The organism is Oerskovia rustica, assembly GCF_014836555.1.
GTDB lineage: Bacteria > Actinomycetota > Actinomycetes > Actinomycetales > Cellulomonadaceae > Oerskovia > Oerskovia rustica.
The window spans coordinates 62,447-119,229 of the sequence record NZ_JACSQQ010000012.1 but is presented as its reverse complement, the minus strand read 5'-3'; the positions used below and the strand labels follow the sequence as shown (position 1 = coordinate 119,229).

General features: G+C 72.4%; 54 protein-coding genes (1 of these 54 cut by a window edge). 20 read left to right on the top strand and 34 right to left on the bottom strand.

The window, feature by feature from the left end; all coding sequences use genetic code 11:
* The 3 genes from H9652_RS09180 to H9652_RS09170 all read left to right on the top strand — a co-directional run.
* On the top strand, positions 1-720 hold the 3' end of the coding sequence (locus H9652_RS09180) for an ABC transporter ATP-binding protein (RefSeq protein WP_191795952.1). Its footprint begins 1,116 nt before the window's first position; the window shows 720 of its 1,836 coding nt (coding positions 1,117-1,836); the start codon falls outside the window, past its left edge; it ends in the stop codon at positions 718-720.
* Positions 717-2,450: an ABC transporter ATP-binding protein gene (locus H9652_RS09175; protein ID WP_191795951.1), complete on the top strand. Its 1,734-nt coding sequence runs from the start codon at positions 717-719 to the stop codon at positions 2,448-2,450. Before H9652_RS09180 ends, H9652_RS09175 begins: the two co-directional genes overlap by 4 nt.
* 252 nt (positions 2,451-2,702) lie before the next feature.
* A complete protein-coding gene (locus H9652_RS09170; RefSeq protein ID WP_191795950.1) occupies positions 2,703-3,416 on the top strand; it encodes a YceI family protein in 714 nt (237 codons plus the stop codon).
* On the opposite strand, the gene H9652_RS09165 is transcribed toward H9652_RS09170, so the two are convergent.
* Positions 3,397-4,365, bottom strand: a complete 969-nt coding sequence (locus tag H9652_RS09165) for an SURF1 family protein (RefSeq protein ID WP_318244064.1) — start codon at positions 4,363-4,365, stop codon at positions 3,397-3,399. The two genes, H9652_RS09170 and H9652_RS09165, sit on opposite strands and share 20 nt — an antisense overlap.
* Before the next feature lie 242 nt (positions 4,366-4,607).
* On the opposite strand from H9652_RS09165, the gene H9652_RS09160 reads away from it, so the two are divergent.
* The 5 genes from H9652_RS09160 to H9652_RS09140 all read left to right on the top strand — a co-directional run bounded on the left by H9652_RS09160 (position 4,608) and on the right by H9652_RS09140 (position 12,645).
* A complete protein-coding gene (locus H9652_RS09160; RefSeq protein WP_191795949.1) occupies positions 4,608-7,103 on the top strand; it encodes a phosphoketolase family protein in 2,496 nt (831 codons plus the stop codon).
* Positions 7,100-9,307, top strand: a complete 2,208-nt coding sequence (gene pta / locus H9652_RS09155) for a phosphate acetyltransferase (protein WP_191795948.1) — start codon at positions 7,100-7,102, stop codon at positions 9,305-9,307. The genes H9652_RS09160 and pta overlap by 4 nt, the downstream gene beginning before the upstream one ends.
* Positions 9,304-10,686, top strand: coding sequence for an acetate/propionate family kinase (locus H9652_RS09150; protein WP_191795947.1), 1,383 nt, complete (start codon positions 9,304-9,306; stop codon positions 10,684-10,686). The genes pta and H9652_RS09150 overlap by 4 nt, the downstream gene beginning before the upstream one ends.
* A gap of 110 nt (positions 10,687-10,796) precedes the next feature.
* On the top strand, positions 10,797-11,813 hold the full coding sequence (locus tag H9652_RS09145) for a DUF4031 domain-containing protein (RefSeq protein WP_191795946.1): 1,017 nt from the start codon (positions 10,797-10,799) through the stop codon (positions 11,811-11,813).
* Between the two features lie 10 nt (positions 11,814-11,823).
* Positions 11,824-12,645, top strand: a complete 822-nt coding sequence (locus tag H9652_RS09140; protein WP_191795945.1) for a SanA/YdcF family protein — start codon at positions 11,824-11,826, stop codon at positions 12,643-12,645.
* On the opposite strand, the gene H9652_RS09135 is transcribed toward H9652_RS09140, so the two are convergent.
* A complete protein-coding gene (locus tag H9652_RS09135) occupies positions 12,620-14,245 on the bottom strand; it encodes a succinic semialdehyde dehydrogenase (protein ID WP_191795944.1) in 1,626 nt (541 codons plus the stop codon). The two genes, H9652_RS09140 and H9652_RS09135, sit on opposite strands and share 26 nt — an antisense overlap.
* 155 nt (positions 14,246-14,400) lie before the next feature.
* Positions 14,401-15,015 carry a TetR family transcriptional regulator gene (locus tag H9652_RS09130; protein ID WP_191795943.1) on the bottom strand — a complete coding sequence of 205 codons (615 nt, stop codon included), beginning with the start codon at positions 15,013-15,015 and terminating at the stop codon, positions 14,401-14,403.
* A 95-nt stretch (positions 15,016-15,110) separates the two neighbouring features.
* Here H9652_RS09130 and H9652_RS09125 point away from each other — a divergent pair, with 95 nt between their 5' ends.
* Positions 15,111-15,872 carry an SDR family NAD(P)-dependent oxidoreductase gene (locus tag H9652_RS09125; RefSeq protein ID WP_191795942.1) on the top strand — a complete coding sequence of 254 codons (762 nt, stop codon included), beginning with the start codon at positions 15,111-15,113 and terminating at the stop codon, positions 15,870-15,872.
* A gap of 83 nt (positions 15,873-15,955) precedes the next feature.
* Here the strand turns inward: H9652_RS09125 and H9652_RS09120 are convergent, their stop codons facing one another.
* Together H9652_RS09120 and H9652_RS09115 are read right to left on the bottom strand one after the other, a co-directional pair.
* The gene (locus tag H9652_RS09120; RefSeq protein WP_191795941.1) at positions 15,956-16,540 is read right to left on the bottom strand and encodes a GNAT family acetyltransferase; all 585 of its coding nucleotides are present in this window, start codon (positions 16,538-16,540) and stop codon (positions 15,956-15,958) included.
* Positions 16,540-17,664, bottom strand: a complete 1,125-nt coding sequence (locus tag H9652_RS09115) for a GuaB3 family IMP dehydrogenase-related protein (protein ID WP_138825476.1) — start codon at positions 17,662-17,664, stop codon at positions 16,540-16,542. The genes H9652_RS09120 and H9652_RS09115 overlap by 1 nt, the downstream gene beginning before the upstream one ends.
* Before the next feature lie 210 nt (positions 17,665-17,874).
* On the opposite strand from H9652_RS09115, the gene H9652_RS09110 reads away from it, so the two are divergent.
* Both H9652_RS09110 and H9652_RS09105 read left to right on the top strand, forming a co-directional pair.
* Complete coding sequence (locus H9652_RS09110; RefSeq protein ID WP_191795940.1) at positions 17,875-18,573, top strand: exonuclease domain-containing protein; 699 nt, start codon at positions 17,875-17,877, stop codon at positions 18,571-18,573.
* A 123-nt stretch (positions 18,574-18,696) separates the two neighbouring features.
* On the top strand, positions 18,697-20,238 hold the full coding sequence (locus tag H9652_RS09105) for a UDP-N-acetylglucosamine 1-carboxyvinyltransferase (protein WP_225227968.1): 1,542 nt from the start codon (positions 18,697-18,699) through the stop codon (positions 20,236-20,238).
* 98 nt (positions 20,239-20,336) lie between these two features.
* On the opposite strand, the gene guaB is transcribed toward H9652_RS09105, so the two are convergent.
* Positions 20,337-21,860, bottom strand: coding sequence for an IMP dehydrogenase (guaB, locus tag H9652_RS09100; protein WP_191795939.1), 1,524 nt, complete (start codon positions 21,858-21,860; stop codon positions 20,337-20,339).
* Between the two features lie 94 nt (positions 21,861-21,954).
* Positions 21,955-23,091: a MerR family transcriptional regulator gene (locus H9652_RS09095; RefSeq protein ID WP_191795938.1), complete on the bottom strand. Its 1,137-nt coding sequence runs from the start codon at positions 23,089-23,091 to the stop codon at positions 21,955-21,957.
* A 211-nt stretch (positions 23,092-23,302) separates the two neighbouring features.
* Here H9652_RS09095 and H9652_RS09090 point away from each other — a divergent pair, with 211 nt between their 5' ends.
* Positions 23,303-23,590 (top strand): WhiB family transcriptional regulator, encoded by a 288-nt coding sequence (locus tag H9652_RS09090; protein ID WP_030151886.1) that lies wholly within the window; start codon positions 23,303-23,305, stop codon positions 23,588-23,590.
* 204 nt (positions 23,591-23,794) lie between these two features.
* Here the strand turns inward: H9652_RS09090 and groES are convergent, their stop codons facing one another.
* On the bottom strand, positions 23,795-24,091 hold the full coding sequence (groES, locus tag H9652_RS09085) for a co-chaperone GroES (protein WP_030151887.1): 297 nt from the start codon (positions 24,089-24,091) through the stop codon (positions 23,795-23,797).
* 203 nt (positions 24,092-24,294) lie between these two features.
* On the opposite strand from groES, the gene H9652_RS09080 reads away from it, so the two are divergent.
* From H9652_RS09080 to H9652_RS09070, 3 genes are all read left to right on the top strand, one after another.
* Positions 24,295-25,593 (top strand): class I SAM-dependent methyltransferase, encoded by a 1,299-nt coding sequence (locus H9652_RS09080; RefSeq protein ID WP_191795937.1) that lies wholly within the window; start codon positions 24,295-24,297, stop codon positions 25,591-25,593.
* A 3-nt stretch (positions 25,594-25,596) separates the two neighbouring features.
* Positions 25,597-26,733: a glutamate--cysteine ligase gene (locus H9652_RS09075; protein ID WP_138825488.1), complete on the top strand. Its 1,137-nt coding sequence runs from the start codon at positions 25,597-25,599 to the stop codon at positions 26,731-26,733.
* A 145-nt stretch (positions 26,734-26,878) separates the two neighbouring features.
* Positions 26,879-27,628 (top strand): class I SAM-dependent methyltransferase, encoded by a 750-nt coding sequence (locus H9652_RS09070; protein ID WP_191795936.1) that lies wholly within the window; start codon positions 26,879-26,881, stop codon positions 27,626-27,628.
* A gap of 102 nt (positions 27,629-27,730) precedes the next feature.
* On the opposite strand, the gene tsaD is transcribed toward H9652_RS09070, so the two are convergent.
* Positions 27,731-28,801: a tRNA (adenosine(37)-N6)-threonylcarbamoyltransferase complex transferase subunit TsaD gene (gene tsaD, locus H9652_RS09065; RefSeq protein ID WP_191795935.1), complete on the bottom strand. Its 1,071-nt coding sequence runs from the start codon at positions 28,799-28,801 to the stop codon at positions 27,731-27,733.
* A gap of 165 nt (positions 28,802-28,966) precedes the next feature.
* Here tsaD and H9652_RS09060 point away from each other — a divergent pair, with 165 nt between their 5' ends.
* On the top strand, positions 28,967-29,608 hold the full coding sequence (locus H9652_RS09060; RefSeq protein ID WP_191795934.1) for a malonic semialdehyde reductase: 642 nt from the start codon (positions 28,967-28,969) through the stop codon (positions 29,606-29,608).
* A gap of 114 nt (positions 29,609-29,722) precedes the next feature.
* Here H9652_RS09060 and H9652_RS09055 read toward each other — a convergent pair whose 3' ends face one another.
* The 8 genes from H9652_RS09055 to H9652_RS09020 form a co-directional block, all read right to left on the bottom strand.
* Entirely contained in the window at positions 29,723-30,580 is an 858-nt protein-coding gene (locus H9652_RS09055) for a sulfurtransferase (RefSeq protein ID WP_191795933.1), read from the bottom strand.
* Entirely contained in the window at positions 30,577-31,125 is a 549-nt protein-coding gene (rimI, locus tag H9652_RS09050) for a ribosomal protein S18-alanine N-acetyltransferase (RefSeq protein ID WP_191795932.1), read from the bottom strand. Before rimI ends, H9652_RS09055 begins: the two co-directional genes overlap by 4 nt.
* Positions 31,122-31,853 carry a tRNA (adenosine(37)-N6)-threonylcarbamoyltransferase complex dimerization subunit type 1 TsaB gene (tsaB, locus tag H9652_RS09045; protein ID WP_191795931.1) on the bottom strand — a complete coding sequence of 244 codons (732 nt, stop codon included), beginning with the start codon at positions 31,851-31,853 and terminating at the stop codon, positions 31,122-31,124. Before tsaB ends, rimI begins: the two co-directional genes overlap by 4 nt.
* A gap of 9 nt (positions 31,854-31,862) precedes the next feature.
* Positions 31,863-32,522, bottom strand: coding sequence for a tRNA (adenosine(37)-N6)-threonylcarbamoyltransferase complex ATPase subunit type 1 TsaE (gene tsaE, locus H9652_RS09040; protein ID WP_191795930.1), 660 nt, complete (start codon positions 32,520-32,522; stop codon positions 31,863-31,865).
* Positions 32,519-33,838: an alanine racemase gene (gene alr / locus H9652_RS09035; protein WP_318244067.1), complete on the bottom strand. Its 1,320-nt coding sequence runs from the start codon at positions 33,836-33,838 to the stop codon at positions 32,519-32,521. Before alr ends, tsaE begins: the two co-directional genes overlap by 4 nt.
* A 194-nt stretch (positions 33,839-34,032) precedes the next feature.
* On the bottom strand, positions 34,033-35,031 hold the full coding sequence (locus tag H9652_RS09030) for a pseudouridine synthase (protein ID WP_318244063.1): 999 nt from the start codon (positions 35,029-35,031) through the stop codon (positions 34,033-34,035).
* Positions 35,032-35,088: 57 nt separating this feature from the next.
* On the bottom strand, positions 35,089-35,802 hold the full coding sequence (locus tag H9652_RS09025; protein WP_404822009.1) for a nucleoside/nucleotide kinase family protein: 714 nt from the start codon (positions 35,800-35,802) through the stop codon (positions 35,089-35,091).
* Positions 35,803-35,871: 69 nt separating this feature from the next.
* Complete coding sequence (locus H9652_RS09020) at positions 35,872-37,533, bottom strand: bifunctional ADP-dependent NAD(P)H-hydrate dehydratase/NAD(P)H-hydrate epimerase (RefSeq protein ID WP_191795928.1); 1,662 nt, start codon at positions 37,531-37,533, stop codon at positions 35,872-35,874.
* A 92-nt stretch (positions 37,534-37,625) separates the two neighbouring features.
* Between H9652_RS09020 and H9652_RS09015 the strand changes: the two genes are divergently transcribed.
* On the top strand, positions 37,626-38,678 hold the full coding sequence (locus tag H9652_RS09015; RefSeq protein ID WP_191795927.1) for an LLM class F420-dependent oxidoreductase: 1,053 nt from the start codon (positions 37,626-37,628) through the stop codon (positions 38,676-38,678).
* A 142-nt stretch (positions 38,679-38,820) separates the two neighbouring features.
* On the opposite strand, the gene H9652_RS09010 is transcribed toward H9652_RS09015, so the two are convergent.
* Entirely contained in the window at positions 38,821-39,171 is a 351-nt protein-coding gene (locus H9652_RS09010) for a holo-ACP synthase (RefSeq protein WP_138825510.1), read from the bottom strand.
* A gap of 198 nt (positions 39,172-39,369) precedes the next feature.
* Positions 39,370-41,235 carry a glutamine--fructose-6-phosphate transaminase (isomerizing) gene (gene glmS, locus H9652_RS09005; RefSeq protein WP_138825513.1) on the bottom strand — a complete coding sequence of 622 codons (1,866 nt, stop codon included), beginning with the start codon at positions 41,233-41,235 and terminating at the stop codon, positions 39,370-39,372.
* A 205-nt stretch (positions 41,236-41,440) separates the two neighbouring features.
* Here glmS and coaA point away from each other — a divergent pair, with 205 nt between their 5' ends.
* The gene (gene coaA / locus H9652_RS09000; protein ID WP_191795961.1) at positions 41,441-42,388 is read left to right on the top strand and encodes a type I pantothenate kinase; all 948 of its coding nucleotides are present in this window, start codon (positions 41,441-41,443) and stop codon (positions 42,386-42,388) included.
* Between the two features lie 10 nt (positions 42,389-42,398).
* Here coaA and H9652_RS08995 read toward each other — a convergent pair whose 3' ends face one another.
* The 7 genes from H9652_RS08995 to H9652_RS08965 form a co-directional block, all read right to left on the bottom strand.
* Positions 42,399-43,154: a DedA family protein gene (locus H9652_RS08995; RefSeq protein ID WP_191795926.1), complete on the bottom strand. Its 756-nt coding sequence runs from the start codon at positions 43,152-43,154 to the stop codon at positions 42,399-42,401.
* Between the two features lie 296 nt (positions 43,155-43,450).
* Positions 43,451-44,134 carry a peptide deformylase gene (locus H9652_RS08990; protein ID WP_404822008.1) on the bottom strand — a complete coding sequence of 228 codons (684 nt, stop codon included), beginning with the start codon at positions 44,132-44,134 and terminating at the stop codon, positions 43,451-43,453.
* A complete protein-coding gene (glmM, locus tag H9652_RS08985) occupies positions 44,131-45,495 on the bottom strand; it encodes a phosphoglucosamine mutase (protein WP_191795925.1) in 1,365 nt (454 codons plus the stop codon). The genes H9652_RS08990 and glmM overlap by 4 nt, the downstream gene beginning before the upstream one ends.
* A gap of 153 nt (positions 45,496-45,648) precedes the next feature.
* Positions 45,649-46,137, bottom strand: coding sequence for a 30S ribosomal protein S9 (gene rpsI / locus H9652_RS08980; RefSeq protein ID WP_036571959.1), 489 nt, complete (start codon positions 46,135-46,137; stop codon positions 45,649-45,651).
* A gap of 46 nt (positions 46,138-46,183) precedes the next feature.
* Positions 46,184-46,627, bottom strand: coding sequence for a 50S ribosomal protein L13 (gene rplM / locus H9652_RS08975; protein WP_030151909.1), 444 nt, complete (start codon positions 46,625-46,627; stop codon positions 46,184-46,186).
* Positions 46,628-46,892: 265 nt separating this feature from the next.
* On the bottom strand, positions 46,893-47,852 hold the full coding sequence (gene trhO / locus H9652_RS08970) for an oxygen-dependent tRNA uridine(34) hydroxylase TrhO (protein WP_191795924.1): 960 nt from the start codon (positions 47,850-47,852) through the stop codon (positions 46,893-46,895).
* Between the two features lie 116 nt (positions 47,853-47,968).
* The gene (locus tag H9652_RS08965) at positions 47,969-49,705 is read right to left on the bottom strand and encodes an ABC-F family ATP-binding cassette domain-containing protein (RefSeq protein WP_191795923.1); all 1,737 of its coding nucleotides are present in this window, start codon (positions 49,703-49,705) and stop codon (positions 47,969-47,971) included.
* 235 nt (positions 49,706-49,940) lie between these two features.
* On the opposite strand from H9652_RS08965, the gene H9652_RS08960 reads away from it, so the two are divergent.
* On the top strand, positions 49,941-50,339 hold the full coding sequence (locus H9652_RS08960; RefSeq protein WP_138825529.1) for a DUF5709 domain-containing protein: 399 nt from the start codon (positions 49,941-49,943) through the stop codon (positions 50,337-50,339).
* Between the two features lie 3 nt (positions 50,340-50,342).
* Here the strand turns inward: H9652_RS08960 and H9652_RS08955 are convergent, their stop codons facing one another.
* Complete coding sequence (locus H9652_RS08955) at positions 50,343-51,251, bottom strand: tRNA pseudouridine synthase A (protein ID WP_191795922.1); 909 nt, start codon at positions 51,249-51,251, stop codon at positions 50,343-50,345.
* A 34-nt stretch (positions 51,252-51,285) separates the two neighbouring features.
* Here H9652_RS08955 and H9652_RS08950 point away from each other — a divergent pair, with 34 nt between their 5' ends.
* Positions 51,286-52,071, top strand: coding sequence for an ROK family protein (locus H9652_RS08950; protein ID WP_191795921.1), 786 nt, complete (start codon positions 51,286-51,288; stop codon positions 52,069-52,071).
* Between the two features lies 1 nt (position 52,072).
* On the opposite strand, the gene H9652_RS08945 is transcribed toward H9652_RS08950, so the two are convergent.
* From H9652_RS08945 to infA, 7 genes are all read right to left on the bottom strand, one after another.
* A complete protein-coding gene (locus H9652_RS08945; RefSeq protein ID WP_191795920.1) occupies positions 52,073-52,795 on the bottom strand; it encodes an alpha/beta fold hydrolase in 723 nt (240 codons plus the stop codon).
* Between the two features lie 262 nt (positions 52,796-53,057).
* A complete protein-coding gene (rplQ, locus tag H9652_RS08940; protein ID WP_191795919.1) occupies positions 53,058-53,603 on the bottom strand; it encodes a 50S ribosomal protein L17 in 546 nt (181 codons plus the stop codon).
* A 56-nt stretch (positions 53,604-53,659) separates the two neighbouring features.
* Positions 53,660-54,679 carry a DNA-directed RNA polymerase subunit alpha gene (locus H9652_RS08935; RefSeq protein ID WP_030151917.1) on the bottom strand — a complete coding sequence of 340 codons (1,020 nt, stop codon included), beginning with the start codon at positions 54,677-54,679 and terminating at the stop codon, positions 53,660-53,662.
* Positions 54,680-54,833: 154 nt separating this feature from the next.
* A complete protein-coding gene (gene rpsK / locus H9652_RS08930) occupies positions 54,834-55,238 on the bottom strand; it encodes a 30S ribosomal protein S11 (protein ID WP_030151918.1) in 405 nt (134 codons plus the stop codon).
* Between the two features lie 103 nt (positions 55,239-55,341).
* Positions 55,342-55,716, bottom strand: a complete 375-nt coding sequence (gene rpsM, locus H9652_RS08925) for a 30S ribosomal protein S13 (RefSeq protein WP_030151919.1) — start codon at positions 55,714-55,716, stop codon at positions 55,342-55,344.
* Positions 55,717-55,929: 213 nt separating this feature from the next.
* Positions 55,930-56,043, bottom strand: a complete 114-nt coding sequence (gene rpmJ, locus H9652_RS08920) for a 50S ribosomal protein L36 (protein ID WP_009740505.1) — start codon at positions 56,041-56,043, stop codon at positions 55,930-55,932.
* Between the two features lie 85 nt (positions 56,044-56,128).
* Positions 56,129-56,350, bottom strand: a complete 222-nt coding sequence (infA, locus tag H9652_RS08915; RefSeq protein WP_012867920.1) for a translation initiation factor IF-1 — start codon at positions 56,348-56,350, stop codon at positions 56,129-56,131.
* Between the last annotated feature and the right edge of the window lie 433 nt (positions 56,351-56,783).

Here is a 56,783-nt window from a genome sequence, read left to right as displayed (position 1 = left end):
GACCCGGACGAGTCGGCGCGCATCGCCACGCGGATGGGGCGGTTCGACGACGTCGCGGAGGCGGGCACGCCCGTGCACCTGGGCGGGATCCGGCTCTCCGACCTCGACAAGGACGTGGTGCGCGAACGCATCGTCGTCGCCGAGGCCACGCCCCACCTGTTCTCCGGCGTGCTCGGCGAGGAGATCGACGTCCGTGGCGGGAGCCTCGAGGCCGAGCTCCTGCGGGCCGTCATGATGGCCGACGCGCACGACGTCCTGGACTCGGTGCCCGACGGCCTCGCGGGAGAGCTCCCCGAGAAGGGCCGCTCGCTGTCCGGCGGTCAGCGCCAGCGCGTCGCCCTGGCCCGCGCGATCCTCACCGACCCCGAGATCCTGGTGCTCGTCGAGCCCACGAGCGCGGTCGACGCCCACACCGAGGCCCGCATCGCCGAACGCCTCGCCGAGGTCCGGCGCGGGCGCACCACGCTCATCGTGACCGCGAGCCCGCTCGTGCTCGACCACGTCGACGACGTCCTGTTCGTCGAGGACGGCCGCGTCGTCACGCACGGCACTCACCGCGACCTCCTGCACCGCCCTCTCGACGCGCACCAGGGCGAGGAGGCCGCACGCTACCGCGCCGTCGTCGGGCGCTCGATGGACGAGGCTCCCGCCGAACCCGACGACGACCACCTGCCCACGGGCTCCGCCGAGCTCACCGACGCCTCGAAGGGCGTGTCATGAAGCTCCCCATCGCCGACGCCTCCCAGGTCCGCCAGCACACCGCCTACCTGGTCCGCGAGCACCGCAGGCCGCTCGTCGGCCTCGCGGTCCTGCACACCGTCGCGGCGATCGCGGGGCTCGCAGGCCCGTGGATCCTGGGCCGGCTCGTCGACGCGGTCGCCCAGGGCACCACCTCGGCCTACGTCAACCAGGTCATCGCGATCGGCGTGGGCGCGGTGCTCGTCCAGGCCGTGCTCATCCGCTACGCCCAGAAGTCCTCGATGATCTTCGGCGAGACGGTCTTCGCCGAGCTGCGCGAGGACTTCCTGGAGACGGTCACGACGCTGCCGCTGTCGACGGTCGAGCGCGCCGGCACGGGAGACCTCGTCGCGCGCACGACGAACGACGTCAACCGCATCCAGCACGCCGTGCGGTTCGGGGTCCCGCGCCTCATCGTCGCGGTCGTCACGATCCTGCTCACGGTCGTCGCGAGCATGCTCACCTCGCCCCTCGTGGCCGTGTCGCTGTTCCTCGGCGTCCCGCTCATGGTCGTCGTCTCGCGCTGGTACCTGCGGCGCGCCTCACCCGGGTACCAGCGTGAGTCCGCGGCGTACGCCGCGCTCAACGGCACCATCACCGAGTCGGTCGAGGGTGCCCGCACGGTCGACGCCCTGCGCCTGGGCGCCCGGCGCCGGGCCCGGGTCGAGGCGGACCTGCGCGAGGCCTTCGCGGCCGAGAGGTACACGCTGAACCTGCGCACGGTCCTGTTCCCGGTGGTCGACTTCACGTTCGTGCTCGCGCCCGTCGCGGTCATCGTGTGGGGCGGCTACATGCTCTCGACCGGGCACGCGACGATCGGCGCGGTGACGACCATCGCCATGTACGCGTTCCAGCTCGCAGGCCCCGTCTGGGAGCTCATCTTCTGGCTCGACGAGATCCAGGTCGCCGCGACCTCGCTCGCACGCATCGTGGGCGTCAAGCTCGTCGACAGCGACCGCGAGGCCGGGGACGAGGTGCCCACGGACGAGCACGTCGTGGCGCGGGACGTCGAGTACGCGTACCGCGAGGGGCACAACGTGCTGCACGGGATCGACCTCGACCTCGCGGTCGGCGAACGCCTGGCGGTCGTCGGCCCGTCGGGCGCGGGCAAGTCGACGCTCGGGCGCATGCTCGCAGGCATCCACCCGCCCACGGGCGGCTCCGTGACCGTGGGCGGCGTCGAGCTGGTCGACCTCCCGCTCGACGACCTGCGCCGTCACGTCGCCCTCGTCACGCAGGAGCACCATGTGTTCGTCGGGTCGCTCGCGGACAACCTGCGCCTGGCCGACGAGCACGCGGACGACGCCGCGCTGCTCGCGGCGCTCACGGCGGTCGACGCCCGGGGCTGGGTCGAGGCCCTGCCCGACGGGCTCGCGACCGAGGTCGGCTCGGGCGGTCACGTGCTCACGCCAGCGCAGGCGCAGCAGGTCGCGCTCGCGCGGCTCGTGCTGCTCGACCCGCACACCCTGATCCTCGACGAGGCGACGTCCCTGCTGGACCCGCGCGCGGCCCGGCACCTCGAGCGCTCGCTCAACGCCGTCCTCGAGGGGCGCACCGTCGTCGCGATCGCCCACCGCCTGCACACCGCGCACGACGCCGACCGGGTCGCCGTCGTGGACGGCGGGCGCATCACCGAGATCGGGCCGCACGACGAGCTCGTCGCGGCGGGCGGCGACTACGCGCGCCTCTGGAGCTCCTGGCAGCAGGAGTAGCCCGTCCCCGCGCGGGACCGTTCAGGGCGTGGCCGGACACCGACCACGCCCTGAACGCTGTCCCGCGACGCCCTGACCTGCCGGTACGCTCGCGCCGTTCCGACGTGTCCCGGCGCAGCCCGACGACCCGCCGGGACGACGAGGTCCTCGGCGCACACCCGGATGCACAGCAGACACGACGCCCTGCTTCCAGGCATTCCCCAGGAAGAACCCTCAGGATTGGTTGAACGTTCAACGAGGATGCGAGGGGCCATGAAGAAGACGATCGCGCTGACCGTCGGGATCGCGATGCTGTGCGCGCTCCTCCTGCTCGGTGGCACGTGGGTCTACGCCCGCTCGCAGGCCGGCACCGAGGCCGCTCCCCTGTCGATCGGCTCCGCGGCACCCAGCGACGACACCTCGGCCGCGCAGGACGGCGCGGGCTCGTCGGGCTCGCCCGTCGACGGTGTCCAGGACGGCGTCTACGCCGTGGACACCGAGTCCCAGGCGGGCTACCGGGTCGACGAGGTGCTCTCGGGGCAGGACGTGACCGTGGTCGGACGCACGAGCGACGTGCGCGGCGAGGTCACGGTCGAGGGCGGCGTCCTCACCGCAGCGAGCATCGAGGTCGACATGACGACCGTCGAGACCGACGACTCGGGACGCGACCGGCAGTTCCTGGGCATCCTCGACACCGGCGAGCACCCGACCGCGACCTTCGTCCTCACCGCCCCCGTCGACCTCTCCGGTCTGGCGACCGGCACCGCGACGGTCCAGGCAGCGGGCACGCTCACCATCAAGGGCGTCCCGCACGAGGTCACCGCGACCCTCGAGGCAAGGACCGCGGGCGCCGGAGCGCAGGTCAGCGGTTCGATCCCCGTGACGTTCTCCGACTACGGCGTGACCGCGCCGAACCTCGGCTTCGTCCAGGTCGAGGACGCAGGGACCGTCGAGATGCTGCTCGAGCTCACACCGTCGGACGGCTGACCGGGTCGCCGTTCGACGCGGCCCCCGCCGTGCCGCCGGCGGCCTCGCTCCCACCGGCGTCGGGCACCTCGCCGCGCGGTGCCGGCGGCAGGTCGGGCAACCCGGCGATCCCGCCCCCGACGCCGTCCGAGCGCTTGCGCCCGCCCGCGGCCTCGTCGCGCACGAGCCGCACCCACAGCGCGACCGCGAACGCGCCGAAGATCCACCACTGGAGCGCGTAGAAGGCGTTCTGGACGTTGACCCCGTTGCCGCCCTCGATCGTGGGCCGAGGCAGGAGGTGGGGACCGCCGTCGGCCGCGGAGAGCTGCGCAGGGTCGGACTCCATGAGCACGAGGTACCCGCCGTAGATCGGGTTGCCCCACACGTTGGCGAGCGCCGCCGAGGAGATGGAGTCGGTCTGCCCCTCGGGCAGCCCGCCGGTGCCGGCGGCCTCGGAGGCCTGGAGGTAGGCGGCGAGCCGCACCTCGCCGGACGGGACCTCGAGGGCCGGGCCGTCCGTCGTCGGGACCCAGCCACGGACGACCGGGACCACGGGCGGACCGGACAGGTCGGCCCAGGACTCGCCGCCCGTGCCGTCGTCGCTCACGCGCAGCGGAGTCAGGACCAGGTAGCCCGTGCGCCCGTCGAGCGCGCGCCCCGCGACGAGGAGCTGGCCCTCGGGCTCGTACTCGCCCTCGACCCAGGCCTGGCGTCCCACGAGCTCGCCCGGGAACGTCGACTGCGGGGGAAGCAGGACCCCGAGCCCCTCGGGGCCGGCGGCCTCGGCCTCGGCCTCGGCGATCTCGTGCTGCTCGGCGAGCTCGGCCCGCTGGTAGGCACGGTCGAGCTGCCACACCCCGAGGCGGCCGCACACGCCCGCCGCGAGCAGGAAGAGCAGCAGGAAGCCGATCATGCGGGGGCGGCGGGCGACAGCCCAGAAGCCGGGGCGAGAGGGGGCCTGGTCGGACACGACTCCACGGTAGCCGGGCGGGGGTGACCGGAGAGAATCCCCGACCCCCGACGTGACCCAGACCACTCCCCCGGACGAGATCGACCGTCCCGGGACCTCTCGACGCAGCGGTCGGGACCTTCGTCCTTTTCTGCCTCGACCGACGCACCTCACATCCCGTGGGGCCGTCGAAACCATGCGTTGCCCCCATGGATGAGGTTGTATGAAGGTGCCACCATTCCCCGGTACAGCTGGAGCGTGCGATGACTACGACCACCTCGCGTCCGACAGAAGGAACCCCTTGGCGATCCGCCGAGGTCGCCCCCCTCTCCGAGGAGACGCTCGCGCGTGTCGACGGGTGGTGGCGGGCCGCCAACTACCTGTCGGTCGGCCAGATCTACCTGCTGGCGAACCCCTTGCTGCGCGAGCCCCTCACCCGGGACGACGTCAAGCCGCGCCTCCTCGGCCACTGGGGCACGACGCCCGGCCTGAACTTCCTCTACGCGCACCTGAACCGCGCGATCGTCGAGCGTGAGCAGTCGACGATCTACGTCACGGGCCCTGGTCACGGCGGGCCCGGTCTCGTCGCGAACTCCTACCTCGAGGGCACCTACTCGGAGGTCTACTCCGACATCACCCAGGACACCGAGGGCTTGCGCCGGCTGTTCCGCCAGTTCTCGTTCCCGGGCGGGATCCCCTCGCACGTCGCCCCGGAGACCCCCGGCTCGATCCACGAGGGCGGCGAGCTCGGCTACGCGCTCTCCCACGCCTACGGTGCCGCGTTCGACAACCCGGACCTGCTGGTCGCCGCGGTCGTGGGCGACGGCGAGGCCGAGACCGGCCCCCTGGCCACGAGCTGGCACTCGAACAAGTTCGTCAACCCGGTCAACGACGGCGTCGTCCTGCCGATCCTGCACCTCAACGGGTACAAGATCGCGAACCCCACGATCCTCGCGCGCATCAGCGACGACGAGCTGCGCGACCTCATGATCGGCTACGGCCACACCCCGTACTTCTTCACGGGCGGGTTCGACGGCGAGGACCACTACGAGGTCCACCGCCGCTTCGCGGTCCTGCTCGACGAGGTGCTCAACCACATCGCGCAGATCAAGGCCGACGCCGCGGCGGGCAACGACGAGCGCCCCGCCTGGCCCATGATCGTCTTCCGCACCCCCAAGGGGTGGACGGGACCCCAGTCGATCGACGGCAAGAAGACCGAGGACTCCTGGCGTTCGCACCAGGTGCCGCTCGCGAGCGCGCGCGACACCCCCGAGCACCTGCAGGACCTCAAGGACTGGCTCGACTCGTACCGCGTCCACGAGCTGTTCGACGACGAGGGCCGCCTCGACGCGGACGTCGCGAGGCTCGCACCTCCCGGCACGCTGCGCATGAGCGACAACCCGCACACCAACGGCGGCCTGTTGCTCAAGGACCTGCGCCTGCCCGACTTCCGCGACTACGCGGTCGAGGTCAGCGCACCCGGCGGCGGCACGTCGGAGGCGACGAGGGTCCTGGGTCAGTGGCTCACGGACGTGGTGCGCCTCAACCCGGACAACTTCCGGATCTTCGGCCCCGACGAGACCGCGTCGAACCGCCTGCAGGCCGTCTACGAGGTCACGGACAAGCAGTGGAACGCGGACTTCTTCGGGCCCGACGTCGACGAGCACCTCGCGCGTGCGGGTCGCGTCATGGAGATGCTGTCCGAGCACCAGTGCCAGGGGTGGCTCGAGGGCTACCTCCTGACGGGCCGGCACGGCCTGTTCTCGTGCTACGAGGCGTTCATCCACATCATCGACTCGATGTTCAACCAGCACGCCAAGTGGCTCAAGATCACGAACGACATCCCGTGGCGCCGCCCGATCGCGAGCCTCAACTACCTGCTCTCGAGCCACGTGTGGCGTCAGGACCACAACGGCTTCAGCCACCAGGACCCGGGCTTCATCGACCACGTGGTGAACAAGAAGGCCGAGATCGTCCGCGTCTACCTGCCGCCGGACGCCAACACCCTGCTCTCGACCTACGACCACGTGCTGCGCTCGCGCCAGTACGTCAACGTCGTGGTCGCGGGGAAGCAGCCGGCGCCGAACTTCCTCACGATGGACCAGGCCGTCGCGCACTGCACCCGGGGCCTGGGCATCTGGGAGTGGGCCGGCACGGAGGTCCCGGGCGAGGACCCCGACGTCGTGCTCGGCTGCGCGGGCGACGTCCCGACCCTGGAGACGCTCGCCGCGGCCGACCTGCTGCGTCAGCACCTGCCCGGGCTCAAGGTGCGCGTCGTGAACGTCGTGGACCTCATGCGCCTGCAGGACGAGAAGGAGCACCCGCACGGGCTCTCCGACCGCGACTTCGACACGCTCTTCACCACGGACAAGCCAGTGGTCTTCGCGTACCACGGGTACCCGTGGCTCATCCACCGCCTGACCTACCGCCGCAACGGGCACGAGAACATCCACGTGCGCGGCTACAAGGAGGAGGGCACGACCACCACGCCGTTCGACATGGTCATGCTCAACGACCTCGACCGGTTCCACCTGGTGATCGACGTCATCGACCGCGTGCCGTCGCTGCGGTCGAAGGCGGCAGGTCTGCGCCAGAAGATGGTGGACGCCCGCCTCGAAGCACGGCAGTACACGAGAGAGCACGGCGAGGACATCCCCTCGGTCCGTGACTGGGTGTGGCCCGACGCGGGCGACACCGCGACAGAAGGGAGCGGCCCGTCGTACGACGCGGCCGCCGCTACCGGAGGCGACAACGAGTGACCAGCACCGCCCGATCCATCTACCTCGCCTCACCTGAGGGCGAGACGGGGAAGTCCACGATCGCGCTGGGCGTCCTCGACCTGCTGACCCGTCGGGTCCAGCGGGTCGGGGTCTTCCGGCCCGTGACGAGGACCGCCCCGAGCTCCGTCGCGGGGGCCACCGCCCCCGTCGACGGGGCGGGTTCCGCCGCCGCACCCGGCTCCGCGGACCGCGACTACGTGCTCGAGCTGCTGCTCGCGCACGACGGCGTCGACCTCACCTACGAGGAGGCCATGGGCGTCACGTACGACGACGTCCACGCCGACCCCGAGGCGGCCCTCGCCCAGATCGTCGCCCGCTACCACGACGTCGCCAAGCAGTGCGACTTCGTGGTGATCGTCGGCACGGACTACACCGACGTCGCAGGCCCGACCGAGCTCGCGTTCAACGCCCGCATCGCGGCCAACCTGGGCGCCCCGGTGCTCCTGGTCGTCTCGGGCCGTGACCGCACGCCCGAGGCCATCGCGAACCTCACCGAGGTCAGCGTCAACGAGCTCCGCTCGAACCACGCCCAGCCCATCGCGGTCGTCGCGAACCGGTGCCGCCCCGAGAGCATCGAGCAGGTGCGTGCGCAGCTCACGGCGATCACGCCCGAGGGCCAGGGCACCCACTCTGCGTCGGGCTCGCTGCCCGGGTGGGCCATCCCGGAGGACCCGTTCCTCAACGCCCCGACCGTGGCCGCGATCATGGAGGCCGTGGGCGGCCGGCTCGCGCTCGGCGACCCCGAGCTGCTGGGCCGCGAGGTCCTCGACCTGCTCGTCGGGGCCATGTCGCTCGAGCACCTGCTCGAGAAGCTCGTCGACGGCGCCGTGGTCATCACGCCGGGCGACCGCAGCGACATCCTCATCGGCCTGCTCGCCGCGCACCAGGCCCGCAACTTCCCGTCGCTCGCGGGCATCGTCCTCAACGGCGGCTTCTACCCGACGGACTCGACCGGTCGCCTGCTCGAGGCCCTCGACCCGAGCCTGCCGATCATCCGTACCGACCTCGGGACGTTCCGCTCGGCGAGCGCCGCGTCGCGCGTGCGCGGTCGGGTGTCCAAGGAGTCGCAGCGCAAGGTCGACACGGCGCTCGCGCTGTTCGAGCAGAACGTCGACGGCGCCGCGCTCCTCGCGGGCCTCGACGTCCCGCGCCCCGAGGTCGTCACGCCGCTCATGTTCGAGTACGAGCTGCTCTCGCGAGCCCGCGCGGACCGCAAGAACATCGTGCTGCCCGAGGGCGACGACGACCGCATCCTGCGTGCGGCCTCGACCCTGCTGGGTCGCCAGGTCGCCGACCTGACGATCCTGGGCGACGAGCAGTCGATCCGTGCCCGGGCGACCGAGCTGGGCCTCGACATCGACGCCGCGACGGTGATCGACCCGCACGACCCGGAGCTCGTCCAGCGCTTCGCCGAGGAGTACACGACGCTGCGCGCCCACAAGGGCATGACGGTCGAGCGCGCGCGTGAGATCGTCCCGGACGTGTCCTACTTCGGGACGATGATGGTCCACCTGGGCCTTGCCGACGGCATGGTCTCGGGGGCGCGTCACACGACGGCGCACACCATCAAGCCGTCGTTCGAGATCATCAAGACCATGCCGGGCGTGTCCGTCGTGTCGTCGGTGTTCCTCATGTGCCTCGAGGACCGCGTCCTGGTCTACGGCGACTGCGCCGTGAACCCGGACCCGACCGACACCCAGCTCGCCGACATCGCCATCTCGTCGGCCGCGACGGCGCTCCAGTTCGGGATCGACCAGCGGGTGGCGATGCTGTCGTACTCGACCGGCGAGTCCGGCTCGGGCGTCGACGTCGACAAGGTGCGCTCCGCGACCGAGATCGTGCGCAGCCGCCGCCCCGACCTGTTCGTCGAGGGACCCATCCAGTACGACGCCGCGGTCGACGCGTCCGTGGCCGCGTCCAAGATGCCGGTCTCGGACGTCGCGGGCAAGGCGACGGTCTTCATCTTCCCCGACCTCAACACGGGCAACAACACCTACAAGGCGGTGCAGCGCTCGGCGGGCGCCATCGCGGTGGGACCCGTCCTCCAGGGCCTCAACAAGCCCGTGAACGACCTCTCGCGCGGTGCCCTGGTCCAGGACATCGTCAACACCGTGGCCATCACGGCCATCCAGGCACAGGCGGGCTCGTCCACCGAGCCCAGCACGAACGGAGCACCCGCATGACCGTCCTCCCGGAGCACGAGCGCTCGAACCCGTACTCGGCGTACGGCGCGCACGGTTCGGTCCTCGTGATGAACTCGGGGTCGTCCTCGCTCAAGTACCAGCTCGTCAACCCGGTCGGCGGCGAGGCCATCGCGGCGGGGACCATCGAGCGCATCGGCGAGTCGAACGGCGTCATCAAGCACCGTTTCGCGGGCAACACGACCACGCGTGAGGAGCCCGTCCGTGACCACGCCGAGGCGCTGCGCATCGCGCTGTCGCTGTTCGACGAGGTCGGGCCGCGGCTCGCCGACGCCAACGTGTACGCCGTGGGTCACCGCGTCGTCCACGGCGGCGCCCAGTTCTCCCGCCCCGTGCTGGTGGACGACGAGGTCGAGCGCCAGATCCTGGACCTCGCTCCGCTCGCCCCGCTGCACAACCCGGCGAACGTCACGGGCATCTCGGTCGCCCGTGAGCTCCTGCCCGACGTCCCGCACGTCGCGGTGTTCGACACGGCGTTCTTCTCGTCGCTGCCCGAGGCCGCCTCGACCTACGCGCTCGAGAAGGAGACCGCGAAGAAGTACGGCGTGCGCCGGTACGGCTTCCACGGCACGAGCCACCACTACGTGTCGGGCAAGGTCGCACGCGTCCTGGGCCGCCGGCTGCAGGACCTCAACATCATCGTGCTGCACCTCGGCAACGGTGCGTCGGCCTCGGCCGTGCGCGGCGGCATCGCGGTCGACACGTCGATGGGCCTGACGCCGCTCGAGGGCCTGGTCATGGGGACCCGCACCGGAGACATCGACCCCGCGGTGATCTTCCACCTCGCCCGCAACGCGAACATGTCGATCGACGAGCTCGACGACCTGTTCAACAAGCGCTCGGGCATCAAGGGCATCGCGGGCGAGAACGACTTCCGCGCGCTGCACGACCTCATCGCCGCAGGCAACGAGGACGCGAGGCTCGCGCTCGACGTGTACATCCACCGGCTGCGCAAGTACATCGGCGCGTACATGGCCGTGCTGGGTCGCATCGACGTCATCGCGTTCACGGCCGGTGTGGGCGAGAACGACGACATCGTGCGCGCCCAGGTCGTCGAGGGCCTCGCGGGCCTCGGCATCGCGGTCGACCCGGAGCGCAACGCGGTCCGCAGCAAGGAGCCGCGCGTCATCTCGCCCGACTGGACGAGCACGCTGGTCATGGTCGTGCCGACCATGGAGGAGCTCGCGATCGCCCGCCTGAGCGTGGAGATCGTCGAGGAGACCGAGAAGGCCGGGAAGCCCGTGACGTTCCCGCCGGCAGCGCCGGCAGCGCCGGCAGCATCGGCAGAGCCGGCCGGGTCGGCCACCGAGCCGTCCGCTCCTGCCGAGCAGGCAGAGCCGGAAGCACCTCAGGAGTCCTGACCGCCCCACCGCCGTCGTCGCGCGCCCGAGCACAGCGCGACGGCACGTGCGTGGGCACGGCACTGCCCGCGCACGACCCGAGCCACGCCTCGACCCTCTAGGGTCGAGGCGTGGCTCTTCTCATCGACCCGCCGACCTGGCCGGCCCACGGGACCTCGTGGTCCCACCTCGTCTCGGACTCCTCGCTCGACGAGCTGCACGAGTTCGCCGAGCGGCTGGGGCTGGGCCGGCGCGCGTTCGACCTCGACCACTACGACGTCCCTGCCGAGCGCCACGCGGACTGCGTCGCCGCGGGGGCCCAGGACGTGTCGGGGCGCGAGCTCATCGTGCGGCTGCGGGCCTCGGGGCTGCGCGTCCCCGCCCGCGAGCGGGGAGCGGCCAAGGCCGCGGCACTGCTGGCGCGCTGGGACGCGGTCCTGCCGGGGCTCCCGGGGGCGCGGGAGGTGGGCAACGACCTGATCGCCCGCTGGCACGAGCCGCACCGCGCCTACCACGGGCCCGCGCACCTGGTCCACGTGCTCGACTCCCTCGCGGTCCTGGAGGGCCGCTCGCCGGGCGTGCCCTCCCCCGGCGAGCCTGCGCCGTCGGGCGCGTCGCAGGGCACGCAGCTCGCGCTGTGGTTCCACGACGCGGTCCACGAGGGCGTCGCGGGCGAGGACGAGGAGGCGTCGGCCGCGCTCGCGGTCGCACGCCTGTCGCCGCTCGTCCCCGGCCCGACGGCGTCGCTCACCGGGAACCGGTCCACCGCCCACGGCGGGGCGCACCTCACGCACGACGACGTCGCGGAGGTCGCGCGCCTCGTCCGGCTCACGGCGACGCACGACCCCGACGCGGACGACGTGGTGGGCGCGCTCGTGTGCGACGCCGACCTCGCGATCCTCGGCTCCGCGCCCGACCGGTACGCCCGCTACGTCCGGCAGGTCCGCGCGGAGTACGCCCACGTGCCTGACGAGCAGTTCGTGGCGGGTCGTGCCGCGGTCCTCGAGCAGCTGCTCGCGCTGCCCTCCCTCTTCCGGACCCCGTCGGGGCGCGACCGCTGGCAGGAGCGCGCCGAGCAGAACCTGCGGACCGAGCTCGCGGGCCTCGCTGCGCGCGGCCTCGCGCAGGGCCGTAACCCTCGCCAGTAGGCTCGCCCGCATGAGCGAGCAGGGGACGGATCGGGCCACGCCCCCGGAGACAGCGCCGGACGTGGCGGGGCCGAACGACACCTCCACGGAGAGTCCTGGGCGCCCCGCAGCGGGGCGGGCACGCCGACCCGGACCGTCCTGGCTGCGAGGCCGCCGCGGACGCGCCGCGCTCATCGGGGCAGCCGCGCTGGTCCTCGTGGTCGCGGCCCCCGTCGCGTGGGTCCAGGTGAGCGGGCAGCTGCGCGTGCACCCCGGGGTCGAGGACGTGCCCGCGCGCCCCGTGGCCCTCGTCCTCGGCGCGGGCCTGCGCCCCGACGGCACGCCGTCGACGTACCTCACGCGGCGCCTCGACGCTGCGCGCGAGCTGTACGAGCGCGGCACGATCGAGGTGATCCTCGTGAGCGGGGACAACTCGAGCGAGGACTACGACGAACCGACCGCGATGCTCGACTGGCTCGTCACCCACGGCGTGCCCGCGGAACGCGTCGTGCGCGACTTCGCGGGCTTCGACACCCACGACACGTGCGTGCGGGCACGTGAGGTCTTCGGGGTCACCGAGGCGGTCGTCCTCACGCAGGACTACCACCTGCCCCGGGCGCTGTTCTCGTGCGCGCAGGCGGGCATCGACGCGGTGGGCGTCGGGGTGTCCGCGGAGAGCGTCGAGCCCGCCAAGGCCGTGATGTACCGCGTGCGCGAGGCGCCGGCCTCGCTCAAGGCCGCCTGGGACGCCGTGACCGGCCGGGAGCCCGTGCACCTCGGCACGCGCGAGACCGCGGTCACGGACGTCCTGGACTCGCTCTCGGCCGCTACGGCAGGCGCAGCTTCTTCATGACCGCGAAGGCGGTCGTGAGCAGGCGGCTCGCGCGGTCGGCAGGCTGCGCGTAGAGGGTGTCGAAGCTCAGTCCGCGCGACACCCCGCGCTGGACCACGATCGTCTGTGCCTCGGTGAGCGCCTCGATCCCCTCGCGCCCGTGCCGACGCCCCACGCCCGAGCTCTTGAACCCGCCCATGGGTGCCGCGACCGAGCCGAACGCCGACGCGTACCCGTCGTTGATGTTGACGGCCCCCGCCTCGACCTGCGCGGCGAGCCGGCGTCCGCGCGCGGTGTCCTGCGTCCAGATGCTCGCGCTGAGCCCGAGGTCCGAGTCGTTCATGGCCCGGATCGCGGCCGCGTCGTCGGGAACGCGAGTCACCGTGACGACCGGGCCGAACGTCTCCTCGCGCGCGCACTCGGCCGTGGGCGGCACGTGGTCGAGGACCGTGGGCGCGTAGAAGAAGGGCCCGATGTCCGCGCGGTGCACACCGCCGGCGAGCACACGGGCACCCTGCGAGAGCGCGTCGTCGACGTGGGCCACCACGCGGTCGAGCTGCGCCTGGGACGTGAGCGAGCCCATGTCCACCGAGTAGTCGAGCGCGGTGCCGAGCCTCAGCTCGCGCACGAGCGGGACGAACGCGTCGAGGAACTCCTCGGCGATGTCCTCGTGCAGGACGAGCCGCTCGATCGAGACGCAGAGCTGGCCGCTGTTGGAGAAGCACGCACGCACGGCACCCTGGGCCGCGGACGGCACGTGCGCGTCGGCCGCGACGTACAGGGGGTTCTTGCCGCCCAGCTCGAGCGTGGTCCCGATGAGCCGCTCGCCCGCCTGCGCAGCGACCTTGCGCCCGGTCGCGGTCGAACCCGTGAACGCGATGTGGTCGACGAGCCCCGTCAGGGCCGCACCGATCTCTCCGCCACCGGCCACGACGAGCAGCAGGTCGCCGGGCAGCCCGGCCTCCTCGAGGACCTCGGCGGCCCACAGGGCAGTCAGCGTGGTCTGGGGGTCCGGCTTGACCACCACGGCGTTGCCTGCGACCAGGGCGGGCAGGGCCTCGGCGAGGGCCAGCGTGAGGGGGTAGTTCCAGGGCGCGATCGCACCGACCACGCCGACCGGACGGCGGTGCACGCTCGCGCGCGTCAGGACGGGCAGCATCCCGCCCACGCGACGCTCGGCGAGGTAGTGCGCGGCCCGCACGCCGTAGTGGCGCGTGACCTGGGCGATGTCACCGACCTCCTCGAACGCGCTGCGACGCGACTTGCCCGTCTCCATCTGGAGCAGGTCCAGGATCTCGGTCTGCCGCTCGAGGACCAGGTCGTGGAAGCGCAGGAGCACCGCTGCGCGCTCGCCGACCGTGGTGTGCGCCCAGGAACGCTGGGCGCGACGCGCACGCGCGACCGCGACCGCGACGTCCTCGACCGAGGACAGAGGGATCGACGCGAGCGGCGCCCCCGTGAACGGGAGGACCGAGCGGTGCTCGCCCGCCGTGTGGGAGGTGACGACGCGGGCCACGAGGGGAGCGACGACGTCGGGCTCCAGGACGTACGTGGCGGAGGGGTGCTCCGGGTCCAGGAGGCCGTCGATGGCGGCGCTGCCGTCCGATGTTTCGCTTGCCATGCGTGACAGGTTACGCGGCAGCACCCCCGGGCAGAACATCCTTCACACAATCCCCTTTGGTAGGTCTCGCCCGGCGTGCCGGGAATGACGTCGGCCGGGGCCGACGGGCGCGGGCCGAGCCGGGGCCGCGCCGAGAGGGCGCCGGGATGCCCCGCTCAGCCCTGCGCCGCCCAGTTGCGCGCTCCGTCGAGGAGGTGCGCGAGGGCGTCGTCGACGACCTGGGCCGGGTCCCGCTCGGCGGCGGCCTCGGCCCACCAGACGAGGGCCGCGAAGTTCGCGGCCGAGCACGCTGCGGCGAGCGACCGCGCGCGCAGCGACGGCTGAGGCCCGCCCTCGGCGCGGGCCAGGAAGGACTCGACGAGCGCGGCCGACGTGCCGATGCGCGACGTTCCCCAGGCGAGCAGCTCGTCGTCCGAGCCGATGAGCCGCAGCCGCTGGCGTGTGACCTCGAGGGCGTCGTCGGGGAAGGTCGAGGACGCGACGAAGGCGGCGCGCACCACGTCGAGCGCCTCGGCCAGGCCTGCGGGACTGCTCGCGCCCAGAACCTCGGTGATCGCGTCGCGCGCCTCGCCCGAGCCGCCCCAGACCATCGCGGCCTTGGACGGGAAGAGACGGAAGAGGGTCCGCCGCCCGACGCCGCACGCGCTCGCGACGTCGTCCATCGTGACGTTCCCGAAACCCTGCTCGGTGAACAGGCGCAGGGCCGTGGCGGCGACGTGCGCCGGATCGACCGTGGCGGGGCGTCCCCGGCGTGCGGGTGTCTGCGACATCACATCTCCTCGCGAAACAGGTTTATGGCACTGAGTGTTATAAAGGTAGCAGGAGCCGAATCCAGGCACCTCGACCCGGCGGAAGGACCCCCATCATGAGCACGTCGACCATCCCGAACCGATTCTCCGGCGCGACCGTCGTCGTCACCGGCGCAGGCTCCGGCATCGGCAAGGCCACCGCGACCCGGCTCCTCGCCGAGGGCGCCCGCGTCATCGCGAGCGACCTCGACGCCGACCGCCTCACCGCGCTCGTCGCCGAGAGCGGCGAGGCCCCCCTCCTGACCATCGAGGGCGACGTGTCCGACGACGCCGTGATCGCCCGCATCGTCGAGGCCGGCGAGGGTCGCATCACGGGACTCGTCAACAACGCCGGGATCATGGACTCGTTCGTCCCCACGGCCGAGATCGACGACGCCCTGTGGGAGCGCGTCATGCGCATCAACGTGACCGCACCCATGAAGCTCATGCGCGCCGTGCTGCCCGCGATGGTCGACGCGGGCCACGGCCGGATCGTCAACGTCGCGAGCGAGGCCAGCGTGCGCGCCGGCGCCTCGGGCACCCCGTACGCGACCTCGAAGCACGCGGTCGTGGGCCTGACCAAGAGCACCGCGCTCTTCTACGGCCCCGCAGGAGTGCGCGTCAACGCCGTGGCGCCGGGCGCCGTCGCGACCAACATCGAGGCGCAGTTCCGCTCCGAGCTCGGCGCCAAGCGACTCGGGCCGATCATGCAGGCGACCGTGCCCGCCCCCGCGACCGCCGAGCAGCTCGCGGCCTCGATCACGTGGCTGCTCTCGGAGGACTCGGCGAACGTGAACGGCGTGCTCCTCATGTCGGACGGCGGCTGGTCGACCATCTGACGGCCCGTCCCGGGTCGTGGACCCGAGGCCGGTCGGGCTGCTCGCCGCGCCCGATCCGCCTCGGGCCCCGCTGCCCTGGTGTCTCAGCCGAGGTCGCGGCCGAGGACGGTGCACTCGGCGTCGACGTACCCGAGCCGCTCGTAGAAGCCCAGGACCTGCGTGTTGGTCGTGCGCACCATGAGGCGTACCTTGCGCACGCCCTGCGACGCGAGCCACGCCTCCGCGGCGACCACCGCGTCCCGGCCGAGCCCCGAGCCCTGCAGGTCCGGCGCCACCGCGACGTAGTAGATCCAGCCGCGATGCCCGTCGAACCCGGCCATCGCCGTCGCGACGACGGGGCCCGCCCCGCCGCCCGGAGCACCCGAGCGCGCGACGAGGATCGCCGAGGACGGGGCCGTCCGGGCGTCCGCCACGTCCAGGTGCGGGTCGTTCCAGGGCCGCGCGAGGCCGCACGCCTCCCACAGGGCGACGACCTGCTCGACGTCGTCGTCGGTGATCTCCCGGAAGTCGACGCCGCCCACGGAGAACGTCCCGACGACGCCGTCCCGCACCGGCTCGACGGCACCGTCAGGAGCAGCCCGCGCGGGTCCAGGCTCGCCGCCGGCGGGCGCACCCGCGCCGAGGGCGTTCGTCAACCCGACCCCGTCGCGGATGCGGCCCGGAGCCATCAGCGCGGCTGGTAGGGCGAGACGACGACCTCGACGCGCTGGAACTCCTTGAGGTCCGAGTAGCCCGTCGTGGCCATCGCACGCTTGAGCGCGCCCACGAGGTTGAGGGTGCCGTCAGCCTGGCGGCCCGGGCCGAACAGGATCTCGTCGAGGGAGCCCGCCGTGCCGACGCTCACGCGCTCGCCACGGGGAAGCTGCGGGTGGTGGGCCTCGGAGCCCCAGTGCCAGCCCTTGCCCGGGGCCTCGGTGGCACGCGCCAGCGCGGCGCCGAGCATCACGGCGTCCGCGCCGCACGCGACGGCCTTGACCAGGTCGCCCGAACGCCCCACGCCGCCGTCCGCGATGACGTGCACGTAACGGCCACCCGACTCGTCCAGGTAGTCGCGACGCGCGGCCGCGACGTCCGCGACAGCCGTCGCCATGGGCGCGTGGATGCCGAGGCTCACACGCGTGGTGTGCGCCGCGCCGCCACCGAAGCCGACGAGGACGCCCGCAGCTCCCGTGCGCATCAGGTGCAGGGCCGCGGTGTAGGTCGAGGCCCCTCCCACGATGACCGGGACGTCGAGCTCGTAGATGAAGCGCTTGAGGTTGAGCGGCTCCGCGTTGCCCGACACGTGCTCGGCCGAAACCGTGGTGCCACGGATGACGAACAGGTCGACCCCGGCGTCCACGACCGTCTTGTAGAACTCCTGCGTGCGCTGCGGCGACAGGGCGCCCGCGACCGTGACTCCGGACTCCCGGATCTCCTTGAGGCGCTGGGTGATCAGCTCGGCCTTGATCGGCTCGGCGTACACCTCCTGCATGCGACGCGTCGCACTCACGGCGTCGAGCGTCGCGATCTCCGCGAGGATCGGCTCCGGGTTCTCGTACCGCGTCCACAGGCCCTCGAGGTCCAGCACGCCCAGGCCGCCCGCGTTGCCCAGGGCGACCGCGGTCGCCGGGCTCATCACGGAGTCCATGGGGGCCGCCAGGATCGGCAGGTCGAAGTGGTAGGCGTCGATCTGCCACCCGACCGACACGTCCTCCGGGTCACGCGTACGCCGGGAGGGGACCACGGCGATGTCGTCGAAGGAGAAGGCGCGCCGTCCGCGCTTGCCACGACCGATCTCGATCTCGTTGCTCACCCGACGAGGATACCGGGCCCGGGCAGGGGAACGCCCTCGCGCGCCACGCGGTGGACCGCGACGTCCCAGCAGCGCCACCCGCCAGGGCTGTCAGGGGCCGTCAGGGCTGTCAGTGGCCGCTGGCATGCTCACCAGCAGAGACCAGGGACGGTCGTGAACGGCGAGGACCGCCGGGCCACCACCCACAGGACGACTGCAAGGAGCACGACGATGAGCTGGACGACCGGACCGCTGCTGGGCTTCGACACCGAGACCACCGGGGTCGACGTCACGAACGACCGCATCGTGACCGCGGCGCTCGTGCGGCGCGTCCCGGGCCGGAGCACCGAGGTCCGGACCTGGCTCGTCGATCCCGGCGTCCCCATCCCCGCGGAGGCGGCCGCGATCCACGGCATCTCGACCGAGCACGCGGTCGCGCACGGGGTGGCCCCGGGACCGGCCCTCGAGGAGATCGCGTCGCTCATCGCCGCGGACCTCGCGATCGGCGTGCCGGTCGTCGCGTTCAACGCGGCGTTCGACCTGTCCCTGCTCGACGCCGAGCTCGCACGCCACGCGCTGCCGACCCTGGGCGAACGGCTGGGGCGCGAGGTCACGCCCGTGATCGACCCGCTCGTGCTCGACCGCTCGCTCGACCGCTTCCGCAAGGGGAAGCGCAAGCTCGGCGACCTGTGCGTGCACTACGGCGTGACCGACGGCGGCAACCTCCACACCGCGGACGTCGACGTCCTCGCGACGCTCGACGTGCTCGAGGCCATGACCCGCGTCTTCCCCGAGCTCGCCGAACGGGACCTCGACTCGCTGCACCGCCACCAGATCACGGCTCACCGGGCCTGGGCGGAGAACTTCAACACGTGGCGCGCCGGGCAGGGGTACGTCGGCGCGGGGGCCAGCACCGCCTGGCCGTCCTGAGCCACGGTCGTCGGACCGCAAAACCTCATAGAACATATGGGCCGCTCGTGATGATCCCGTGAAGTCCCGCCGAGCCCACGGGATCGACGCGCTGTTATCTCATCCATGAGTTATCGTCGGCTCATGACCATGGTCGACGAAGCACCCCAGCACCTCGCACAGGTCGCCGCCCTCATCCGCGGCGCACGCCAGAACAAGGGCCTCACCCAGGCCCAGCTCGCCGAGCGCCTCGGGACGAGCCAGAGCGCGATCCACCGGATCGAGCAGGGCTCGCAGAACGTGAGCCTCGACATGCTCGCCCGGATCAGCGCCGCGCTCGACTCGGAGATCATCTCGTTCGGAGCCCCCAAGCACTCCCACCTGCGGGTCAGCGGCGGCCACGTGCTCTCGGGCCGCATCGAGGTCAACTCCTCGAAGAACGGCGCTGTCGCCCTGCTGTGCGCGTCGCTCCTCAACCGCGGGCGCACCACGTTGCGCCGCGTCGCCCGCATCGTGGAGGTCGACCGCATCGTCGACGTCCTGCGCAGCATCGGCGTGCAGGCCACGTGGTCCGCCGACGGTCGCGACCTCGAGATCATCGTGCCCGAGCAGCTCGACCTCGCCTCGATCGACGTCGACGCAGCCCGCCGCACCCGGTCGATCATCATGTTCCTCGGCCCGCTGCTCGGTCTCCAGGACGAGTTCTCGCTCCCCTACGCGGGCGGCTGCGACCTGGGCACCCGGACCGTCGAGCCCCACATGATCGCGCTGCGCCCGTTCGGGCTGTCGGTCACCGCGGCCTCGGGCAACTACGAGGCGGTCGTCGCGACCCCAGGCGCCCAGGACCTCAGCGTCGTGCTGACCGAGCGCGGCGACACCGTCACGGAGAACGCGATCATGGCCGCCGCGTCTCGCGACGGCGTGACGACGATCCGGAACGCGAGCCCCAACTACATGGTCCAGGACCTCTGCTTCTACCTGGAGCTCCTGGGCGTGCGCATCGAGGGCATCGGCACCACGACGCTGCGCATCCACGGACGCACCGACATCGACGCCGACGTCGAGTACGCGGTGTCCGAGGACCCCGTCGAGGCCATGAGCCTCCTGACCGCCGGCATCGTCACGGGCTCCGAGATCACGGTCGCGCGGGTGCCGATCGAGTTCATGGAGATCGAGCTCGCGACGCTGTCCGAGATGGGCCTGCGCTACTCGCTCTCCCCCGAGTACCTGGCCCTCAACGGCCGCACCCGCCTGGTCGACGTCACCGTCCACCCGAGCGAGCTGCACGCGCCGATCGACAAGATCCACCCCATGCCGTTCCCGGGGCTCAACATCGACAACCTGCCGTTCTTCGCCGTCATCGCGGCGTGCGCGAGCGGGCACACCCTCATCCACGACTGGGTGTACGAGGGACGCGCGATCCACCTGACGGACCTCACGCGCCTCGGCGCCGACGTCCGGCTGCTCGACTCGCACCGGCTCGACATCATGGGCCCGACCCACTGGTCGGGCGCCGAGGTGAGCTGCCCGCCGGCGCTGCGGCCCGCCGTCGTGATCCTGCTCGCGATGCTCGCCGCGAAGGGCACCTCGGTGCTGCGCAACGTCGACATCATCTCGCGCGGCTACGAGCAGCTCCAGGAGCGGCTCATCGAGCTCGGCGCGCGGATCGAGACGTTCCGCGACTGACCTCGACGTCGCCGGACGACAGGACGGGCGCGACCCTCGCGAGGGTCGCGCCCGTCCTGTCGTCTCGTCCCGCGCCCGGGTCCTGCCGGGCCGCGAGGTCAGCGCCCCGTGTAGTTGGGTGCCTCGACCGTCATCTGGATGTCGTGCGGGTGCGACTCCTTGAGCCCGGCCGGCGTGATGCGCACGAACTTGCCGCGCTCCTGGAGCTGCGGGATGGTGTGCGCGCCGACGTAGAACATCGACTGGTGCAGGCCGCCGACGAGCTGGTGCGCGACGGCACCGAGCGGGCCACGGTAGGGCACCTGTCCCTCGATGCCCTCGGGGACGATCTTGTCGTCGCTCGCGACGTCTGCCTGGAAGTAGCGGTCCTTGGAGTAGGACACCTTCTTGCCGCGCGAGGCCATGGCCCCGATCGAGCCCATGCCGCGGTAGAGCTTGTACTGCTTGCCGTTGACGAACACGAGGTCGCCGGGGCTCTCGTCGCAGCCTGCGAGGAGCGAGCCGAGCATGACCGTGTCCGCGCCCGCGACGAGCGCCTTCGCGATGTCGCCCGAGTACTGCAGGCCGCCGTCGCCGATGACCGGGACACCGGCCGGGCGGCACGCGAGCGAGGCCTCGTAGATCGCGGTGACCTGCGGTACGCCGACGCCCGCAACGACGCGGGTCGTGCAGATCGAGCCCGGTCCGACACCGACCTTGACGCCGTCCGCCCCGGCGTCGACGAGCGCCTGCGCGCCCGCGCGGGTCGCGACGTTGCCGCCGACGACCTGGACGTCCTTGAACGCCGGGTCCGCCTTGAGCTTGCGGATCATGTCGAGCAGGAGGCGTGCGTGGCCGTTCGCGGTGTCGGCGACCAGGACGTCCACGCCGGCCTCGGCGAGCGCGGTCGCACGGGTCCACGCGTCGCCGAAGAACCCGATTGCGGCGCCCACGCGCAGGCGACCCTCGCCGTCCTTGGTCGCGCCGGGGTACTGCTCGGTCTTGACGAAGTCCTTGACCGTGATGAGGCCACCCAGGCGCCCCTCGGCGTCGATGAGCGGGAGCTTCTCGATCTTGTGCTTGGCCAGGAGCGCAGCGGCGTCGTCGCGCGCGATGCCGATCGGAGCCGTCACGAGGGGCATGGGCGTCATGATCTCGAACACTCGCCGCTCGGCGAAGTCCGCGGGGTTGACGAACCGCAGGTCCCTGTTCGTGATGATGCCGACGAGCGTGCCGTCAGGCTCGACGACGGGCAGACCGGACACCCGGTACTGGCCGCACAGCGCGTCGAGCTCGGCGAGCGTGGCCTCGGGGCCGACCGTGACCGGGTCGGTGATCATGCCGGACTCGGACCGCTTGACGAGGTCGACCTCCTTGGCCTGCGCCTCGATCGACAGGTTGCGGTGGATGATGCCGATCCCGCCCTGACGGGCCATCGCGATCGCCATGCGCGACTCGGTCACGGTGTCCATCGCGGCCGAGAGCAGCGGTGCGGACATGGTGATCTCGCGCGTCAGCCGGGCGGTCGTGTCGACCTCGCTCGGGATGACGTCCGTCTCGTTCGGGAGCAGGAGGACGTCGTCGTACGTCAGTCCGGTGAAGCCGAAGGGGTCGTGTGCGGGGGCTGCGAGAGAGTCGGTCACATCAAGATTCTACGCTCAGGCCCTCCTGCATATTCCCGGCCGTCCCGCCACCGGGACGGCCGGGTGATGGCCAGGAGCCTGCGCGTGGCGCAGGTCACCGCACGACGGCGAGGGCCTCGTGGAGCAACCCGGTGAAGCTGCGCACGCGCTGGACGGTCGAGGCGTAGGGCAGGCTCGCCGCGGCCTCGTCGTTCGCGAGACCCACGAAGATCGGCAGGTCCGGGTTGGCCTCGTGCAACGTGTGCACGACGTCGAGCACGGGCCTGGGCTGCATGGTGACCACCGCGATGGCCGCGGGGCGGACCATGGTGACCAGCTCGAGCGAGCGGTGCGCCGTGGCCGAGCCCGTGACGATGCGCGCCATGGCCCCCTGGGCGCCGAGCGCCGCGGCCAGGGCGTGCGCCGCGAGCGGCACCTGCTCCCCCGGGGCGGCAAAGATCAGGACGATCCGGCGCATGCGGCTCGGGTGGTTGGGCGGCGGACCGCCTCCCGCGACGAGCGCCTCCTCGGACGCGTGCGTGTACTCGCGCAGGGCGGCGAGCGTCGCGTTGGAGAACACGACCTCGGGCATCTCGCCGGGCGACGCGAGGAACGTCCGCTCGGCGATGCGGTGCAGCGCCGGCTCGACGAGCGTCGACCACCAGTGGCCGGGGTCGGCGCCGGGGGCGATACGCAGCAGCTGGTCGCACTTCTTCTGGTCGAACGCGATGGCGGCGTCCACGACGTCGGACACGCTCGTCGGGCGCGGAGCACCGAGACGCACGGGCTCGTCGTCGGACGCCCGTGGCACGGCGCGCAGAAGCCGCACCCCTCCGGACGGGGTCTCAGCCGCCGGGGAGGGGGCTGCACCCGGCTCGGGGTCGCCGTCGCCGTCGTCGGAACGTTCGGCGCCGTCGGCGTCGTCGGCGTCGTCGCTGTCCTCGACCTCGATCTCGAGGGCCAGCTCGGCCTCGTCGGCGTCGAGCGCTGCGCGCGCGGCGTCGACCGGGGCGACCCCCTCGAGTGTCAGGCGACGCATGATGACGAGCCGTGCGACGTCGTCGGCGGTGTACCGCCGGTGGGAACCGGCGGTGTGCTCGGAGGGCCCGAGACCGTACCGACGGTCCCAGGTGCGGAGGGTGGCCGGGGCGACGCCCAGCCTCTTGGCGACGGCCGCGACGGCGAGAGCTGGTGCCTCGGTCGCCTTCCGTCGGGGCCCGCCGGGGTTCGGGGCGGACCGGAGTGAAGTCATGCACCCGATTCTGCCGACCGGTCCAGCCGCTCGCCACTTCGGACGCGGCGTGTCTCAGTCCGTGATGACCGGATCGGCTGAATCACTCCTGAAACGAGTGCGGTTCGCGCCACTCCGGACGCAAATCGATGCAGACCACCAAGAACCGGTTCATGAAGTTGCCCACCTCAGCCACTTGAACAACTTCTGCAACGCTTGTAGGTTGTGCTCCATGACAGAGATCTCGAGGCTCCCCGGACCGGTCATGGAACTGTGGGAATGGCAGTACCAGGGCTCGTGCCGTGACCAGGACGACACCCTGTTCTTCCACCCGGAGGGCGAGCGAGGCTCGACCCGACGACGACGCGCCGAAGCGGCCAAGGCGATCTGCGCCTCGTGCCCGGTGATGATGCAGTGCCGCGAGCAGTCGCTCAAGGTCCGCGAGCCCTACGGGGTCTGGGGCGGCCTCAGCGAGGACGAGCGCGCCGCGATCCTGGCCGGCGTCGCGAAGACCGGCTGACCTTCCGGCCCGCCGGCCTGCGGGCCCCCCGCCCGCGCAGCACCCGGCACCACCCCGTATCACCGCACCCACCACCCGTCCCCGGCGCCCGCGCCGGCCTCGAGATCCCGCCGGCACCGGACAGACGAAGGGCCCCGCAACCCAGAGGTTGCGGGGCCCTTCGTCACCAGCAGAGCTGCTGGACGTCAGCCTGTGATCAGAAGATCAGGAGACGACCACGGCGAGGATGTCGCGCGCGGAGAGCACCAGGTACTCCTGGCCCCCGTACTTGACCTCGGTGCCGCCGTACTTGCTGTAGATGACCTTGTCGCCGACGACGACGTCCAGCGGGACGCGGTTGCCGTTGTCGTCGATACGACCCGGACCAACGGCCAGGACCTCGCCCTCCTGGGGCTTCTCCTTGGCGGTGTCCGGAATGACCAGGCCGGATGCGGTCGTGGTCTCGGCCTCGAGGGCCTTCACGACGATCCGGTCCTCGAGCGGCTTGATGGGGACCGACACGTCGGACCTCCGTTTCGCTGTGAGAACTGCAACGGGTAGGTGTCGAGCGCTGCCTGCCGTCCGTCGTCGCGGGTGCCGGACCGGCGGGTGTCGCTCTTGTCGCCCTCACCCGAGGGTGTGGACGACCTACGCTCAATCTAGGTCCGCATTAGCACTCGGTCAAGGCGAGTGCCAACGAGCACCGGGCGTGGAAAGATCGATGCATGGACGCGTCGGCACTGACCAAGCTGCTCAGCCCCGCGGGATGGTCGCTCCTCAGCGCGCTCCCGCCCTACGACGAGCGCCAGGCCATGGTGCTCGCGACCGGCCTGCGCGCCCAGGGCGTCGACCCCGAGCTCGCCGCGGCGGCCCTCACCCAGTCCCGCCTGCGCGCCAAGGCGCACCTCAAGTTCGACGCGTTCGCCGACGGCATGCTCTTCACCCAGGACGGCCTCGAGCAGGCGACCCGGCTCGTGGTCGCGGCCCACCACGCGCAGCGCTACCACGCGGCAGGGGTCACCAAGGTCGCCGACCTGACGTGCGGCATCGGCGCGGACTCCATGACCTTCGCCGGGACCGGCCTCCAGGTCCTCGCGACCGACATCGACGAGGTCACCGCCTCGATCGCGACGGTCAACCTGCGCCACTTCCCCGAGGCCGAGGTCCGCCACGCCGACGGCCTGAGCATCGACCTCGTCGCCGAGGGCGTCGACGGCGTGTTCGCCGACCCGGCCCGGCGCACGCGTTCGGGCACCCGCATCTTCGACCCGCGCTCGTACGCTCCCCCACTCGACGACGTGTGGGCGTTGCGCTCGGTCGTGCCCGCGGTCGGGATCAAGGTCGGTCCGGGCATCCCGCACGCCGGCCTGCCCACCGACGCGGAGACCCAGTGGGTCTCGGTCGACGGCGACGTCGTCGAGGCCGCGCTGTGGTTCGGCCCCCTGGCCCCTGACGGCCCCGGGCGCACGGCCCTCGTGCTGCGCACCACGACCGACGCGGACGGCAACCACCGCACCGTGTCGCGCACCCTGCGCCACGACCAGGGCGACGACGAGCCCGTGCCGGACGTCGGCGCCGTCGGGCACTACCTGTACGAGCCCGACGGCGCGATCATCCGGGCCGGGCTCGTGGCCCACGCCGCCGAGGAGCTCGGCGGTCGGCTGCTGGACCGGACCATCGCGTACGTCACGACGGACCACCCCGCGCCGCGCGCGGTCGTGGGCAGCGCCGACAGTGCTGATCTTGCGACCGGGTACCGCGTCCTGGACGTCATGCCCTTCAGTCTCAAGAAGCTCAAGGCGTACCTGCGCGAGCGGGGCGTCGGGCGGCTGACCATCAAGAAGCGGGGCACGGCCGTCGTGCCGGAGCAGCTCCGCAAGCAGCTCGACCTGCGCGGTACCGCGGAGGCGACCGTCGTCCTGACCCGGGTCGGCGGATCGCAGCAGGTCCTGGTCGTCGAGCCGTTGACCCGGCCCGACGGCACGAGCGTCCTCGACTCCCCCACGCCTCCTGAAAGGGGCTGATCGGTGCACCTTCCCTTCGCCCGGTCCGAACGCTCGTCCGTCGGCATCGAGTGGGAGCTCGCGCTCGTCGACAAGGACTCGGGCGACCTGCGCCAGGTCGCCCAGACCGTGCTGGACGCCGTCGAGCCCACCGACGGGACCCAGCACCCGCACATCCGCCAGGAGCTGCTCCTCAACACGGTCGAGGTCGTGAGCGGCGTGTGCCGCACGGTCGGCGACGCCGGCCGCGACCTCGAGGCCGCGATCGAGGAGATCCGCGTCCTGACCGACCCGCTGCGCGTCGAGCTCATGAGCGCGGGCACGCACCCGTTCGCGCGCTGGGCCCAGCAGAAGGTCACGGACAAGGAGCGCTACGCGACCCTCATCGACCGCACGCAGTGGTGGGGGCGGCAGATGCTCATCTACGGCGTGCACGTGCACGTCGGGATCGAGGACCGCGCCAAGGTGCTGCCCATCTCGCGCGCCATGCTGGGGTACTTCGCGCACCTGCAGTCGCTCTCGGCGTCGTCGCCCTTCTGGGGCGGAAAGGACACGGGCTACGCGTCGAACCGTGCGCTCATGTTCCAGCAGCTGCCGACCGCGGGCCTGGGCTTTCAGTTCGAGACGTGGGAGCAGCTCGAGGGCTACGTGGGCGACATGATGCACACGGGCGTGATCGACCAGTTCGACGAGGTCCGCTGGGACCTGCGGCCGTCCCCACGCTTCGGGACGCTCGAGACACGCATCTGCGACGGCGCGACCAACCTGACCGAGGTCCTCGCGCTCGCCGCGCTCAACCACTGCCTGGTCGAGCACCTGTCGACGCTGCTCGACGAGGGCAAGGAGCTCCCCACGATCCCGGCGTGGTTCGCGCAGGAGAACAAGTGGCGGTCGGCGCGCTACGGCATGGACGCGATCATCATCCTCGACCGCGCGGGCAACGAGGAGCTCGTGACCGAAGCCGTGAGCAAGCTGCTCGTCGAGCTCGAGCCGGTCGCCGCGCGCCTCGGGTGCCTCGCCGAGCTCGACGACGTACGCCTCATCCTGCGCCGGGGCGCCTCCTACCAGCGGCAGCGGGCCGTGGCACGGCGCAACGGGGGCGAGCTCGACGCCGTCGTGCGGGCGCTCGTCGCGGAGATGCGGGCGGGCCGCCCGCTCTGACGGTGCCCGACGGCGGAGCGCGGGGCACCGCAGGTCGCCACGTCGCCCGCTCGGGTGGCCCGACCGCGCCTGGGCCACGGCCGTCCCGCAGCGCCCCGCGCGCCGGTCCGGAAATTGCGTTGCCCCTGCTGAGACCATGGGACGCATGGATCCTGCGGACTTCTACACGGGCATCGTCGCCGAGCTCTACGCTCCCCTGAAGTCGGGCTACGAGGATCCGGAGCGTTATGCGCGCTTCGTGCTCGACTCGGGCGAGCCGGCCCTCGAGCTGGGCTGCGGCGACGGGGACCCGCTCCTGGTCCTGCGCTCGCTGGGCCTGGACGTCGAGGGCGTGGACTCGTCGGCCGACATGCTCGGGCGGTGCCGCGAGCTCGCGGCCGTCCAGGGGCTCGACGTGACGCTCCACCACCAGCGCATGGAGTCCCTCGACCTGCCGCACACGTACCGTTCGGTCTTCCTCGCGGGGCCCACGTTCTGCCTCCTGCCCGACGACGACACGGCCCTCGCGGCGCTGCGCGGCATCCGTTCCCACCTGACCGACGACGGGACCGCCCTGGTCCCGCTGTTCGTCCCGTCGCCCACTCCCCCCGACGCGGTGGGCGTCCCCCGCGAGACGACGCGTGAGGACGGCGCCGTCCTGCGGGTCGCGGTCGTGGCCGAGGAGCGCGACGAGCACACGCGGACCCAGCGCAGCGCGCTGCGCTACGAGCGGCTCCTCGACGGCGCGACCACGGTCGAGGAGCGGCTCTGGACGATCCACTGGTACACCCAGGACGGGTTCCGGGCGCTCGCCACGGCTGCGGGCCTGGAGACGGTCGCCGTCCAGGACGAGGACGGGCACCACGCCGCGGCGGACGCCGACGAGTTCACGTTCCTGCTGCGCCCGGCCCGCTGAGGCGCGGCACGCTTCAGCGGGCAGCGCGACGAGAACGGGATCGAGGTCGTCATCGAGGAGATGGCGACCTCGATCCCGTTCTGGGCCGAGCCCGGCCCCGGTTCAGACCGAGACGGTCGTGAGCGGCATCGAGGAGTCGACGGGGATGTCCAGTCCCGACGGCGCCACACCGGCCCGTACGACGGCGGACCCGAGCGCGGCGATCATCGCGCCGTTGTCGGTGCAGTAGCGGATCGGCGGGATCCGCAGGTCGATGCCGGCCTCGGCGCAGCGCTCGGCGGCCATGTCGCGCAGCTGGGAGTTCGCGCTGAAGCCTCCGCCGACCACGAGGGTCTCGACGCCGTGCCGCTGGCAGGCCGCGATGGTCTTGGCCGTGAGGACGTCGGCGACGGCCTCGGCGAACGAGGCAGCGACGTCGTTGAGTGGCACCTCGAGGCCGCTGTCGACCCGGGCCTCGACCCACCGCGCCACCGCGGTCTTGAGCCCCGAGAACGAGAAGTCGTACGCGTGCTTCTCCTGGTCCTTGCGGGCCGTGAGGCCGCGCGGGAACCGGATCGCGGTCGGGTCGCCCTCGCGTGCGAGGCGGTCGATGTGCGGGCCGCCCGGGTACGGCAGGCCGAGGAGGCGGCCGACCTTGTCGAAGGCCTCGCCCGCGGCGTCGTCGAGCGTCGAGCCGAGCTCGGTCACGTCGGTCGCGATGTCGTCGACCAGGAGCAGCGACGAGTGCCCGCCCGAGACCACGAGCGCCATGACGCGCTCGGGGAACTCGCCGTGGACGAGCTCGTCCACGGCGGCGTGGCCGATCACGTGGTTCACGCCGTACAGGGGCTTGTTCAAGCCGATCGAGAGCGCCTTGGCGGCCGAGGCGCCGATCGTGAGCGGGCCCACGAGGCCGGGCCCGGCGGTCACGGCGATCGCGTCGACCTCGGACAGGTCGACGTCGGCCTCGCCGAGCGCGCGCTGGATCGTGGGGATCATCGCCTCGAGGTGGGCGCGCGAGGCGACCTCGGGGATGATGCCGCCGTAGCGGGCGTGCTCGTCCATCGAGCTCGCGACCGCGTCGACGAGGAGCTCGCGACCGCGCACGAGCGCGACGCCCGTCTCGTCGCAGGACGACTCGATCCCGAGGACCAGGGGCGCACCGAGGGTGTCAGAGGAACCGCCAGAAACCATGGTTCCCAGGGTAGTCGCGTGGCGGCGGTCGTCGTGCGCGCCGCGGCGCCGGCCCGGCGAGGCGGTGCCGTGTCCAGCCCCCGGGAGGGCACCCGGGCCCGGATGTGTCGCACGTCACGGCCCCGACCGGGAAGAGTGATTGATCCTTCAACTGTTGACCGAGGCATGAGCACCGAGACCTTCACCCCCATCGACGCCGCCTTCGACGACCTGCTCGAGATCGACGCCTCGACCGCCGACCTCCTGTTCCGCGAGGCTCGGACCGTGCACGCGTTCGAGGACGAGGCGGTGCCCGACGAGAAGATCCAGGCCGCCTACGACCTGGTCCGCTGGGGCCCGACCGCCATGAACACCGTGCCGCTGCGCCTCCTCGTGGTCCGCGACCCCGCGGCCCGTGCGCGCCTCGTCGAGCACATGGCCGACGGCAACAAGGCCAAGACCCTCGCCGCGCCGCTCACGATCGTCGCCGCGGCCGACACCAACTTCCACGAGTACCTCCCGGTCCTCGCCCCGCACATGGAGGGCGCCAAGGAGAACCTCGAGGCGGCCGGCGTCGAGACCCGCGCGGGCATGTCCCGCACGTCCGCGCTGATCCAGGTCGGCTACTTCATCGTGGGCCTGCGTGCTGCCGGTCTGCACGTCGGCCCCATGGGCGGGTTCGACGCTGCCGGCATCGACGCCGAGTTCTTCGGCGAGAACGGCTGGAAGTCGCTCGTCGTCATCAACGTCGGCACCCCGGCCGGCGAGGGCGCGACGTACCCGCGCCAGACGCGCCTCACGTTCGACCAGGCGTCGCAGACCCTCTGAGGTCGCAGCGCCGAAGGCGCTGAGGCACCCCGGGCCTCGCGCGGCGCGGCGTCACCCGTGCTCTGACGCCCCGCTCGTCGCACCCGCCCTGCGCACGACCCCAGACCCGTCCGGTCAGGCCCCCGTGGCCACCGGGCGGGTCTCGTCGTTCGACCACTGCGACCACGACCCCGCGTACAGCGCGGCGTCGACCCCGATCGTCGCGAGGGCCGCGACCTCGTGCGCAGCCGTGACGCCCGAGCCGCAGTACACGCCGACCTGCCGGCTCGCGCCACCCTGCACGCCCAGGCCCGCGAGGCGCTCGCGCAGCGCCGCCTCGTCGAGGAAGCGCCCGTCGGGACCCAGGTTGCCGGTGGTCGGTGCGCTCACCGCGCCCGGTACGTGCCCCGCACGCGGGTCCACGGGCTCGACCTCGCCCCGGAAGCGTTCGCCCGCCCGGGCGTCCAGGAGCAGCCCGTCGCCCGACGACGCCAGGTGCGCCGCGTCGTCGGGCGTGAGCATGGGGAGCGCACCCTGGGACAGCACGACGTCGCCCGGGACCGGGAGCACCTCCCCCGTGTCGAGGGCGAGGCCCGCGCCCGTCCAGGCGCCGAGGCCGCCGTCGAGCAGGCGGACGTCCGCGAGACCGGCCCAGCGCAGCAGCCACCAGGCGCGCGCGGCCGACGTGGCCCCCACGGCGTCGTACGCGACCACGCGCGACCCCGCACGCAGGCCCCAGCGGCGAGCCGCCGCCTGGAGGTCGGCGAGGTCCGGCAGCGGGTGACGACCTCGCGCGGGCGACGGTGGCGCCGCGAGCTCGGTCTCGAGGTCCACGAACACCGCACCCGGCAGGTGCCCCGCGAGGTACTGCTCGTGGCCGTCGGTCACGCCGAGCGCCCAGCGGACGTCGAGCAGGACCAGGTCCCCCGTGCCCGCGGCGAGCTCGTCGCGCAGCGCCCGCGCCGAGACGAGCACCGCGTCCCGAGCGCTCACGCGACGCCCGGCTCGTCGGGCAGCACGTCGCCCTCCCTGCCCGCAGGGACAGGTGCGGTGGCGTCGTCGGTCAGCTCGAGACGCATGGTGTAGGCGTCGACGTCCTCGGGCTGGTAGTACCGCTTGCGGATACCGAGCTGCTCGAACCCGAACTTCCCGTACATGGCCAGCGCCGCGTCGTTGTCGACCGCGACCTCCAGCAGGACGGCGCTCGCACCGACCTGGCGAGAACGGTCGATCAGCGCCGTCAGGAGTACCGACCCGATGCCGAGGTGGTGGTACTGCGGGTCCACCCCGATCGTCATGACCTGCGTGACGTCACCGTCGAACCACAGCCCCGCGTAGCCGACGAGCTCCTGCGGACCGGCCGCGTAGATCCGGACGGGCTCGGCCGCGACGTACCAACGACCCAGCGCGCCGAGCTCCTCGGCCAGCATCCCGTACGTCCAGGCGCTCGGGCCGAACAGCTCCTGCTCCAGACGCACGACGCGCGGCAGGTCCGCCGCGCGCAGCGGCCGCAGCTTGACCTCGTAGTGCGCGCTCACGCCCCGCTCGCCTTCCGGTCCGCCGGGAGCGCGTCGGTCGCGCGCTTGCGGGCCGCGGGCTCCTGGACGTCGGGGCGGCGCAGGTACAACGGCTCGGTGGGCTGCTCGTCTCCCGCGTCGCGTCGCGCGATCGCGAGCCGCGCCAGCACGACCGCGTCGGGGACGAGCGGGGCGTCCTCGGCGAGCGGCAGGTGATCGGGGTAGAGCACGGCGCCCTCGCCCACGACCACGGCGCCCTCCACCTGGTCGGCCAGTCCGGCGGCCGGACCGACGTCCGGTCCGGCGACGAGCTCGACCACCGGCGTCGCGTGCGGCCCCTCGTGCGCCACGACGCGGTAGCGCGCCCAGTAGACCTCCCGCCGGCGCGCGTCGGCCGTCGCGAGGACCTCCTCGCCCGGGGTCAGCCCCAGGTCGCTCACGGCCTGCGCGGCGATCGCGTCGAGCCCCGAGACGCCGAACGCCGGGATGCCGAGCGACAGCGCGAGCGTGCGCGCCGTGACCAGCCCGACCCGCAGGCCCGTGAAGGGAGCGGGCCCCGTGCCCGCGACGACGGCCGTCAGCGCGGTGCGGTCCACCCCGGCCTCGGCGAGCACCTCGCTGATCAGCGGGGCCAGGGTCTCGGCGTGCCGACGGCGCTCGTCCGCAGAGCGCACAGCGAGCCGTTCACCGCCGTCCCCGACGAGGGCGACCGCGACGGCGGCTGACGTATCGAGCGCGAGAACTGCCACTGTCCCAGCCTACTGATCCGCGGGCCGGTGCGCGGCCAGGTCCTGGGCCGAGCCGCCGGCGGCCGGGTCCGCTGCGGCGTGCTCCGCAGCGGCCTCGACCGCCGCACGCAGCCCGTCGGCGAGGCCGGCGACCTCGACCCACCGGTCGCCCAGGGCTCGCACGGTCACGTGCCGGACGCCGGCCTCGGGCGACTCGTGCTCGTCGTCCGGGTCGACCGGCTCGTCGGTCTCGCCGGACCGGGGCGCCTCGTCCGTGGCAGACGTGTCGACACCACCCCGCGGGCGCTCGATCGTGATCTCCAGGCGGTCCTCCGCGAGCGACTCCACGAGGTCCTGCCCCCACTCGACGACCGTGACCGACTCGTCGAGGCTCGCGTCGAGGTCGAGGGCCTCCACCTCGTCGAGCGAGCCGAGCCGGTAGGCGTCGACGTGGACCAGGTACGGGCCGTCCGCGAGCGGCGGGTGGACCCGCGCGATGATGAAGGTCGGCGACGCGACCTGACCGCGCACCCCCAGCCCCGTGCCGATGCCCTGGGTCAGGGTCGTCTTGCCCGCGCCCAGGTCGCCCGTGAGCATCACGAGGTCGCCCGCGCGCAGCTCGCGCGCCAGGGCCAGACCGAACGCGCGGGTCGCGTCCGCGTCGGGCAGGTCGAAGGTCAGATCGGTCATGACAGCCACTCCTGGTCGTCGTGCGTGCGCTCACGCAGCGTGTGGTCCTGTGCGCGGTCCGCCCGCGCCGGGGCGGGCCTCCCGAGGGTGGCGTCACCGCCCGAGGTGAGCTCCGCCGTCGGGCCCGACGCGCCGCCGTCCCGGTAGACGCGCGGGACGCGCGCGCCCAGGCGCGTCGTGATCTCGTAGCTGATGGTCCCGGCGGCCAGCGCCCAGTCCTCCGCGGTCGGGGCCCCGCCGCGCGCGAGGCCCGCGCCGGGACCGAAGAGCGTCACGACGTCGCCCGCCTGCTCGGCGGCGTAGGGTCCCAGGTCCAGCACGAACTGGTCCATGCAGACCCGCCCCGCGACGTGCAGGACGCGGCCCGTGCCGTCGATCCCGCCCGCCTCGTCGACCGGGCCGCCGACCAGCACCGGACCGCCCGGACGCTCGGGCAGGGCGCCCGACGCGTGCCGCGGGATGCCGTCCGCATACCCGAGGGGCACCACACCGAGGACCGTCGCCTGCGACGTCGTGTAGGCGTGCGCGTACGACACGCCCTGGCCCTCCGGGACGCGCTTGACCGTCGCGAGCTCGGCCTCGAGCGTCATGGCCGGGATCAGACCGAAGTCGTCGGGCGTCCCGAGCTGCGGGACCGGCGACAGACCGTAGACCGCGAGGCCCGGACGCACGAGGTCGTAGTGCACGCTCGGGTTCGTCAGGGTCGCCGCGGAGTTCGCGAGGTGGCGCACCTCGAACCGGGCGCCCGCGCCCTCGGCCGTGCGGACCGCCTCGTCGAAGACCTCGACCTGGTGCAGGACCGTCGGGTGCTCGGGCTCGTCCGCGAACGCGAAGTGGGACCAGATCCCGACGACGCTCAGCACTCCCTCCGACTCGGCCCGCAGCGCCGCGCCGAGCGCTGCCGGGAGCTGGTCCGGCATGATCCCGTTGCGTCCCAGACCCGTGTCGATCTTGAGGTGCACGCGGGCCGGGCGCCCGGCCGCGCGGGCCGCGTCGGCGACCTCCTCGACGGCCCACACCGAGGCGACCGAGACGTCGATCTCGGCCTCGACCAGCGCCCGGAGCGGAGCGCCCGGTGCGTAGAGCCACGTGAGGACCCGCGCCTGGTCCGGGCCGATGCCGGCGGCACGCAGCGCGAGCGCCTCGGAGACCTGGGCCGTGCCGAGCCACGTCGCACCGCCCGCGAGCGCCGCGCGGGCGCTCGGCAGCAGGCCGTGACCGTATGCGTCGGCCTTGACGACCGCCATGACCTGCGCGGTGCTCGCACGGGACGCGAGCGCCTCGACGTTCGAGCGGATCGCGCCCAGGTCGATCACCGCACGCGCAGGGAAGTAGTCGGCGGGGTGCGGGGTACCGGCCGCCGTGAGAGGGGTGAAGTCGTCCGCGGATCCGTGCCTGGGGTCGCTGAAGGGGCTCACGGTCACCGATTCTCTCACCGGTTCCTTCACCCGCCTGCGGTGGCACCCGCCGAGGGTGACGCCCGCACCCGCCGACGGTGACGCCGTCGGGCCTAGGACCACTCCTGCAGGGGGCGGGTCGTCTCGAACCGCCGCTGCTTCCCGCTGAGCGGGTCGACGAACTCGATCGAGCGCGAGACGAGCTGGAGCGGGCGGCTGAAGTCGTCAGGGCGCACGTCGTAGAACGTCGGGTAGAAGTTGTCGTGCAGGATCGGCAGACCGAGCGAGTTCATGTGCAGCCGGAGCTGGTGGGTCTTGCCGGTGTGCGGCGTCAGACGGTAGAGGCCGAGCGTGCTGGGTTCCCCCTGACCTGGGTCGGCCGCGACCTCCCGGGTGTCCACGAGCTCGACGAGACTCTCGGAGTTCGGCTCGCCGGGCACCTCGAAGGCGCGCATGACGCCGCGCTCCTTGTGGATGCGGCTGCGCACGACGCGCGGGAGCTCGAGACCCGGGTCGACGCCCGCGACGGCCTCGTAGACCTTGGTCACGCGCCGCTCGGCGAAGAGCGTCTGGTACGGGCCGCGGACCTCGGGTCGTACGGTCAGCACGAGGACCCCGCCGGTCACGCGGTCGAGGCGGTGGGCGGGCGAGAGCTCGGGCAGCTCCAGGTCCCGGCGCAGCCGCACGAGCGCCGACTCCGCGATGAACGCCCCTCGCGGGATGCTCGCGAGGAAGTGCGGCTTGTCGACGACGACCAGGTCGTCGTCCTGGTACAGGATCTCGATCTCGAAAGGTACGCGCGTCTCGACGGGCGGGTCCCGGTAGAGGAACACGCGCGCGTGCTGCGCGAAGGCGGTCTCCGCGGTCACCGCCCGCCCCAGGTGGTCGACGACCTCGCCCGCGGCGACCTTCTCGCGCAGGCGCGGCTCGTCGTCGGGGAAGCGGTGGACCAGGTGGTCGAGGACGGTCTCCCAGCGGGGCGACCCCTCGCTGCCGTCCCCGTTCTCCGGCAGGACGACGCGCGTCGCGTTGAGCCCGTCCCGCACGGGCAGCGGCTGGAACGGGATCCGCCGGCGGCGCGGCGGGTCATGGGGGGTCGTCGGGGTGGGCACGGCCACCACGGTAGCCGTTGCCCCCGCGCTAGCCTCCGCGGTGGACCGGGGCGGCGCTCAGGGATGCACGACGACGTCGGCCCGGTCCCGGGTAGAGGCCACCAGCCGGGCGTTGGTCTCGTCGGAGCCGAGCACCCAGTCGCGCGCGGCGGCGGGCGTCCTGCCGTGACGGACGTGCCGGGCCACGAGCCGCTCGATCCGGGTCTCGTCGGGAAGCTCCACGAACCACGCCTCGTCGAGGAGTCCGCGGACCGCGTCCCAGCCCCCCTCGTCGTCGCCCTCGCCGAGCAGCAGGTAGTTGCCCTCGGTCAGCACGAGCTCGACGTCGGGCGCCACGGGGATCGACCCGGCGACGGGCTCCTCGAGGTCCCGGTCGAACGCCGGGGCGTAGACCGTGACTCCCGGGCGCGGCGACCGGAGCCGTTCGAGGAGCGCCACATAGCCGTGCGCGTCGAACGTGTCCGGCGCGCCCTTCCGGTCGCGGCGCCCCAGTCGCCCGAGCTCGGCGTCGGCGAGGTGGAACCCGTCCATCGGCACGACGACGGCGCGCACCGCGGGCGCCTCGGAGACCGGGTGGGCGAGCGACGCGAGGACCTCGTCGGCGAGCGTCGACTTGCCGGCTCCCGGCGCACCCACGATCCCGACGAGCACCCGCACGGGACCGCCCGTCCTCTGCGCACGCCGGGCCGTGTCGACGAGTGATCGGCACCGCGCCACGAGGTCCGCCGTGACGTCACCCTCGACCAGGATCTGGTCACCCTCGTTCTGCACGCGTCCCCCTCGGTCTCTCGTCTCGTCGCCCTCGGCGGGTTCGCCCGTCACCCTCGGCGAGGTTGCGTCTCACCCTCGGCGGAGCAGGTTCGCGACCACGCCCGGCAGCGCCTCGGCCACGTCCAGGGCCGCGACCGGCCCGCCAGGGTTCGCCCGGGCGCCCGCCCACCCGTGGACCGTAGCAGCCGCAGCAGCGAGCTCTGCCGCCAGGCCGGGCTCCTGCACCACGCGCTCGCCGTACGCCGCCAGCAGGGCGCCCAGAAGGCCCGTGAGCACGTCTCCTGCCCCCGCCGTGGCGAGCCACGCGGGTCCGTCGGCCTGCGACCACGCCCCGTCCGGACCGACGACCACCGTCGCCGCCCCCTTGAGCAGCACGGTCGCGCCCGTGAGGTCGTGCGACCTGCGCGCCCAGCGCAACGGCTCGGCCTCGACCCCCTCGCGGTCGACGTCCTCGCCCCGAGCGCTCAGAAGGGTCGCGAGCTCGCCCGCGTGCGGCGTCAGGACGACCGACGGCGGGCAACGGTCCGGGAGCAACGACAGGGCTCCGGCGTCGACCACCGCGGGGACCCTCGGTCCGGTGACGTCCTCGGACAGCAACCCGCACGCGACCGCGAGCGCGTACCGGATCCGTTCGTGCTGCCCGGCGTCCGCGCTCCGCCCGCCACCCCCGTCCCCGCCGCCTTCCCGTGCGGTCAGCCGATCCTCGGCCGCCGGGATCCCCGAACCGAGCGCCCAGGCCTGCACCCTGCCCTCGGCGGGCACCGCCTCGGGGCGCGCCGAGACGACGACGTGAGCGACGTCGTCGGGCCCGCGGTAGCGCACCATGCCCGCGCCCGCGCGGACCGCCGCCGTCACGGCCAGGACCGCGGCCCCCGGGAACGTGGGCGTGCCCGCGACGACGCCCAGGACACCGCGCGTGTACTTCTGGTCCGTCGGCCCGGGGACGGGCCACAGCCGAGCGACGTCCGCGCGCTCGAGGCGCCGCACCCGCGGTCCCGCCGCGCCGCCCACGTCCTCCAGCCCGACGTCGACGAGCGTCACGGCCCCGGCGAGATGCGTCGCCGGGGGCAGCAGCAGACCGGGCTTGAGCGCGCCGACCGTGACCGTCCGGTCGGCGCGGAGGACGGGCCCAGGGACCGAGCCGTCGTCGACCCCGGTGCCGCTCGGGGCGTCGACCGCGACGACCCAGGGGCCGGAGCCGGGCCCGGACCAGCCCGGAGACCGCCGCGACCGCTCGGCCACGAGCGCCCCGACCAGGTCCCCGGCCACACCTCGCAGCGCCCCGGTCGCGCCGATCCCGACCAGCCCGTCGACGACCACGTCGGCCGAGAGGACCGTGGCGACGACGTGCGACCAGGGCGCGCGCCCGGCCGGGGCCGCGAGGTCGATCACCCGCCCGCCCGCGCGACGCAGCGCGGCCAACCCCTCGGCGTGCGGATGCTCGCTCGTGCACACCGCCTCGACCACGACACCGCGCCGGGCCAGGTACGCCCCCGCGAACAGGGCGTCGCCGCCGTTGTTGCCCGATCCCACGAGGAGCACCGCCCGTCGTCCGGTGACCCGCCGAGGCCGCGCTGCGCCGTCGGGCGTCCTCCCGCGCGCGCCTCGCCGAAGGTCCTGCGCCACGACCGTCGCGAGCGCGAACGCAGCGCGCTCCATGAGCGGGACCCCGCGGGCGAGCAGCGGCTCCTCGGCGGCACGGACCTGGGCGACGGTGAACGCTTCGATCATGGGCCCATCCTGCCCCGCTGCCACGCTCCCCGCCGGACCACCGGTGCACCCGGCACGACGCGCCCCCGACCCGCCGGGCTAGATTGGCGACCATGCGATTCGGACTCTTCATCCCGCAAGGCTGGCGTCAGGACCTCGTCGGCATCGACCCTTCCGAGCAGTGGGAGACCATGCGCTCCCTCGCGCGCCACGCGGACACCGCGCTCGCCGGCGAGCGCCTCCCGGGCGCGCGCCACGCGTGGGAGTCGGCGTGGGTCTACGACCACTTCCACACCGTGCCCGAACCCACGGGCGAGGCCACGCACGAGGCGTGGACGCTCATGGCCGCGTTCGCCGCCTCGACCGAGCGCGTGCGCCTGGGCCAGATGTGCACGTGCATCGCGTACCGCAACCCCGCCTACCTCGCGAAGGTCGCGGCGACCGTCGACATCGTGAGCGGTGGCCGCACCGAGATGGGCATCGGCGCCGGCTGGTACGAGCACGAGTGGCGTGCGTACGGCTACGGCTTCCCGGGAGCCGGTGCGCGCCTGGGAGCGCTCGACGAGGGCGTGCAGGTCATGGAGCAGATGTGGCGCACGGGCTCGGCGACGCTCGACGGCACGTACTTCCAGGTCGACGGCGCGCTGTGCCACCCGCAGCCGCTCCAGGTCCTCGACGGCGTGGGACCGGAGGGCGCCGGCGCACCGAGCATCCCGCTGTGGATCGCGGGAGGCGGCGAGAAGAAGACGCTGCGCATCGCGGCCCGGCACGCGCAGTACACGAACTTCGACGGCCGGCTCGAGGGTTTCACGCACAAGTCGGAGGTGCTGCGCGGGCACTGCGAGGCGATCGGGCGCCCGTTCGACGAGATCACGCGCTCGTCCAACTACAACGTGGTCATCGGGGCGACCGAGGCCGACGTCGAGGACCGCCTCCGGTGGATCGGCGAGCACTACGCCAAGACCGTCCCCGCGAAGGCCGAGGAGACCGTGGCCGACTTCCGCTCGGGACCGCTCGTCGGCACGCCCGAGCAGATCGTCGAGAACCTGCAGAAGCTCGAGGGCGCGGGCATGACGTACGCGATCACGTACTTCGCCGAGGCCGCGTACGACCGCACCGGCATCGAGCTGTTCGAGCGCGAGGTGATCCCGGCCCTGCAGGGCTGAGCCGCTCCCTGGCCCGTCCCGGTGGGCGGGCCCGGTGCGCGGGCCCGGTGCCGAGCATGCGGTCGGCGTTCGTCTCGACGCGTTGCGCGACGCCCACCGCATGCTCGACCGACACGAACCGCATGCTCGACGGCGGACCCCCTCAGCCTTCTGCGACCACCATGGCCGACGCGATCCCGGCGTCGTGCGAGATCGACAGGTGGAAGGTCGCGATCCCCAGCTCCGTCGCCCGTGCCTGGACCGTCCCCGTGATCTCGACCTGGGGCGCTCCCCCGACGACGCGGTGCACCGTCGCGTCCTGCCAGCGCATGCCGCCGGGTGCACCGAGCGCCTTCGCGATGGCCTCCTTGGCGGCGAACCGGGCCGCGAGCGACGAGGCGGGCAGGTCCCGCTCGGCCGGGGTGAACAGCTTCTCGCGCAGGCGCGGCGTCCGTTCGAGCGTGTCCATGAACCGCGCGACGTCCACCACGTCGATACCCACCCCGATGATCATGCGCTCACCCTATGCGCTGGCCCGGGCGTACCGACGGCCGCGAGAACCTGGCGGACGGCCGGGTGCGCAGGCCCGGCACACCTCGCACGGCGCCCGGCGGCAAGGCCCGGCCCCGGCCCCGGCCCCGGCCAGCCCTGGACGACGGAAGCCCGCCGTGCGAGGGCACGGCGGGCTTCGGTCGGAGAGCGGGACGGTCGGCTACTCGACCGTGACCGACTTCGCGAGGTTGCGCGGCTGGTCGACGTCGAGCCCCTTGGCCGTGGCGAGGGCCATGGCGAAGATCTGCAGCGGGACGACCGCGAGCAGCGGCGAGAGCAGCGTGGGCGACTGCGGGATCCAGAAGATCTCGTCGGCGTACGGCAGCACCGCGTCGTCGCCGTCCTCGGCGATCACGAGCGTGCGTGCGCCGCGGGCGCGGATCTCCTGGATGTTGGAGACGACCTTGGAGTGCAGCGAGTCGCGTCCGCGCGGCGACGGCACGACGACGAAGACCGGCTGTCCCTCGTCGATGAGCGCGATGGGCCCGTGCTTGAGCTCGCCCGCGGCGAAGCCCTCGGCGTGGATGTAGGCGAGCTCCTTGAGCTTGAGCGCACCCTCGAGGGCGACGGGGAACCCGACGTGGCGCCCCAGGAAGAGCACCGACTTCGCGTCCTTCATGGAGCGGGCCACGGCGCTGACGTACTCGCCGCGCTCGATGACGGTCTGGATCTTGCGCGGCATCTCGCGCAGGTCGTCGAGGATCTCGCGGATCTCGTCGGGGAACTTGTTGCCGCGCAGCTGCGCGAGGTAGAGGCCCAGGAGGTAGGCCGCGGTGATCTGCGACAGGAACGCCTTGGTCGAGGCGACGGCGATCTCGGGCCCGGCATGCGTGTACAGGACGGCGTCGGACTCGCGCGGGATGGTCGACCCGTGCGTGTTGACGATCGAGATGACCTTGGCGCCCTGCTCACGGGCGTGGCGCACGGCCATGAGGGTGTCCATGGTCTCGCCGGACTGCGTGACGGCGACGACGAGCGTCTTCTCGTTCACGATCGGGTCGCGATACCGGAACTCGTGCGCGAGCTCGACCTCGACGGGGATGCGGCACCAGTGCTCGATCGCGTACTTGGCGACGTGCCCGGAGTAGGCGGCCGTGCCGCACGCCACGACGATGATCTTGTCGACGGTCCGCAGCACGGCCTCGTCGATGCGCAGGTCGTCGAGGACCAGGCGTCCCTCGGCGTCGGTGCGTCCGAGCAGGGTGTCCGCGACGGCCTGCGGCTGGTCGTGGATCTCCTTGTCCATGAAGGACGTGAAGCCGCCCTTCTCCGCCGCGGCCGCGTCCCAGTCGACCGTGAAGCGCGTCGCCTCGGCGGGCTTGCCGTGGAAGTCGACGACCTCGACGCTGTCGGGGGTGATGGTGACGATCTGGTCCTGGCCGAGCTCGAGCGCGTCCTTGGTCGACGCGATGAACGCGGCGACGTCGGAGCCGAGGAAGTTCTCGCCGTCTCCGAGCCCGACGACGAGCGGCGAGTCGTGCCGGGCGCCGACGACGGTGGTCGGGGCGTCCGCGTGGACGGCGAGCAGGGTGAACGTGCCTTCGAGCTGGCGCGCGACGTAGGCCATCGCCTCGGTCAGGTCCCCGGTGCGGCGGTACGCGCGGGCGAGGAGCTGGGCCGCGACCTCGGTGTCCGTCTCGGAGAGGAAGGTCGCGCCGTCGGCGAGCAGCTCCTCCTTGAGGACGGCAAAGTTCTCGACGATCCCGTTGTGGATCACGGCGAGGCGGCCCTCGTCCGCGACGTGCGGGTGCGCGTTGGTGTCGTTCGGCGCGCCGTGCGTGGCCCACCGCGTGTGCCCGATCGCCGCGGAGGCCGCGGGCAGCGGACGAGACTGGAGCTCGTCGACGAGCTTGACGAGCTTCCCGGACTTCTTGGCCGTCGCGACGTCCGTCCGGTCGGGCGCGACGAGCGCGACCCCGGCCGAGTCGTAGCCGCGGTACTCGAGCCTGCCGAGTCCTTCGAGGACGACGTCGAGGGGTCGCCCCGACGCTTCAAGGGGGCCTGCGTAACCCACGATTCCACACATGGTTTCGGAGTCTAGCCGGACGTTCTGGGGCCTTCGCAGCCGCGACATCTCGCGGTTCTTTGTTAGTGGTCCGGCCTGTTCGTGTTCACGGTGCGGCTCGGCGTCCGGCAGAATCGTCCGAGTGGTTCCTTCCTCCGACCTGCCCGTCCCTCCGCTCGAGGGTGCTCCCGCGACCGATCAGGACGCCTCGCCCGGTTCCGGACGCCTGCCCGACCTCTCGACGTCGTCCCCGTACGTCGACCTGGATCGCGCGGCGTGGAGCAGGCTCTCCGAGTCGACGCCGCTGCCGCTGACGGACGCCGACGTCGTCAAGCTCCGCGGGCTGGGCGACCCGATCGACCTGGCGGAGGTCGACGCGATCTACCGCCCCATCTCGCGGCTGCTCAACCTCTACGTGACGGCGACGAGCGGCCTGCACGAGGCCACCTCGACGTTCCTGCGCGAGAACTCGACCCGCACGCCGTACGTGATCGGGGTCGCGGGGTCGGTCGCGGTGGGCAAGTCGACGACGTCGCGCATCCTGCGCGAGATGCTCGCTCGCTGGCCCGAGACGCCTCGGGTCGAGCTCCTCACGACGGACGGCTTCCTGTACCCGAACGCCGAGCTCGCCCGTCGCGGCCTCATGGAGCGCAAGGGGTTTCCCGAGTCGTACGACCGGCGCGCACTCGTCCGGTTCCTGTCCCGCGTCAAGGCGGGCGCACCCGAGGTCCGCAGCCCGGTCTACGACCACCTGACCTACGACATCGTCCCGGGGGCCGAGACCGTCGTCCGCAGACCGGACGTCCTGATCGTGGAGGGCCTCAACGTCCTCCAGCCGGCCCGCCCGGGGCCGTCCGACGATCAGGCGGTCGCGGTGAGCGACTTCTTCGACTTCTCGATCTACGTCGACGCGCGTACGCGCAACATCCGCCAGTGGTACGTGGACCGGTTCCTGTCGCTGCGCCGGACGGCGTTCGCCCGCCCCGAGTCGTACTTCAAGCGCTACGCGACCCTCACGGACGAGGAGGCCGTCGAGAAGGCCAAGTCGATCTGGGACTCGATCAACGCGCCGAACCTCGAGGAGAACATCCTGCCGACGCGAGGTCGCGCGACGCTCGTGCTGACGAAGGGATCGGACCACTCGGTCCAGCGCGCCCGCCTGCGCAAGGTGTGAGCGGGGGCGGTCAGGAGGCGCGGCGGACGGCGTCCTGGTCGCCCTCGACGCCCGACGACGTCGCCACCGGCCGGGCGGCCGCCTCGCCGTGGATCGAGGTCGCCCCCGCTGCGTCCTGGGTGGCCTCTCGGACCGCTTCCCGGGCTCGGCGCCTGCGGGCCATGCTGTTCATGATCCGGTCGACGATCACGCCGGACAGCACTCCCATCACGACGCCGATGACCATGGCGAGCAGCGGCTGGTGCCCGAGCCACTGTGCCGCGACGAGGCCGATGAGCACGGAGTAGAGGGCCCAGGTCACGGCCGCCAGGCCCGAGTAGGCCATGAAGCGGCGGCGCGGGTACCCCACGGCACCTGCGGTCATGTTGACCGCGACACGGCCGATCGGGACGTAGCGCGCCGCCAGGATGAAGGCGGCGCCGCGGGCCTTGAGCGCCTGGTCGGCCCAGGCGACGGCCTTGCGTCCTCGGACGGTCCGGAGGAAGCGGATGCGTTCGGTGCCGATCCCGCGGCCCAACGAGTAGGCGATCTGGTCGCCCGTCCAGGCTCCCGCCGCGGCGATGACCAGGACGAGCAGGAGGTTCGGGTTCCCCGAGGCGCTGGCCGCGACGGCGAGCGTGATGACCACGGACTCGCTCGGGATCGGCGGGAAGAAGCCGTCGATCGTCGCGAAGGCGTACAGGGCGGGGTAAATCCATGCGGACGCCGCGAGTGCGAGGACCCAGATCTCCAGGTTCTCCAAGAAGGTCGAAACGGCCTCGATCACGGGTCCTCTGTTCGTCGGCTGGCGGGGCGGACCAGGCTGGTCACAGACGTCGTGGCGACGCCTGTGACCAGCCTACGGATACGGAGGCCCGACACCATCGGGGAAACCCCCCAGTCTGCCCTGATGTCGACCCCCACCTTCCGAGGACGATTCTGCCGGATCGTCAGGCCGGTCACGTCATCCTCCGGAAGGAGATCCACCCCTAGGGAGGTCCCCCGGAGGGATGCTGTGACGTCCTCCGGACGATGTGTTCCGCGCTCCCGGGCCATGGGGTCCGGGCCCAGGTCCCCGCGACGTCAGGGCAGCCGGAAACCCAGGACCTCTGACGCCTCGGCGGGGTCCGGGGTGCCGCCCCAGAACCGCATCATGTTGTCGTTCGAGGCGAGCGACCGCAGCTCCGCGTGGTCGAGGTAGAGCTCGCCCCGCAGGTGGTCGGTCTCGTGCTGGACGATCCTCGCGGGCCACCCCGTCAGGACGTCGTCCACCTGTCCGCCGAGCTCGTCCTGCCCGGTCAGGCGTACCGACCGGTGCCGCGCGACGACGGCCTGCCACCCACTGACGCTCAGGCAGCCCTCGAAGAAGGCTCGCTGCTCGTCCCCCACCGGCGCGTAGGACGGGTTGACGAGCACCCGGAACGGCACGGGGTACCGCTCCCGCAGGTCCGCGTCCTCGGGGTCGGTGACGCCGGCGTCCTGGACCACGGCGACCGCGAGCCCGAGCCCGATCTGGGGGGCGGCGAGCCCGACCCCCGGGGCCGCGTGCATGGTCGTGCGCATCGCCTCGACCAGTCGGGGGAAGAGGTCCCCGAGCTGTCCGGTGTAGGGCGCGGCGGGACGTCGCAGGACGGGGTGCCCGGCCTGCACGATGGGGAGCACGCCGTCGTCGTACCGCGCGAGGTGCTCCGCGACCTGGTCCCTCAGCAGCTCGTCGACGGGACCGGCGAAACCGGCCCCCGTCCCGGCAGCAGGTCGAGCCGTCACAGGGCCAGCCGGTCCCGGACGACGCCCGCGAGGGATTCGGCGACGGCGTCGGCCGTGGCCTGCGTCGCGGCCTCGACCATGACCCGCACGAGCGGCTCGGTGCCCGAGGAGCGCAGGACGACGCGCCCCGTCTCCCCCAGACGCGCCTCGGCGGCCGCGACGGCCTCCTGGAGCACCTCGTCGGTCGCAGCCCGGGCCTTGTCCACGCCGCGCACGTTGAGCAGCGTCTGGGGCAGCTTCGGCACGGCGCCCGCGAGGTCGGCCAGCTTGGCGCCCGACTGCTGGATGCGCGCGGCGAGCTGGAGCGCGGTCAGCACGCCGTCCCCCGTCGTCGCGAACTGGGACAGGATGATGTGCCCGGACTGCTCGCCACCGAGCGTGTAGCCCTTGGCGCGCATCTCCTCGAGCACGTAGCGGTCGCCGACCCCCGTCTGGACGGTGCGGATCCCGGCGTCGCGCATCGCGAGGATCAGTCCGAGGTTGCTCATGACGGTCACCACGAGGGTGTCGTCGGCGAGGCGGCCCTTCTCCTTCTCGGCGAGGGCGAGCACCCCCATGATCTGGTCGCCGTCCACCAGGACCCCGCGGTGGTCGACCGCGATGCAGCGGTCGGCGTCGCCGTCGAACGCCACGCCGAAGTCGGCCTCGGACGCCACGACGACGGCCTGGAGCTGCTCGGGATGGTTGGACCCGCACTTCTCGTTGATGTTGCGCCCGTCGGGGCTCGCGTTCATCACGACGACGTCGGCACCCGCCGCGCGCAGCGCCGCCGGGCCCACGTCGCTCGCGGCGCCGTTCGCGCAGTCGACCGCGATCCGCAGGCCGGAGAGGGGCAGGGCGTCGCCCGTCGCACCGATGCTCGAGATGAGGTGCTCGACGTAGTCGGCCCCGGCGCTCCCGGTGTCGCGGCGCACTCGACCGACCTCGGCGCCGAGCGGACGGTCCCACTCGGCGTGGAGCTGGCGCTCCATCTCGTCCTCGAGCGAGTCCTCGAGCTTGATGCCACCACGGGCCAGGAACTTGATGCCGTTGTCGGCCATCGGGTTGTGCGAGGCCGAGATCATGACGCCGAAGTCGACGTCGAGCGTGCTCGTGAGGAACGCGACGGCCGGGGTCGGCAGGACGCCGACGTCGAGCACGTTGACGCCTGCGCTCGCGAGGCCCGCGGTCACCGCGGCGCCCAGGAACTCGCCCGAGGCCCGGGGGTCCCTGCCGATCACGGCTCGCGGGCGGTGCCCGTCGGGTTGCCCGGTGCGTCCCAGCACGTTCGCAGCAGCCACGCCCAGGCCGAGCGCGAGCTCGGCCGTGACGTCCCTGTTCGCCAGCCCCCGCACGCCGTCGGTGCCGAACAGTCGTCCCATGAGTTTTCCTCCCTCAACGGGACGGTACAGGCCCCAGGGCCTGCCCCGCCCCCGCTGCGAGCCGACCGGTCCGGTCGCTCGTCAGCATCCCTGACAAAAGACGACGGCCCCGGTGGACTGTGTCCACCGGGGCCGTCGTGCGCAAGCGCTGGATCAGCGCTTGGAGTACTGCGGAGCCTTACGGGCCTTCTTGAGCCCGGCCTTCTTGCGCTCGACGACGCGTGCGTCGCGAGTCAGGAAGCCGGCCTTCTTGAGCGCCGGGCGGTTGTGCTCGGCGTCGACCTCGTTGAGCGCACGGGCGATGCCGAGGCGCAGGGCGCCGGCCTGGCCGGACGTGCCGCCACCGTTGATGCGGGCGATGACGTCGAAACGACCCTCGACGTCGACCAGCTTCAGCGGGGAGTTCACGAGCTGCTGGTGCACCTTGTTGGGGAAGTACCCCTCGAGGGTGCGGCCGTTGATCTTCCACTGGCCGGTGCCGGGCACCAGGCGCACGCGGGCGATGGCCTCCTTGCGACGGCCCAGGGCCTGCGCGGGGGCGGTGATGCTCTGGCCACGGCCCGTGGGGGCTGCGCTCTCAGAGGTGTAGTTGCTGGGGGTCTCTTCGTCCAGCACGTCGATGTCGACGGTGGTCTCGGCCACTGGTGTGTCCTCGCGTCCTAAGTTCTCGTCTACGAGCAGGCGGAGCCTACTGCGCGACCTGGGTGATCTCGAAAGTCTTCGGCTGCTGCGCGGCGTGCGGGTGCTCAGAGCCTGCGTAGACCTTGAGCTTGCCGAACTGGGCGCGGCCGAGCGAGGTCTTGGGGATCATGCCGCGGACGGCCTTCTCCACAGCACGCTCGGGGTGCTTCTCCAGCAGGTCGCTGTACGCGACCGCCCGAAGACCACCCGGGTAACCGGAGTGGGTGTAGGCAAGCTTCTGCTCGCGCTTGTTGCCGGTCAGGGCGACCTTGCCGGCGTTGATGACGATGACGAAGTCACCGCCGTCGACGTGCGGAGCAAAGGTGGCCTTGTGCTTGCCACGGAGCAGGGTCGCCACGTGGGTGGCGAGACGGCCCAGGACGACGTCGGTCGCGTCGATGACGTACCAGTCACGCTGGACGTCGCCGGGCTTCGGGGTGTACGTACGCACGGTCGTAGCCTTCGTTTCGTGTCTTCGGTGTCTTCGGCGCAGGAGCCTGCGTCCGACAAGTCGTTTGGCCTTCGGTTGACAGGTGTCCAGGTCACGGAGCGAGTGGGCGCACAAGTGACGAGATACCGAAGGGGAAGCACAACGACTCAACAGACTACCTGGACGGCCCATGCAGGGTCAAAACATGCTGCGTCACACCGAGGGTGATGTCGACCTCGGTGAGCAGCGTGCCCGACGGCGCACGCACGGGCGCCAGAGCGCCGGTTCAGGCGGTTGCCCGGTGGTTGTCGCGGGAGAGGCCGATGGACGCGCCTTCCCGAGGACGAGGATACGCGCCGGGGCGCAGGTCGGCGCACGCGTCGCACTGGAGCGTGCGCGCGACGCCCGCGCAGTCGGCGCAGAACAGGCGCAGCGTCTGGCAGCCCGGGTCGACGCAGTTCTCGTACTTGGCGGTCGCGCCGCCGCACTCGCTGCACGCGCCGAGCGGGACGGTCTCGGTCCCGAACTCGACGTGCATGCGCTCGTCGAACACGTAGAGCGACCCTTCCCACAGCCCTTGGTCGCCGAACGTCTCGCCGTAGCGCACGATCCCGCCGTCGAGCTGGTAGACCTCCTCGAAGCCGCGCGCGAGCATGAGCGAGGACAGGACCTCGCAGCGCACGCCGCCCGTGCAGTAGGTCACGACGGGGCGGCCCTTGAGGTCGTCGTACGCGCCCGAGTCGAGCTCGGCCACGAAGTCGCGGGTCGTCTCGACCGCCGGCACGACGGCGCCGCGGAACCTGCCGATCGCGGCCTCGAACGCGTTGCGGCCGTCGAAGAACACGACGTCGTCGCCGCGCTCGGCCACGAGCTCGTGCAGGGCCTCGGGGTCGAGGCGTGCGCCGCCGGCGACCACGCCGTCCTGGTCGACCGTGAGCTCGTCGGCCGCGCCGAAGCTCACGAGCTCGGGGCGCACCTTGACCGACAGGCGCGGGAAGTCACGGCCCGTGCCGTCCGACCACTTGACGTCGATCTCCGCGAACCCCGGGTACTGCTTGGTGGTCTTGACGTACTGCTTGAGGTTCTCGACCGTCCCGCCCAGCGTCGCGTTGATGCCGTGCTCGGAGACGATGACGCGTCCCGTCAGCCCCCACTGCTCCCCGAGGGAGCGTTGCCACAGCTGCACCGCGCGCGGGTCGGCGAGCGGTGTGAAGGCGTAGAAGAGGATGATCTTGGGGACGGCCATTGCTCCATTTTAGGAGCCCGACGGCGGCGCGCAGGTCGTGCTACCGGCCCGCCGCCGTGCGTGTGGTCTTCCTCACCGCCCACTCGCCGCGGGCCGGCCGGTCCGGCACCTGCCGGTCACCGCTGACGCTTGACCCGCTCGACGTCCCAGACCGGCTCGGGTGTCTCGACGACCCGCCCGTCCGAGCCGAACACCACGAACCGGTCGAAGCCGCGCGCGAACCACCGGTCGTGCGTGACGGCCAGAACCGTGCCCTCGAACGCCGCGAGCCCCGACTCGAGCGCCTCGGCCGAGTGCAGGTCGAGGTTGTCCGTGGGCTCGTCGAGCAGCAGGAGCGTCGCTCCCCCGAGCTCGAGCAGCAGGATCTGGAAGCGCGCCTGCTGCCCGCCGGACAGCGTCTCGAAACGCTGCTCGGCCTGACCGACGAGCTCGTAGCGGTCGAGCGCCTTGCTCGCCGGCTCCCGGCCCATGCCCGAGCGCGCGCCGTCGCCGCGGTGCAGGATCTCGAGCAGCGTCCGGCCCTCGAACTCGGGGTGCGCGTGGTTCTGCGCGAACCACCCGGGGCGCACGCGCGAGCCGAGCGCGGCCCGGCCCGTGTGCGCCACGGGTGGGACGACTGCTACCTCGCCCGAAGCACCAGATGTGCCCACGGCGCCCACGGCGTTCTCGGCGTTTTCGTAGACCGGACGGTGCTCGAGGTCCGGGTCCGACCCGCCGCGAGCCAGGAGCCGCATGAAGTGCGACTTGCCCGAACCGTTGGACCCCAGGATCGCGACGCGCTCCCCGAAGAAGACCTCGAGGTCGAACGGCTCCATGAGCCCGGTCAGCTCGAGCTGCTCGCACGTCACGGCCCGCTTGGCCGTGCGCCCGCCCGTGAGGCGGACCTTGACGTTCTGCTCGTGCGCCAGGACCTGCGGCGGCCCGGCCTCCTCGAACTTGCGCAGGCGCGTCTGGGCGGCCTGGTAGCGGCTCGCGAGCCCGTCGTTGAAGGCCGCCTTGTTCTTGAGGGTGTTGACGAGGTCCTTGAGCTTGGCGTGCTCCTCCTCCCAACGACGCAGGAGCTCCTCGAGCCGGCTGCGGCGGTCGGCGCGGGCCTCGGCATAGGTGCCGAAGCCGCCGCCGTGCACCCAGATCGTCCCACCCGCGGCCGTGGGCTCGACGGTCGCGACCTGGGTCGCGGTCCGCGCCAGGAGCTCGCGGTCGTGGCTGATGAACAGCACCGTCTTGGGCGAGGCCGCGAGCTTCTCCTCGAGCCAGCGCTTGGTCGGCACGTCGAGGTAGTTGTCCGGCTCGTCGAGGAGCAGGACCTCCTCGGGCCCCCGGAACAGCGCCGTGAGCACCAGTCGCTTCTGCTCGCCGCCGGACAGCGTGCGGACCTCGCGGAACTGCGCCTGCTCGAACGGGATCGACAGGACCTCGTCGGTGACCTTGTCCCACTCGGCCTCTGCCTCGTACCCACGGGCGTCGGCCCAGTCGGCGAGCGCCTGGGCGTAGCGCATCTGGGACGGGGTGTCGTCGACCGTCATGATGTCGAGCTCGGCCGCGGCGAGCTCGCGCGCGGCGTCGCGGATCGAGGGCTGCGCGAGGTCGACGAGCAGGTCGCGGACCGTGCGCTCGTCGTCGATCCGGCCGACGAACTGGCGCATCACGCCGAGCCCGCCGCTGCGCCCCACGGTGCCCCCGTGGGCGGACAGGTCGCCCGCGACGATGCGCAGGAGCGTCGTCTTGCCGGCGCCGTTGGGCCCGACGAGCGCGACCTTGGCCCCGTCCGCGACGCGCAGGGTCGCCCCGGCGAGGAGGGGGCGCCCGTCGGGCAGGAAGTAGCTGATGTCGCTGATGTCGATGTGACCCACGGGCTCATCCTCCCTGCCCGCGGCCCCTGTTGACGACTCCTTTCGCCGACGGTGACGTACCTGACCGCCGACGGTGACGCACCCGCCGACCGACGGTGACGCGTATGACCGCCCAGGGTGCCCGCCTGCCGAGCGCACCGCCGCACCCCGGCGCGCTCCGCCGTCGGGCAGCGCAGCACCCGTCCGGTGCCCCACGCGGGCTGCGAGAACGCCCCGCCGGTGACAGTGTGGAGGGATGAGCGACGACACCCCCGCCACCCGGACCGATCCCGCCCTCGGCACCGAGGGCGACTCCGACCAGCTCCAGCGCGACGACACCCTGGTCGACCGCGGCGTCGACGACGTGCTCGACGAGGGGTACGCGCCGCCCGAGCGCGCCCCCCTGACCTACGCGCACCCTGAGCGCCTCGAGGAGGACGGCGAGTCGCTCGACCAGCGCCTCGCCGACGAGGAGCCCGAGGACTGGGACGCCGACCCGCTCGACCGGCCGGACACCACGCGGTCGGGCCGCCTCGTGGCGGACCCTGACGCGCTCGACGGCCGCGTCAACGACACGTACGCCGACGACGCCGGGATCGACGGCGCCGCGGCGAGCGCGGAGGAGGCCGCGATCCACATCGTCGAGGAGCCGTAGGCGCTACGACCGGCGGGCCTCCGGCGCCCCCTCGGTCGCGGCGTCCCAGACGTCCTCGTCCATGCGGACCGCGCGGACGCGCTCGGCCCTGGCCGCGAGCTCGTCGTCGGGCGGGTACGTGACGGCCTCGAGGACCAGGCCGTGCGGCGGCACGACGCCGGCCCCCGCGCCCCGGCGCCGCGCCGCCAGGACCGGGGGCGGCCCGGAGCCGGGACGACGCCCCTCCCCCACGGCGACCGACGCGCCGACCAGCGCACGGACCATGTTGTGGCAGAACGCGTCCGCACGGACGTGCGCGACGACGAGCCCCGCGTCGGGCCCGTCGGTCGCCCGCTCCCACGACAGGTGCTGGAGCTCGCGGATCGTGGTCGCACCCGGCCGCGGCTTGCAGTAGGCCGCGAAGTCCCTGACCCCGAGCAGCGGCTGGAGCGCCTCGTGCATGGCGTCGGCGTCGAGCGGCTTCCGGTTCCACAGGACCCACTCACGGCGCAGGGGGTCGCGCAGGGCAGGGTCGTCGACGATGCGGAACGTGTAGCTGCGGTACAGCGCCGAGAAGCGCGCGTCGAACCCCTCCGGAGCGGGCGTGGCCCGGTGCACCACGACGTCCCCCGGCAGCACTCCCCCGAGGCGCGCGACGAGCGCGTCGCCCGGGGTGCGGTCCGAGCGGCCCGGCATCGCGTCCCACGCGGCCCTCGGCAGGTCGACGTGCGCCACCTGACCCCGCGCATGGACCCCCGCGTCGGTGCGGCCCGCGACCGTCAGGCGCGGCGGGTCGCCCCGCAGGATCTGTCCCAGCCCGTCCTCGAGCGCACCCTCGACCGTCCGCAGGCCGGGCTGGCGGGCCCACCCGGCGAAGGCCGTGCCCTGGTAGGCGAGGTCCAGGCGGACACGGACCGGCTGCTCGTTCGTCACGTGCACCTACGCTAGCGCCCGATACTGTGCTGACATGCCCGAACGCTCCTCCGACCCCGACTCCCCCGAGCTGCGCACCCTCGCGGTGGACTGCGGCGGGGGCGGCATCAAGGCCAACGTGCTCGATGCCGCGGGGACCGCGCACGCCGCCGCCGTCCGGGTCCCGACGCCCTATCCCCTGCCGCCGTCCCTCCTGGTCGACGTCATCGCGCAGATCGCCGACCGCCTGCCCCCCGCGGTCCGCGTCACCGTCGGCATGCCGGGCATGATCCGCCGCGGCGTCGTCGTGCACACCCCGCACTACATCACGCGCTCGGGACCGCGCAGCAGGGTCGACCCCGCCCTGGCCGAGCAGTGGGCCAGCTTCGACGTCCAGGCGGCGGTGAGCGAACGCCTCGGGATGCCTGCGCTCGTCCTCAACGACGCGGAGGTGCACGGGGCCGGTGTCGTCGCGGCGTCGGGCCTCGAGCTCGTGCTCACGCTCGGGACCGGGCTGGGGTCGGCACTGTTCCACGGCGGACGCCTCGCCCCGCACCTCGAGTGGTCGCACGCGCCCGTGCGGCGCGGCACGACGTACGACGAGTACATCGGCGAGGTCGAGCGGCGGCGGCTCGGGAACGGCCTCTGGTCACGGCGCGTCGTCGCTCTCGTCGAAGGACTGCGCCCCGTGTTCTGGTGGGACCGGCTCTACCTGGGCGGGGGCAACTCGCGCCAGATCACGCCGTCCGCGCTCGAACGCCTGGGCGACGACGTCGTGGTCGTCCCCAACTCGGCGGCGCTCGTGGGCGGTGCCAGGGCGTGGGACCTGACGCTCGTCTGAGCTAGGACGGGTCCAGCTCGTGGTGGGCTGCGAGGACGGCCCGGGTGAACGCCACGGGCCGGTCGAGGCTCACGAGGTGCTTGGCCCCCGGAACCACGACGAGCTCGGCCCGCGCGCCACCCGAGTGCGCGGCCGCGAGGTAGGCGCGCTCCCCGAACCGGAAGTGGTCCCACCGCCCGTTGACGAACCACACGGGAGAGTCCGTCGCCGACAGCGCCGCCAGGGGCTCCGTGCGCCCGACCTCGTCGAGGATCGCCGTCATGGTCGTCAGCGCGAAGCCGCCCGCACCGATGTCCTCGACGCCGGCCGCGGGCAAGGTCCTGCGCACGAGCGCCTGGTTGAGGGCCGCACCGTTGTCGGGCAGCCTCTCGATACGGTCCGCCGCGACGCGCCAGGCGACGCGCAACCGGGACGCCGGCACCGTGCAACAGCTCGCCGCGACAAGACCCGCGACCTGCTCGGGAAAGCGCGCGCGGTGCTCGATCCCCACGTACCCACCGAGCGAGAGCCCGACGACGAGCGCCCGGCCCCCCAGGTCGTCCACAGCCCCGGAGACGGTCGCCACGGCACCGTCGAGGGTGAACGTCTCGCCCGTCCGCTCGCCGTGACCCGGCAGGTCCACGGCCTCGGCCACGATGTCCGCACGGTCCATGGCCTCGAGCTGCGCCCGCCACATCGTGCGGGACGTACGCGAACCGTGGACGAACAGCACCGGCAGACCCATACGGACCAATCTAGAGGCACCCAGCGCCTGGCGTACCGCAGGCACCCGGGGGCCACCGACCACCGGCGGCCGGCGCCGGGGTGACCGGCGGCTGACGTCGGGGTGACCGGCGGCTGACGTCGGGGTGACCGGCGGCCGGCGTCGGGCCTGCCGTGGCCGCGCGTCCGCGGTCGAGCGCCCGCCGCCGGGCACGCCGAAGGGCCCGGCACCAGATGGGGCCGGGCCCTTCAGGAGGAACCCGTCCGGCAGAGCCGGGGCGGGATCACTTCTCCTTCGAGTCCTTGGCGTCCTCGACGGGGGCGTCCTCCACGACGGGAGCGTCCTCGACGACGGGTGCGTCCTCGATCGTGGCGTCCTCGACGGGAGCGTCCTCGACCTTGGCGGCCTTGGGCTTGCTGGTCTTCTTCGTGGCCTTCTCGGCCTCGCGGACGACGGCCTGCTTGGGGCTGACGGGCTCGGTCACGAGCTCGATGACGGCCATGGGGGCGTTGTCGCCCTTGCGGTTGCCGACCTTCGTGATGCGCGTGTAGCCACCGTTGCGCTCCGCCATCTGCGGGGCGATCTCGGTGAACAGCGTGTGCACGACGGACTTGTCGCGGACGACGGTCATGACGCGACGACGAGCCGCCAGGTCACCGCGCTTCGCGAACGTGATGAGGCGCTCGGCCACCGGACGCAGGCGCTTGGCCTTGGTCTCGGTCGTCGTGATGCGGCCGTGCTCGAAGAGCTGCGTGGACAGGTTCGCGAGGATGAGACGCTCGTGAGCCGGGCCACCGCCGAGCCGCGGACCCTTGGTGGGGGTAGGCATTGATCTTGCTCCTTAGAAGTGGATCGTGCGTGCGGCCGAGCCGCGAGCACGGAAGGTCAGAACTGCTGCTGCCCGTCGGAGAACGTCGCCTCGTCCTCGTCGGCCTCGTAGTAGTCCGCCGTGGAGGGGTCGAAGTCCAGCGGCGAGTCCTTGAGGTTCAGGCCGAGCTCTGCGAGCTTCTCCTTGACCTCGTTGATGGACTTCGCGCCGAAGTTCCGGATGTCCAGCAGGTCTGCCTCGCTGCGAGCGACGAGCTCGCCGACCTGGTGGATGCCCTCGCGCTTGAGGCAGTTGTACGAACGGATCGTGAGGTTGAGCTCCTCGATCGGGAGCGCGAGGTCCGCAGCGAGCGCGGCGTCCGTCGGGGACGGGCCGATCTCGATGCCCTCGGCCTCGACGTTGAGCTCACGGGCGAGGCCGAAGAGCTCGACGAGCGTCTTGCCGGCCGAGGCCAGCGCGTCGCGCGGGGAGATCGCCTGCTTCGTCTCGACGTCGACGATCAGCTTGTCGAAGTCGGTGCGCTGCTCGACGCGGGTCGCCTCGACCTTGTACGTGACCTTGAGGACCGGCGAGTAGATCGAGTCGACGGGAACACGGCCGATCTCGGCGTCGAAGGACTTGTTCTGGTTCGCGGAGACGTAGCCACGTCCACGCTCGACCGTCAGCTCGATCTCGAGCTTGCCCTTGTCGTTGAGGGTGGCGATGTGCAGGTCCGGGTTGTGGACCTCCACGCCCGCCGGCGGGACGATGTCCGCGGCGGTGACCGCGCCAGCACCCTGCTTGCGCAGGTACATCACGACCGGCTCGTCGTTCTCCGAGGAGACCACGAGGTTCTTGATGTTGAGGATGATCTCGGTGACGTCTTCCTTGACACCGGCAACGGTGGTGAACTCGTGGAGGACACCGTCGATGCGGATCGAGGTCACTGCAGCGCCCGGGATGGACGAGAGCAGCGTGCGACGAAGCGAGTTGCCGAGGGTGTAGCCGAAGCCAGGCTCGAGCGGCTCGATGGAGAAGCGCGAACGGTTCTCCGAGATGACCTCTTCGGTCAGGGTGGGGCGCTGTGCGATCAGCACTGGTGTGTTCCTTTCGGTGTGCGTCCGCTATATGACGCATCACGGGCAACGCGTGCTCCTGGGCGGGACTCTGTCCACCCGCCCAGGGTGCTGCGCCCGTCGTCGCGCCGGCCGGCAGGGCCGGGGGCAGCGCGACGACGAGCGGAGCAGAGGATCAGACGCGGCGACGCTTGGGGGGGCGGCAGCCGTTGTGAGCCTGGGGCGTCACGTCCTGGATCGAGCCGACCTCGAGGCCCGTCGCGGTGAGCGAACGGATCGCGGTCTCACGGCCGGAGCCGGGGCCCTTGACGAAGACGTCGACCTTCTTGACGCCGTGCTCCTGGGCGCGGCGGGCCGCGGACTCAGCAGCGAGCTGCGCGGCGAACGGCGTCGACTTGCGCGAGCCCTTGAAGCCGACGTGCCCGGCCGAGGCCCAGGCGATGACGGCACCGGTCGGGTCGGTGATCGACACGATCGTGTTGTTGAACGTGCTCTTGATGTGCGCCTGGCCGTGGGGGACGTTCTTCTTGTCCTTGCGGCGCGGCTTGCGGGCCGCGGTGGCGCGAGTCTTGGGAGGCATTTCTGGATCTTCTCCTGGTCTGAGGTGTTCGGACCGGGTCGGCGTGCGCCGCGCGGGTGAGCTCGAGGCTCAGGCGCGCTGCACGCGTTCCACGGACTACTGCTTAGCGGGCCTTCTTCTTGCCGGCCACGGTGCGCTTGGGTCCCTTGCGGGTACGCGCGTTGGTCTTGGTGCGCTGCCCGCGGACGGGCAGGCCGCGGCGGTGACGCAGGCCCTCGTAGCAGCCGATCTCGACCTTGCGGCGAATGTCAGCAGCCACCTCACGGCGGAGGTCACCCTCGAGCTTGTAGTTGCCCTCGAGGTAGTCACGCAGCGCGACGAGCTCGGTGTCACCGAGGTCCTTCACGCGAACGTCCGGGGAGATCCCGGTGGCGGCCAGCGTCTGCTGGGCGCGGGTACGGCCGACGCCGTAGATGTAGGTGAGCGCGATCTCGAGCCGCTTCTCGCGGGGGAGGTCGACGCCGACAAGACGTGCCATGTGCCTTCCGGCTCCTGTTACTTCGTTCGGAGGTCTACCGCACCATCTTCCCGCGGAGCTGCGGGCCCCGGCCTCCGAGCCGGGGGTTCCCCTCAGTGGGCCTGTGCGGCCCGACCGTGAGGTTCGTGGTGGTGCGCTGGTTGGCACCCGAGGGTGCCGGCGATCGGTCCGCTCTCGCGGACCTGCATCACCGTGCGCCGGAGCGCCGGGGACTCAGCCCTGGCGCTGCTTGTGACGCAGGTTCTCGCAGATCACCATGACGCGACCGTGCCGGCGGATCACCTTGCACTTGTCGCAGATCTTCTTGACGCTGGGCTTGACCTTCATCAGTCTGTTCCTCCGCCGCCGCACGCACGCGCGGGCGAACCCAGGCCTGCGGCAGCAGTTGTTTCGAGTGGTGGATTCTTGACGACTACTTGTAGCGGTAGACGATCCGGCCACGGGACAGGTCGTACGGGCTCAGCTCCACCACCACTCGGTCCTCGGGGAGGATCCGGATGTAGTGCTGTCGCATCTTGCCCGAGATGTGAGCCAGAACCTTGTGCCCGTTGGCCAGCTCCACGCGGAACATCGCGTTCGGCAGGGCCTCGACCACGCTGCCCTCGATCTCGATGACACCGTCCTTCTTTGCCATATCCTCCGCTAACTCTCGTCCGAACTGCTTCCCACGCACCCGTGCTCTACGAGGACCGGTGAGTGGACGTCGTGTGCATTCCGCCCTGCTGCCCGGTCGGTTGAACTCGAACAGGGAACGCGGACTACACCCAGCGGACTATCCTACGGCATCGATCCGTCAGAAGGAACCGGGGGCGGTGTGCCCCCGGACACGTGCGCGTGAGGGCACCGCAGGGGACCGTCTGCGGCGCCCGTAGGGCGTCGCAGACGGCGTCGTGGACGCAGGGACCGACGACGAGCCCCGGCATGCCTGCGCACGCGTGGGACGCCTCTGCGCCGCCCGCTGGCACGGTCCTGCGACGCCCGCGGCACCAGGTGCCCGCACGGGCGTCCCGACGCCGCCGCTCGCCCGGCACGGAGACGGCCCGCCCCTGGCCTCATGAGGCCGGGAG

What these genes read in the sequence shown, in the direction of transcription:
- H9652_RS09175 (WP_191795951.1), top strand. Translation starts at nt 717, where the DNA reads ATGAAGCTCCCCATCGCCGACGCCTCCCAGGTCCGCCAGCACACCGCC.
- H9652_RS09170 (WP_191795950.1), top strand. Translation starts at nt 2,703, where the DNA reads ATGAAGAAGACGATCGCGCTGACCGTCGGGATCGCGATGCTGTGCGCG.
- H9652_RS09160 (WP_191795949.1), top strand. Translation starts at nt 4,608, where the DNA reads ATGACTACGACCACCTCGCGTCCGACAGAAGGAACCCCTTGGCGATCC.
- H9652_RS09150 (WP_191795947.1), top strand. Translation starts at nt 9,304, where the DNA reads ATGACCGTCCTCCCGGAGCACGAGCGCTCGAACCCGTACTCGGCGTAC.
- H9652_RS09140 (WP_191795945.1), top strand. Translation starts at nt 11,824, where the DNA reads ATGAGCGAGCAGGGGACGGATCGGGCCACGCCCCCGGAGACAGCGCCG.
- H9652_RS09135 (WP_191795944.1), bottom strand. Translation starts at nt 14,245, where the DNA reads ATGGCAAGCGAAACATCGGACGGCAGCGCCGCCATCGACGGCCTCCTG.
- H9652_RS09130 (WP_191795943.1), bottom strand. Translation starts at nt 15,015, where the DNA reads ATGTCGCAGACACCCGCACGCCGGGGACGCCCCGCCACGGTCGATCCG.
- H9652_RS09125 (WP_191795942.1), top strand. Translation starts at nt 15,111, where the DNA reads ATGAGCACGTCGACCATCCCGAACCGATTCTCCGGCGCGACCGTCGTC.
- H9652_RS09120 (WP_191795941.1), bottom strand. Translation starts at nt 16,540, where the DNA reads ATGGCTCCGGGCCGCATCCGCGACGGGGTCGGGTTGACGAACGCCCTC.
- H9652_RS09110 (WP_191795940.1), top strand. Translation starts at nt 17,875, where the DNA reads ATGAGCTGGACGACCGGACCGCTGCTGGGCTTCGACACCGAGACCACC.
- H9652_RS09105 (WP_225227968.1), top strand. Translation starts at nt 18,697, where the DNA reads ATGACCATGGTCGACGAAGCACCCCAGCACCTCGCACAGGTCGCCGCC.
- H9652_RS09095 (WP_191795938.1), bottom strand. Translation starts at nt 23,091, where the DNA reads ATGACTTCACTCCGGTCCGCCCCGAACCCCGGCGGGCCCCGACGGAAG.
- H9652_RS09090 (WP_030151886.1), top strand. Translation starts at nt 23,303, where the DNA reads ATGACAGAGATCTCGAGGCTCCCCGGACCGGTCATGGAACTGTGGGAA.
- H9652_RS09080 (WP_191795937.1), top strand. Translation starts at nt 24,295, where the DNA reads ATGGACGCGTCGGCACTGACCAAGCTGCTCAGCCCCGCGGGATGGTCG.
- H9652_RS09070 (WP_191795936.1), top strand. Translation starts at nt 26,879, where the DNA reads ATGGATCCTGCGGACTTCTACACGGGCATCGTCGCCGAGCTCTACGCT.
- tsaD (WP_191795935.1), bottom strand. Translation starts at nt 28,801, where the DNA reads ATGGTTTCTGGCGGTTCCTCTGACACCCTCGGTGCGCCCCTGGTCCTC.
- H9652_RS09060 (WP_191795934.1), top strand. Translation starts at nt 28,967, where the DNA reads ATGAGCACCGAGACCTTCACCCCCATCGACGCCGCCTTCGACGACCTG.
- tsaE (WP_191795930.1), bottom strand. Translation starts at nt 32,522, where the DNA reads ATGACCGATCTGACCTTCGACCTGCCCGACGCGGACGCGACCCGCGCG.
- H9652_RS09020 (WP_191795928.1), bottom strand. Translation starts at nt 37,533, where the DNA reads ATGATCGAAGCGTTCACCGTCGCCCAGGTCCGTGCCGCCGAGGAGCCG.
- H9652_RS09015 (WP_191795927.1), top strand. Translation starts at nt 37,626, where the DNA reads ATGCGATTCGGACTCTTCATCCCGCAAGGCTGGCGTCAGGACCTCGTC.
- H9652_RS09010 (WP_138825510.1), bottom strand. Translation starts at nt 39,171, where the DNA reads ATGATCATCGGGGTGGGTATCGACGTGGTGGACGTCGCGCGGTTCATG.
- glmS (WP_138825513.1), bottom strand. Translation starts at nt 41,235, where the DNA reads ATGTGTGGAATCGTGGGTTACGCAGGCCCCCTTGAAGCGTCGGGGCGA.
- glmM (WP_191795925.1), bottom strand. Translation starts at nt 45,495, where the DNA reads ATGGGACGACTGTTCGGCACCGACGGCGTGCGGGGGCTGGCGAACAGG.
- trhO (WP_191795924.1), bottom strand. Translation starts at nt 47,852, where the DNA reads ATGGCCGTCCCCAAGATCATCCTCTTCTACGCCTTCACACCGCTCGCC.
- H9652_RS08960 (WP_138825529.1), top strand. Translation starts at nt 49,941, where the DNA reads ATGAGCGACGACACCCCCGCCACCCGGACCGATCCCGCCCTCGGCACC.
- H9652_RS08950 (WP_191795921.1), top strand. Translation starts at nt 51,286, where the DNA reads ATGCCCGAACGCTCCTCCGACCCCGACTCCCCCGAGCTGCGCACCCTC.
- H9652_RS08945 (WP_191795920.1), bottom strand. Translation starts at nt 52,795, where the DNA reads ATGGGTCTGCCGGTGCTGTTCGTCCACGGTTCGCGTACGTCCCGCACG.
- rplQ (WP_191795919.1), bottom strand. Translation starts at nt 53,603, where the DNA reads ATGCCTACCCCCACCAAGGGTCCGCGGCTCGGCGGTGGCCCGGCTCAC.
- rpsK (WP_030151918.1), bottom strand. Translation starts at nt 55,238, where the DNA reads ATGCCTCCCAAGACTCGCGCCACCGCGGCCCGCAAGCCGCGCCGCAAG.
- rpsM (WP_030151919.1), bottom strand. Translation starts at nt 55,716, where the DNA reads ATGGCACGTCTTGTCGGCGTCGACCTCCCCCGCGAGAAGCGGCTCGAG.
- rpmJ (WP_009740505.1), bottom strand. Translation starts at nt 56,043, where the DNA reads ATGAAGGTCAAGCCCAGCGTCAAGAAGATCTGCGACAAGTGCAAGGTG.
- infA (WP_012867920.1), bottom strand. Translation starts at nt 56,350, where the DNA reads ATGGCAAAGAAGGACGGTGTCATCGAGATCGAGGGCAGCGTGGTCGAG.